The following is a 56,284-nucleotide window of genomic DNA, read 5'->3' as shown; positions in this document are numbered from 1 at the left end:
TGCGCCGGCTGATGCTGGGGGTCTGCGGGGCGCTGGCGGCGGCGGTCTTCGCCGCGCACGCGCTGGCCGAGACGCGGCCCGTGCTGTTCGGGCTCACGCTCTTGGTCACGATGACGCTCTCGCCGATGATCCCGTTGGGTGAGGCGCTGGGGTTGAGGGCGGCAATCCGGTATGGCTTTGCCTATCCGCAGGCGCGCGCGGTGGGCTCGATCGCGTTCCTCGCGATGAACCTTGCGCTGGGTGCGGCGATCGCGCGGGTCGGCGCGGACGCCGCGCTCTGGTCGCTGGTCGTCTGCTGCGGGCTCGCGGCCGCGTTCGGGCTGATGCACCCGGGCGGCGGCGCCCCGCCGGGGGGCGGGCTCGACACCGCAGGGCTGCGCGAGGGCTGGCGGCTGACGGCAAGCCCCGCCTTTCTCGCCTTCTTGGTCGCGGCGAGCGCCGCGCAGGCGAGCCACGCGGTGTTCTATACCTACGGGACGCTGGTGTGGCGCGGGCAGGGCATCGGGGCCGAGGTGATCGGCATGCTCTGGGCCACGGGCGTCGCGGTCGAGATCGCGCTGATGCTGGGGCCGGGCGGGCGGATCGTGGCGCGCCTCGGCCCCGCGCGGGCGTTGGCGCTGGGGGCGGCGGCGGGTCTGATGCGCTGGGCCGGCTTCGCGATGGAGCCCACGCTCGCGGTGCTGTGGCCGCTGCAGGCGCTTCATGCCGGCAGCTTCGCGCTCGCTCACCTGGCGGCGATGGCCTTCATCGCCGCCGCCGTGCCGCCCCGGCTCGCCGCCACTGCGCAGGGGGTCTATGTCGGCACGCTGTCGGGGCTTGCGATGGCGGGGGCGACGCTGATGGCCGGGTGGCTGAGCGCGGCGCGCGGCATGGCGGACAGCTACTGGCTCGCGGTGGCGCTCTCGGCGGTGTCGCTCGTGGCGGCGCTGGTCTTGGCGCGGCAATGGCGGGGCGAGCGTCTGACGGCCTGACGCGGCCCGCCGCTCGCCTAGGCTCCGGCTCGAGGCTGGGGCAGCGCATTTCCCGCCGCAGCCCACCACCGCTATCCCGGCCTTGCGCCGAGGCCTCCGGGAAGTCTGTCGATGCTCCGCAAGGCCCCGGGTCGAGCCTGTGACGACGGAGCGCGGCGCGCTCTCGCCCGGCCCGGCGCCGGTCAGACGTAGCGGACGCTCAGGATCTCGTAGCTCTTCGCGCCGCGTGGCGTGTTCACGTCGACCGAGTCGCCTTCCTCCTTGCCGATCAGGGCGCGGGCGAGGGGCGAGCGCAGGTTGAGCCTGCCGGCCTCGAGATCGGCCTCCGACTCGCCCACGATCTGGTAGACGCGCTCCTCCTCGGTGTCCTCGTCCATCAGCGTCACGGTCGCGCCGAAGCGAACGGTGGGACCGGACATCTTCGACGGGTCGATCACCTCGGCGCGGCTGATCAGCCCTTCGAGTTCCTTGATCTGGCCCTCGATGAAGCTCTGCCGCTCGCGGGCCGAGTGATACTCGGCATTCTCCGACAGGTCGCCATGCTCGCGCGCCTCGGCAATGGCCGAGATGATCGCGGGGCGCTCCTCGTCCTTGAGCTGCTTGAGCTTCGCGTTCAGGGCCGTGTAGCCCTGCCTGGTCATCGGGACCTTTTCCATCTCATCCTCTCGGCGTGAGCGTCAGAAAGACACGCAGGACGGCCCTTCCGGACCGTCCTTCGCGCCGCGCCAAAAACAAGACCGCGCCTTTCCGGCGCGGCCCCTTGCACGCCAAACTTAGAATCGCATCGGCGGGGATTGCAAGCGCCCATCCGCCTCGACCTTGCCCGCGGCCGGGCGAGCGGCTACCGCTGTGGCCTGAACGCACTCGGGATGGGGAGGGGGCACGATGAACCTCGATCGGCGGTTTCCGTGCATTGCCGAGATGGAGAAGGCGGCTCGGCGGCGCATCCCCAAGATCGCCTGGGACTATCTCGCGGGCGGCATCGGGCTCGAGGCGGGGCTCGCGCGCAACCGGCGAATGCTCGACGAAGTGGTGCTGACGCCACGTTACCTCGGCGACTGGGAGGGCGCGCCCGATCTGACGACGCGGCTTCTGGGCCGCGACTGGTCCGCGCCCTTCGGCGTGGCGCCGGTGGGGCTGGGCGGCATGATCTGGCCGCGCTCGGCCGAGCACCTGGTGCGAGCGGCGCGGGATGCGAACATTCCCTTCGCGCTCTCCACGGTCGCGAACGCCACGATCGAGGAAATCGGCCGCCTCGCGCCAGGCCACCCCTGGTTCCAGCTCTATGCGATGAAGGACCGCGAGATGAACCGCCACGTGCTGGGGCGGGCCAGGGCCGCGGGCTACGACACGCTGGTCATCACGGTAGACGTGCCAAAGAAGATGCGCCGCGACCGCGACATGAGGAACGGGCTGGGCTGGGCGCCGGGCTGGGACGTCGGGCTCGCGCTCGACATCGCGCGGCGCCCGGCCTGGGCCTGGCAGATGGCGCTGCACGGGATGCCGCGCTTCAACAACCTGACCGACTACCTGCCCAAGGGCCTCGGGGTCGAGGAGATCGGGCGTGAGCTGGGCCGCCTCCGCGACGGGCGGATCACCGCCGCCAAACTCGGGCAGTACCGCGAGGACTGGCAGGGCAAGCTGGTCATCAAGGGCATCCTGAGCCCCGAGGAGGCGGTGATCTGCCGCGATGTGGGCGCGGATGCGGTCGTCGTCTCGAACCATGGCGGACGGCAGATCGACGCGGCGCGCTCGGCCGTCGAGGTGCTGCCCGCGATCCGCTCGGCGGTGGGGCCGGATTTCCCGCTGATCGCGGATGGCGGCGCGCGGAACGGCCTCGACATCATGCGGATGCTCGCCTGCGGCGCGAATTTCGTGCTGCTGGGCCGCGCCTTCTACTTCGCCATGGCGGCGATGGGCGCGCCGGGGGCGGCGCATGCGATCCATGTGCTGAAGGAGGAGCTTGCCATCACCATGGGCCAGCTTGGGGCGCGGCGGCCGGAGGAACTGCCCGGCTTCCTCGGCTGAGGGATCTTGTGCTGTCCGTGGACGGGTGCGGCTGTTATATTCCCTCCGTTGTGCGGGGGTGGAGCATGGGGGAACCAACATGCCCGCTCTCGACGCCTGTTTCGAGGGGACGATCCCGGAGGTCTATGACCGCCTGCTCGTCCCCCTGATCTTCGAGGATTTCGCCGAGCATCTGGCCGAAAGGGCCGCCATTGGCGCCCCCGACTCGGTCCTCGAGACGGCCGCGGGGAGCGGCGCCCTGACGCGGGCGCTCGCACGCGCCCTGCCCGCGGCGACGCGGATCGTCGCGACAGACCTCAACGCGCCGATGCTGGAGCACGCACGGGCCCGCCACGATGGCGGGCGACCGGTCGACTGGCTGCCGGCGGACGCGCTCCAGCTGCCCTTTCCGGCGGCGAGCTTCGACGCGGTGGCCTGCCAGTTCGGCGTGATGTTCTTTCCCGACCGGATCCGGGCCTATGCCGAGGTGCGGCGCGTGCTGCGGCCGGGCGGGCGGTTCCTGTTCTCCGTCTGGGACCGGATCGAGGCGAACGGTTTCGCCCACGCGGTGACCGAGGCGCTGGCCGAGCTCTGGCCCGACGATCCGCCTCGCTTCCTCGCGCGCACGCCGCATGGTCACGGGCACCCGGACCTGATCATGCGCGAACTGGTCGAGGCCGGTTTCCCGCCGGCGCGGATCGAGCCGCTGGCCGGGCGCAGCCGCGCGGCCTCGGCACGCGAGCCCGCGATCGCCTATTGCCAAGGCACCCCGCTCAGGTCCGAGATCGAGGCGCGCGACCCCGCGGGCCTTGCGCGCGCGACCGAGCATGCCGCCCGCGCCATCGCCCGGCGCTGGGGCGATGGCCCGGTCAGCGCCGGGATTCGGGGCTTCGTCGTCGAGGTCGCGGCGCCGGGGTGACCGGCGCGGGTCAGGGCGTAGCGATCCGCGCAGCGTAGCCTTGGAGCGGCGCCACTTCGAGCTCGCCCTCGCTCAGCGTCTCGATGGCACGCGCGGCCGCCACGGCACCGGCTGCCGTGGTGTAGTAGGGGATCTTCATGGTCAGCGCGGTCGCGCGAATGTCGAAGCTGTCCTTGACCGACTGCGCGCCCTCGGTTGTGTTGAACACCAGCGTCACGCCGCCGTTCTTGAGGTGGTCGACGATGTCGGGCCGCCCCTCGTAGACCTTGTTCACCCGCTCGGCCCGTACCCCGCGCTCGGTCAGGAAGGCGCAGGTGCCGGCGGTCGCGAGGATGGTGAAGCCCAGCCGGTCGAGGATGCGGGCGGCGGGCAGGATCGCGTCCTTGTCCTGGTCGCGGACCGAGACGAAGGCCGAGCCCCCCGTGGGCAACGGCGTGCCCGCGCCGAGCTGGCTCTTGAGGAAGGCGCGCGCGAAGCTGCGGTCGAGCCCCATCACCTCGCCGGTCGAGCGCATCTCGGGGCCGAGGATCGTATCGACCCCGGGGAAGCGGGCGAAGGGCAGCACAGCCTCCTTCACCGCGATGTGGGGCGTGTTGGGGTCGATCAACTCGAAGCCCGTCAGCGCCTCGCCCGCCATCACCCGCGCGGCAATGGCCGCGACCGGCGAGCCAGTGGCCTTGGCGACGAAGGGCACGGTGCGCGAGGCGCGGGGGTTCACTTCGAGGACGTAGATCTCGCCATCCTTGATCGCGAACTGCACGTTCATCAGGCCCTTGACGCCCAAACCGAAGGCCATCGCCTCGGTCTGGCGGGTCAGCTCCTCGATCATCGCGCGGCTCAGCGAATGCGGCGGCAACGAGCAGGCGCTGTCGCCCGAATGGACGCCCGCCTCCTCGATATGCTCCATCACGCCCGCGACATGGACGCTCTCGCCGTCGGCCAGCGCATCGACATCGACCTCGACGGCGCCCGAGAGATAGCTGTCGATCAGCACCGGCGAGGTGCCCGAGACGACCACCGCCTCGCGGATGTAGCGCTCGAGCTCGGCGTCCGAGCGCACGATCTCCATCGCCCGCCCGCCCAGCACATAAGATGGGCGGATCACCACCGGGTAGCCGACCTCATGGGCGATGTGGAAGGCTTCGTCGGCGGAATGGGCGATGCCGTTGACCGGCTGGCGCAGGTCGAGCTTACGCAGGAGCTTCTGGAATCGCTCGCGGTCCTCGGCGAGGTCGATGGCGTCGGGCGTGGTGCCGAGGATGGGGATCCCGGCATGTTCGAGCCCGCGCGCGAGCTTCAAGGGCGTCTGGCCGCCGAATTGCACGATCACTCCGTGGAGCGTGCCGGCCTCCTGCTCGACGCGCAGGATCTCCAGCACGTGCTCGAGCGTGAGGGGCTCGAAATACAGCCGGTCCGAGGTGTCGTAGTCGGTCGACACGGTCTCGGGGTTGCAGTTGATCATCACCGTCTCGTAGCCCGCCTCGGTCAGCGCGAAGCAGGCGTGGCAGCAGCAGTAGTCGAACTCGATGCCCTGGCCGATGCGGTTGGGGCCACCGCCGAGGATGACGACCTTCTTGCGGTCGGTCGGGCGCGCCTCGCACTCGACCGCGCCCGCGACATCCGCCTCGTAGGTTGAATACATGTAGGGCGTCTGCGCCTCGAACTCGGCGGCGCAGGTGTCGATGCGCTTGAAGACCGCGTTCACGCCCAGCGCGTGGCGGATGCGGCGCACGCCGTCCTCGTTGAGATTGGTCAGCGTGCCGAGGCGGGCGTCGGTGAAGCCCAGCATCTTGAGCCGCCTCAAGCCCGCCGCGTCCTCGGGCAGACCCTCGCGGATCAGCCGCGCCTCCTCGGTCACGATCTCGTCGATGCGCTCGAGGAACCAGCGGTCGAACTTCGTCGCCACCTCGATCTCGTCGAGCGTGAGCTCTTCGCGCATCGCCTGGGCGATGATGCGGATGCGATCGGGGGTCTGGCGGCCAAGGGCGGCGAGGACCGCGCGCTTGCGTTCCTCGGCCGTCTGGTCGGGGGTGACGCCGTCGATCGCGATCTCGTCGAAGCCGGTCAGGCCGGTCTCGAGCGAGGCGAGCGCCTTCTGCATCGCCTCGTGGAAGCTGCGGCCGATTGCCATCGCCTCGCCCACCGACTTCATGGCGGTGGTCAGTTCCGGCTTCGAGCCGGGGAACTTCTCGAAGGCGAAGCGCGGGATCTTGACCACGACGTAGTCGATCGTCGGTTCGAAGGACGCGGGTGTGACCCCGGTGATGTCGTTGGTCAGCTCGTCCAGCGTGTAGCCTACCGCCAGCTTGGCCGCGACCTTGGCGATGGGGAACCCGGTGGCCTTCGACGCCAGCGCCGAGGAGCGCGAGACGCGCGGGTTCATCTCGATCACGACCATCCGCCCGGTCTCCGGGTGGATCGCCCACTGCACGTTCGAGCCGCCGGTCTCGACCCCGATCTCGCGCAGCACCGCGATCGAGGCGGTGCGCATCCGCTGATATTCCTTGTCGGTCAGCGTCAGCGCGGGCGCCACCGTGATCGAATCGCCGGTGTGCACGCCCATCGGGTCGATGTTCTCGATCGAGCAGACGATGATGGCGTTGTCCGCGCGGTCGCGGACCACCTCCATCTCGAATTCCTTCCAGCCGAGCAGGCTTTCATCGACAAGAATCTGACCGACCGGCGATGCCTCCAACCCGGTGCGGCAGATCTTCTCGTAGTCCTCGCGGTTGTAGGCGACGCCGCCGCCGGTGCCGCCCAGCGTGAAGGCGGGGCGGATGATCGCGGGCAGGCCGACCTCGTCGAGCGCGGCGACCGCAAGGCGCACGCCCTCGGCAATGTCGCGCTTGCCGTTCGCCATCTTCGGCGCGGTCACGATGGTGGCACGCGGGTTTTCCAGCCCGATGCGGTCCATCGCCTCGCGGAACAGCTTGCGGTCCTCGGCCATCTCGATGGCCTCGCGGTTGGCGCCGATCAGCTCGACGCCGAATTTCTCCAGCACGCCCATGTCCGCGAGCGCCATGGCGGTGTTGAGCCCGGTCTGCCCGCCCATGGTGGGCAGGATGGCGTCGGGGCGCTCCTTCTCGATGATCCGGGCCACCACCTCGGGCGTGATCGGCTCGATGTAGGTCGCGTCCGCGAGCCCCGGGTCGGTCATGATGGTGGCGGGGTTCGAGTTGACGAGGATGACCCGGTAGCCTTCCTCGCGCAGCGCCTTGCAGGCCTGGGCGCCCGAGTAGTCGAATTCGCAGGCCTGTCCGATCACGATGGGGCCCGCACCGATGATCATGATCGAATGGATGTCGGTGCGTCTGGGCATGTCTCACTCCGGCGCGAGCGAACCGCGCCGGGCATGGCGTCCCGGCCCGGTCGGGCGGTCTGGCGGCAAACTGGCGAGCGTTATACCGATCCCGCGCGCGGGGGCAAGGAAGGGATTGGGCGGCGAGGCGCGGTGATCGGGCGCGGGCGCGGGTGTGTGGCGGCGCGCATGGCGGGAAACTGCCGCGGGCTCGGCGACCGGCACGTCGCGCGGGCGTCGCCGAAATGCGCGAGGGCGCGCGGCGGGCGCCGGGCGGGAATGGCCGCCGCGCGCGGAGGCGCGGCGGCCGGGTTCTTGTGTCAGGCCATCGCGTGGTCGCGCGCCGGGCGGTGGCGGCGACGCTTGGCGGCCGCGGCGGCGCCGGGCTTCTGCGGGGCGCCATGGCGCGGGCCGTTGCCATGCCCGTGGCTTGCATGCTCGGGCTGGCGGCGCTGGCCGTTCGGCTTGCCGGTCGCAGCACCCGCCGCGCGGGGCTGTCCGTTCGGGCGGCCGCGGCGCGATGCGGGGCGGCTGCCGCGCTGCTCGGGCGGGACCTCGCCGCTGGCGACCGCGACCGGCACGCCGGTCAGCTTTTCGACCGCGCGCAGAAGGCCGACGTCCTCGGCGGTGCAGAAGGCGACCGCGTCGCCGCCTGCGCCCGCCCGCGCGGTGCGACCGATGCGGTGGACGTAGGATTCCGGCACCTCGGGCAGGTCGAAGTTGTAGACGTGGCTGACGCCGGGGATGTCGATCCCGCGCGCGGCCACGTCGGTGGCGACCAGCACCCGGATCTCGCCCTTGCGGAAGGCCGCGATGGCGCGCTCGCGCTGTCCCTGGCTCTTGTTGCCGTGAATCGAGCCCGCGTTGATCCCCGCGGCGCAAAGCTGCTTCATCAGCCGCTCGGCGCCGTGCTTGGTGCGCGAGAACACGAGGCTCAGCGCGTCGCGGTCCTCGGCCAGCAGGCGCTTCAGCAGGTCGGGCTTGGCCGACTGCTCGACGAAGTGCACCGACTGGCGCACGAGATCGGCGGCCTTGCCCGGGGGCGAGACCTCGACGCGGACGGGGTCGTTCAGGTAGGCGCGCGACAGCTCCTCCATCTGTTTCGGCATGGTGGCCGAGAACAGCAGCGTCTGGCGCGGGCTGCCCACCAGCGTCGCGATCTTCCTGAGCGCGTGGATGAAGCCGAGGTCGAGCATCTGGTCGGCCTCGTCCAGCACGAGGAAGCGGGCGGTGTCGAGCCGCACGGCGCGGCGCTCGACGAGGTCCAGGAGCCGCCCCGGCGTCGCCACCAGTACGTCGGTGCCGCGCGACAGCGCGCGGACCTGGTTGTTGATCGAGGCGCCGCCAACGACCGTGGCCACGCGCAGGTCGGTGCGCTTTACATAGGCGCGCAGGTTGTCGGCGATCTGGTTCACCAGCTCGCGCGTGGGCGCGAGGACCAGGGCGCGCACGGCCCGCGCCTCGGGCAGGTGCTTCTCGGCCATCAGGTGCTGCACCAGCGGCAGCCCGAAGGCCGCGGTCTTGCCGGTGCCGGTCTGGGCAAGGCCCATCAGGTCGCGGCCGGCCAGCACATGCGGGATCGCGTCGCGCTGGATCGGCGTCGGCGCCTCGAAGCCGAGAGCGGCGACCGAGCGCAGGAGGGTGTTGGAAAGCCCGAGGGCTTCGAAAGTCGTCAAGATGTATGCCTCTTTCATAAGGCGGGCACGCTTGCGGCCCGCCGCCCGCCACGGGGCGGGATGCGAAGAACGGGGGCCCATGCGCCCGGCACCATGCCGGGCGGGACCCGTGAAGCTGGTTCCGATCGCGCTCGCGCCCCCGGGGCGGATTCCCCGCCGGGCGGTCGGATCGTGAGAACCCAGCGTGAAATGGGAACCCGGTCGGTGATCGGCCCTGCGCCGCTGTCGCGGCGGGGCGCCTGCATCGTGTCCTGCACCGGGTTGCCGCGCCGGAGGGCGCGAGAGGGTGGGTGCGGGCCGTTCACGCGACGGCCGAGCAACGTGCCCGCCTCACATCGGGCGCGGGCGGGGGAAAGTCAAGGACTTGTTGCGCTGCGGCATGGACGGCAGCTTGCGAGGACCGGGCGCGCGCCGCCGACTGTCGCGGGGCGGATTCGAAACTGTCTCAAAGTGGTTATTCCTATTCTTTACGAATCGGCGCAATCTTTTCACGGGGAGCTGTTGGAGTTGCGTGATGGAACACGTTTTGCCCAGCGATGTGCGCTCCGCCCTCGGGCGCGAGCAGGCTCCCGGCCGGCGCCGCTCTCCCGGCCTTTTCGCGATCTCGGCGGCGATCACGGGCGCGCAGCGGCACCCGGTGGTCGAACTGACCGAGACCCGCATGGTCATCCGCGCCGAGAACATGCCGCACCTGCGCGGCTTCGTGGACATCGTGAAGGGCGAGGAGCGCATCGGGCGCCACCTCGTCGTGCTGTCCTGGGCGCGCGACGGACTGGCGGGCTACGACTTCAAGCGCCACGGCCGCGCGGGCGCGGCGCCGGCGGATTACGAGCGCCCCGCCCATGCCGCGTTGCTCGGTGGGCCGGGCGACGGGCGCTGAGGCGGGGCCACCTGCCCGCCGCCGCAGACGGCATAACCTGCTGACATGAATGGTCTGCGCCGTCAGAGCCCGGCGCTCGCCTCCATCGCGAGCCGCCCGTCGGAGGCACGGACCCAGAGCTGCAGCCCCTCGGCCCCTTCCCGCGCGCAGGCGGCGAAGGGCTCGTCGGCAAAGACCGGCGCCACGGCACGGAAGGCGAAGCGGCCGATCGGCCGCGCGCGCGCCATCTCGCCCGCGAGCTCGAGCAGCAGCGTCGCCAGCAGCGGCCCGTGGACGACGAGACCGGGATAGCCCTCGGTTTCCGTTGCGTGGCGCAGGTCGTAGTGGATGCGGTGACCGTTGAAGGTGAGCGCCGAGTAGCGGAACAGTTCGACCGGCCCCAGCGACCAGTCGCGCCGGGCGGTCTCGTCGGTTGCGGCCTGCCGGGGCGCGGGCCACGGCGTGCCGGGGGCGGGGTCGAATCGGTAGACGATGTCCTGCTCCTCGACGACCGCGAGGCCCGCGGCGCCGGAAATCTCGTGGCGCACGGTCACGAAGGTCATCTCGCCCGCCCGCCCGGTCTTTTCCGCCACATCCGCGATGGTCGAGTGCCGCGTCGCGGGCGCGTCAAGCGGCAGCGGCCCGGGGAACTCGACGCGCCCGCCCGCCCACATCCGCCGCGGCTGACGCACCGCCGGCATGAAGCCGCCCGTGGCGGGGTGGCCATCCGGGCCCAGATCGGCCCGCGGCCGCGCTTCGAGGAAATGCATCCAGTGCCAGAAGGGCGGAAGCGCGTCGCCCGGTCCAAAGGGCGCGCGCGCGAGGCCCAGCGTGGCTACCAGCGCGTTCGCGGCCCAGGGATGCATCGGGTCGGTCTCGGTCCGGCTGCGGCCGATCCAGTCGGCGGGGTTTGGCGTGGTCATCGCGGGCTCCTTCGGCTTGCGCCCCGGCATAGCGGCAAACCGGCCCGCCGATCCAGCCTTGCCGCACGCGGATGGTTGACGCGGCCCCGCGGCCCGCGCAGGACTGGGCCGCGGCAACAGGGGAGGGACCGGCCATGGCGCGCAATCTGGATACCGACAGCGCGGGGCCGCGGACGCTCGCGATCCATGCGGGCGAGCGGCCCGACCCTGCGACGGGGGCGTCGAGCCCCAACATCGTCATGTCCTCGACCTTCGTGACGGAACGGCCCGAGGGCTTCTCGGCCCGCGAGCTGACCGAGGACAGCCCCTTCGTCTACACCCGCTGGGCCAACCCGACGGTGCGCGGGCTCGAGGAGAAGGTGGCGGCGCTCGAGGGGGCGGAATCGGCCGCGGCCTTCGCCTCGGGGATGGCGGCGGCGCATGCGATCCTGCTGGCGGAGCTGTCCTCGGGCGACCGGCTGGTGCTGTCGGACGTGAGCTACGCCGGCATCGCGGAGCTTGCGCGCGACACGCTGCCCCGGATGGGCGTCGAGGTGGTGACCGTGAACATGTCCGACCTCGCGGCGGTCGAGGCCGCGGTGACCAAGGGGACGCGGCTCGTCTTCATCGACACGCCCTGCAATCCTCTGATGCGGCTCACCGACATCGCGGCGGTGGCCCGCATCGCCCATGCCGCGGGCGCGCGGCTTGCGATCGATTCGACCTTCGCCTCGCCAGTCGCCACCCGGCCGCTGGAGTTCGGGGCCGACTATGTCATGCACTCGGCCACCAAGTATCTGGGCGGGCATGGCGACGCGGTGGGCGGCGTGGTCTGCGGCCGCGCCGAGTTGATCCGCCCGCTGGTGAGCGAGGCGATCGTCCATTTCGGCGGTGTCATGAGCCCCTTCAACGCCTGGCTGATCGCCCGCGGCGCCGCCACCCTGCCGATCCGGATGCGCGCGCACGAGGAGACCGCAATGGCGGTGGCGAAGTGGCTGGAAGCCGACCCCCGCATCGCCCGGGTGGTCTATCCGGGCCTGCCCAGCCACCCGCAGCACGACCTCGCCCGGCGGCAGATGCGCAACTTCTCGGGCATGATGACCTTCCGCGTGCGGGGCGGCGAGGCCGAGGGGGCCGAGGCGGCGGCGCGGATGGCGGCGCGGCTCAAGGTCATCCACCACGCGGTGTCGCTGGGTCATCACCGGACGCTGGTGTGCTGGATGCCGACGGCGAGCCTGCTGGAAACCTCGTTCCGCCTCACGGGCGCCGGGGCCGACGCCTATCGCGACTGGGCGGGCGAGGGGGTGTTCCGCCTCTCGATCGGGCTCGAGGACGCAGCCGATCTGATCCGCGACCTCGACGCGGTGCTGTAGGCGTCAGGCGCGCAGCAGCGCCCAGATCAGGTTGAGGGGCGAGAAGAACCCTGTCCCCACCGTCAGCCCGAAGGTCACGAGCGTGACGGCGGCCATCGCCATCACGCCCGGCTTCGGCAGGCCGCCGAGCGCCGCGCGGCGCGTGAGCACAAGGTTGACGCAGAGGATCGCCGCCGCCGCCACGACCGACAGCAGTACCGCCCCGAACATCGCGCCGCCGCCATGCAGCGCGCCCATGCCGAGCCAGACCAGCCGCCCGATCAGCGGCGCGCCCAGCAGGTTGAACAGGGCGAAGGCGGTGACGGGTCTCACGGGGGCGCGGCTCACTCGATCCCGAAGACGACCGAGACCATGGCCGACAGCGTTTCCTCGCCGCCCGCGATGGGCACCGCCGCGGCGTCGGCCATCGCCATGCGCATCTCGAACTTCGGCATCGGCACCACCGCGCCGCCCTCGGCGAGCGAGATGACCGGCCCCAGCTTCACGCCGATCGCGCTTGCGTAGATCTCGGCCTTGCGCCGCGCGTCCTCGGCCGCCGCCTTGCGCGCCGCGTCGAGCCGGGCCTCGCGGTCCGAGACGTCGAACCAGATGCCGCCGATGTCGGTGGCGCCAGCCGATGTGGCGCGGTCGAGAAGTCCGCCCAGCGCCGCGAAGTCGCGGGCCGTCACCTGCACCGTGTTGCTGGCGCTGTAGCCGCGGATCTTCGGCCGCTCGTCGCCCGCCTGCGGATGCGACCACAGCGGCGACAGCGAGACGTTCGTCGTGCGGATGTCGCGCTCGGCGATGCCCGCGTCCCTCAGCGCCTTGAACACCGCCGCCATCGCCTTCGAGTTGCGGTCGAGCGCCTGCCCCGCCGTGTTGCCCTCGGTGGTGACGCCCAGGCTCACGCGCGCCATGTCGGGCGGTGCCGTCACCTCGCCGCGACCGGTGACCGATAGGGTGCGGGGCAGCTTGTCCTCGTCCGCGAGGGCAGGGGCCGCCACGAGCAGGGCGACGACGACCATCAGGCGCAGCATGGGGCGATCCTCTCTGTGGCGTCCGGGCGGATGGCCGGGACGGGTTAGTCGCGATCTTACGCGCAAGGGGCGCGCACTCCAGCGGGGCGCGCGAAAAAAATCGCGGCGTGCGGCGTGCGGGGCGCCAGAATGCGACGGCGGGTGGCGCATTCGGACGGGATGCCGTGTGAAAATCTGGCGCAGGATTTCACGCAAGGCCGTGCCGCATTGGGCGTGCGGCCCCGGGCGGCAGGGGCGCGATGGCGCAGCATCAGGCGGCACGGCTGGACGAGAGCGCGCGGGCGGGCGGCGTCGGCGCCGACCTGCGGGCGCTTCGGCGCGCGCGCGGGCTGACGCTGTCGGCGCTCGCGCTCAGGGTCGGCCGCTCGGTCGGCTGGCTGTCCGAGGTCGAGCGCGGGTTGACCGATCCCGCCATCGCGGATCTCAGACGCATCGCCTCGGCGCTCGACCAGCCGCTCTCGCTGTTCTTCGGCGGCGCGCCGGGCCCCGAGCACGAGCGCGGCCACATCGTGCGCGCCGGTGCGCGCCGGGTGCTGGGCTCGGCCGGGCAGGGGCTGCGGGAGGAGCTGCTCTCGCCCGACCTTTCCGGCAGCTTCGAGATCGTCCGCTCGGTCTTCGAGCCCGGCGCGGAGCTGGCCGACGAGGCGCGGCGCCCGACCGAGGAGGCGGGCTATCTCGTGTCGGGCCGGCTCGACCTCTGGCTCGGCGGGCGCTGGATCGGGCTCGGCCCCGGCGACAGCTTCCGCATTCGGGGCGAGCCCTTCCGCTGGCGCAACCCGGGCGGCGAGCCCGCCGTCGCGATCTGGGTGATCGCGCCGCCGGTCTATTGAGGAGGCCATGGTGCCGGAATTCGAGCTTTTGACCATCCTGACCTTCATGGCGGCCTCGCTGACGCTGAATCTGACGCCCGGGGCCGACGTGATGTTCATCACCGCCTCGGGCGCGCAGGGCGGCCCGCGCGCGGGGCTGGCGGCGGGCTTGGGCGTCAGCATCGGCAGCCTGTGGCATGTAGGCCTGGCGGCGGCCGGCGTCGCGGCGCTGATCGCGGCCGAGCCGGTGTTGTTCGACGTGCTGCGCTGGGCGGGGGCCGCGTATCTCATGTGGCTTGCGGTGCAGGCCTGGCGGGCAGGGCCGCCCGAGGAAGGGCGGGGGTCGGCCGATGTCTGGCGCGCCTTGCGCCGCGGGGCGCTGACGAACATGCTGAACCCCAAGGTCGCGATCTTCGTGCTGGCGTTCCTGCCGCAGTTCGTGCGGCCCGAGGCGGGGCCGGTCTGGGCGCAGATCGCGGCGCTGGGGGCGCTGTTCGCGGTCGGCTCGGTGCCGGTCAATTGCGGCTACGGCCTGATGGCGGGGCATTTCGCGGCCCGCCTGCGCCGCGCCGGGCGGGTGATGAACCGGCTTTCGGCGATCGTCTTCGGCGGGCTCGCGGCCCGGCTTGCAATCAACTGAGGGAGGGCGTCATGGCCGATCTGCCGCAGCACGCGCGCGTCGTGATCATCGGAGGGGGGGCGGTCGGCGCCTCGGCGCTCTATCACCTTGCGCTGGCGGGCTGGACCGACTGCGTGCTGCTCGAGAAGAACGAGCTGACCTCGGGCTCGACCTGGCACGCGGCGGGGAACGTGCCGACCTTCTCGTCGTCATGGTCGATCATGAACATGCAGCGCTACTCGGCCGAGCTGTATCGCGATCTGGCCGAGCGCGTGGACTACCCGATGAACTACCACGTCACCGGCTCGATCCGCCTCGCCCACACGCGCGAGCGGATGCAGGAGTTCGAGCGCGTCAAGGGCATGGGCCGCTACCAGGGCATGGAGCTCGAGGTCTGCGGGCCTTCGGAGCTGCGCGAGCGCTACCCCTTCCTCGAGCTCCACGACCTCAAGGGCGGCCTCTGGGACCCCTATGACGGCGACATCGACCCCGCGCAGCTGACGCAGGCGCTGGCCAAGGGGGCGCGCGATCTCGGCGCCCGCGTGATCCGCTTCTGCCCGGTCACGGCGGCGCGGCGCGAGGGGGGCGAGTGGGTGCTGACCACGCCGCAAGGCGAAATCCGATGCGAGTACGTGGTCAACGCCGCCGGCTACCGCGCGCAGGAGGTGGGCGCTATGTTCGGCCGCACCGTGCCGATGGCGACCATGAGCCACCAGTACATCCTGTTCGAGGAGGTGGAGGAAGTTGCAGCCCTCGCCGCCGAACGCGGCCGCAAACTTCCGCTGCTGCGCGACGTGGATGTCAGCTATTACCTGAGGCAGGAGAAGAACGGCTTCAACCTCGGCCCCTACGAGCGCGAATGCCGCGCCCATTGGGCGACGCCCGACGACCCGATGCCCGAGGACTTCTCCTTCCAGCTCTGGCCCGACGACCTGGAACGGCTCGAGCCCTATCTCGAGGATGCGCTGGCGCGCGTCCCCGTCATGGGCAAGGCGGGACTGTCGAAGGTCATAAACGGGCCGATCCCCTATACCCCCGACGGCAACCCGCTGATCGGCCCTATGCCGGGCGTGCCGAACGCCTTCGAGGCCTGCGTCTTCACCTTCGGCATCTGCCAGGCGGGCGGCGCGGGCAAGGTGCTGGCCGAGTGGGTGACGCAAGGCGGCACCGAGTGGGACATGTGGTCCTGCGACCCCCGCCGCTTCGGGCCGTGGATCGACCACCAGTATTGCGTGGACAAGGCGCGCGAAGTCTATGGCCACGAATACGCCATCCACTTCCCGCACCACGCGTGGCCCGCCGCGCGCGACCGGCGCCTGTCGCCGATCCACGACCGGATCAGGCGGCTCGGCGGCCAGATGGGTGCCTTCAACGGCTGGGAGCGGGCCTTGTGGTTCGCGCAGCCGGGCGACGACACGTCCGAGGAAGCGACCCAGACCTGGGACCGCGCGGGCCCGTGGGAGCCCCGTGTGCGCGAGGAATGCGAGGCGGTGCGCGACGCTGCCGGGATCCTCGATCTGCCCGGCTTCTCGCGCTTCAACCTCGAAGGCGCGGGGGCGGCAGAATGGCTTGCGTCGCGCATCACCGGCGTCGTGCCGCGGGTGGGGCGGATCGGCCTCGTCTATTTCGCCGACGAGCGCGGGCGGATCGTGACCGAGATGTCGGTCGTGCGCCACCGCGAGGACCTGATGACGCTGATCACGGCCGCCGCAGCCGAGGGGCACGACTTCGACATCCTCGCCCGCGGGCTGGAGGGCGTCGAGGGGATCACGCTCACGAACCGGACCGAGGAATACTCGACCCAGATCCTCAGCGGGCCGGCCTCGCGCGCCATCCTTGCGGCGGTCTGCAAGGCCGACCTCTCGCAGCCCTGGCTCACCCACCAGGCGACCGAGATCGCCGGGCGCTGGGCGCGGCTGATCCGCGTCTCGTTCGCGGGGGAACTGGGGTGGGAGATCCACACGAAGGTCGCCGACACGGCGGAGGTGTTCGATGCGGTCTGGGAGGCCGGGCAGTCCCATGGCCTGCGCCCCTTCGGCATGTTCGCCCTGAACTCCTTGCGCATCGAGAAGGGCTATCGGGCGTGGAAGGGCGACCTTTCGACCGACTACACCATGCTGCAGGGCGGGCTCGACCGCTTCGTGAAGTTCGACAAGCCGCACGACTTCCCGGGCAAGGCGGCGCTGATGGCCGAACAGCAGCGCGGCGTCACCAAGCGGTTCGTGGCGCTCATCGTCGAGGCGGGCGCCTCGGATGCCCCCTACATGTCCACGCTGTGGCATGAGGGCCAGGTGGTGGGCGAGACCACCTCGGGCGCCTGGGGCTACCGGGTGGGGGCATCGGTCGCGCTGGGCATGCTGCGCGCGGATTTGGCAGTGCCGGGCACGAGGGTCGAGGTCGAGATCTTCGGTCAGCGCCGTCCAGCGATGGTCCAGCCGGACGCGCCGCTGTGGGACCCGGCGAATGCAAGGCTGAAGGCCTGAACCGCACCGGAGACGGCTGATGACGCTCGACGAGGCAAAGCGGCGCTACCCCGACGCCCGGACCTTCCGGTTCGGCGACACCGAGGCGCTGTGTTCGCGCCTCACCGGTCTCGTCCGCGAAGGAAGGAAGACCGCGACCGTCACGGCCCTGCGCGATGTCGAGGCCGGGCGCGAGGCGATGCCCGAGGTCGGGCGGCGCGATATCGCGCTGGCCTGGGACGGCACGCCGGCGCTGGTGATCGAGACCGTCGAGATCGCGTGGCGCCCCTTCGACGCGGTGGACGAGGCGTTTGCCCTTGCCGAAGGCGAGAATGACGACCTCGAGGGATGGCGTGCCGATCATCGCGTCTGGCTCGAGCGAAACGGCGGCTTCGATCCCGCGATGATGCTGGTTTGCGAGCGCTTTCGCATGATCGAGAGCTTCGACCGGGACGAGAAGGAAGCATGATGAGCAAGATCGTCCTCACCGATGGCGGCATGGGGCAGGAACTGCTCGCCCGCACCCGGCTTGCGCCCACGCCGCTCTGGTCGGCGCAGGTGATGATCGACCGCCCCGACGCGGTCGAGGAGCTGCATCTCGACTACATCCGCGCGGGCGCGCGCGTGATCACGCTCAACGCCTATTCCGCCGAGCCCTGCCGCTTGCGGCGCTTCGGCATCGAGGACCGGTTCGCGGCGCTTCAGCAGGCGGCTTGCGAGCTGGCGCTGCGTGCCCGCGACCGGGCGGGGGCGGCGGGCGCGGACGTCGCCATCGCGGGCTGCCTGCCGCCGCTGGAATGGTCGTACCTGCCGCAGATCGCGCGCCCCGCCGACGAGGCGGCGGAGATCTACGCCCGCGTGGTGACCGAACAGGCGCCGCATGTGGACCTGTTCCTGTGCGAGACGATGGCCGCGGCGGGCGAGGCCGCGGGGGCGGCGCGGGCCGCTGCCGCTTCGGGCCTGCCGGTCTGGGTGTCCTGGACCGTGGCCGAGCACCCCGTCGCCACCGTGCGCAGCGGCGAGCCGCTGGGCGAGGCCATCGCGGCGCTGGGCAATATCCCGGTCGCGGCGCTCCTCGTCAATTGCTCGTCGCCCGAGGCGGTGGGCCACGCCATGCCCGCGCTCGCGGCCGATGGCCGCCCGTTCGGCGGCTATGCCAACGGCTTCACGCCCTTCGAGGCGGGCCACGCGCTGGGCACGACGGTCGAGAGCCTGAGCTCGCGCGCCGACATGGGCCCCGCCGCCTACGCCGCGCATGTGCTGGGCTGGGTCGGGCAGGGCGCCAGCATCGTCGGCGGCTGCTGCGAGACCGGCCCCGCGCATATCGCGGCGATCTCCCGCGAACTGGCGGCCGCGGGCCACGAGACCGTCGCGCCCGGCGCCCTGAGGTCCCCGGCCGATGCCTGAGCCGTTGCCCGTGCTCATGTCCGGCGTCCGGCTGATCCGCCATGGCGGGCCCGAGGCGCTGGTCTGGTCCGACGAGATCCCCGTGCCCCGCCCCGGCCCGGGCGAGGCCCTGGTGCGCGTGCTGGCGGCAGGGGTCAACAACACCGACATCAACACCCGGATCGGCTGGTATGCGAAGGCCGTGACCGGCAGCACCGAGGACGCCGCCGGCGGCTCTGCGGCCGAGGATGGCGGCTGGGCCGGTGCGCTGAGCTTCCCGCGCATCCAGGGCGGCGATCTCTGCGGCGAAGTGGTGGCGCTGGGCGCGGAGGCGGAAGGCCCGCCGCTCGGCGCGCGGGTGATCTGCCCCATCAACCTGCCGGAACCCACGCCGGACGCGCCCACCGGCTTCCGCGCGCTCGGGTCGGAACTCGACGGCGCCTTCGCGCAGTTCTGCGTGGTCCCGGCGCGGCACCTGCACGACGTGACCGCCTCGCCGCTGAGCGATGTCGAGCTTGCGGCGATGCCCTGTGCCTATGGCACCGCGTGGAACCTGCTGTCCCGCGCGGGCGTCGCGCCGGGCGAGCGGGTGCTGATCACCGGCGCGTCGGGCGGCGTGGGGCTCGCGGCGGTGCAGCTTGCCTGCCATCTCGGCGCGCATGTCACCGCGCTCGCGGGCGGCGCGAAGCAGGCAGCGGTGCGCGAGGCAGGCGCAGACGACGTGCTGGCGCGCGACGCTGTCCTGCCCCCGCGCGCCTTCGACGCGGCGATCGACGTGGTCGGCGGCCCGCGCTGGGGGGGCGTGATCGAGGCGCTGGCTCCCGGCGGGCGCTATGCCGTCTCGGGCGCCATCGCGGGCCCGGTGGTCGAGGCCGACCTGCGCACGATCTACCTCAACGACCTCACCCTCTTCGGCTGCACCTTCCAGCCGGCCGAGGTGTTTGCCCGGCTGGTCGGCATCATCAACGCCGGCCTGATCCGGCCGCTGGTCGCCCGCATCTACCCGCTGCGCGAGATCGCCGCCGCACAGGCCGATTTTGCCGCCAAGCGCTTCGCCGGAAAGCTCGTCCTCCTGCCACCCGAGGTTCACCCATGAGCACTCTGCCCACCCAGGCCCGCGCCGTCATCATCGGGGGCGGCGTGATCGGCTGCTCGGTCGCCTATCACCTGACCAAGCTCGGCTGGACCGACGTGGTGCTGCTCGAGCGCAAGCAGCTCACCTGCGGCACCACCTGGCACGCGGCGGGGCTGATCGGCCAGCTTCGCGCCTCGGCCAACATGACGCGGCTCGCGAAATACTCGGCCGACCTATACCGCGGGCTCGAGGCCGAGACCGGGGCCGCCACGGGGCTTCGGCAATGCGGCTCGATCAGCGTGGCGCTGACCGCCGAGCGGCGCGAGGAGCTGTGGCGCTCGGCCTCGATGGCGCGCGCCTTCGGGGTGCCGGTCGAGGAAATCAGCCCGGCAGAGGTGAAGGCGCGCTACCCCCATCTCAACACCGATGACGTGGTGGGCGGCGTTTGGCTGCCGACCGACGGGCAGGGCGATCCCGGCAACATCGCGCTGGCGCTGGCCAAGGGCGCGCGGATGCGCGGCGCGCGCATCGTCGAGGGCGCGAAGGTCACCGGGGTCCGGCGCGAGGGCGGCCGCGTCACCGGCGTCGATTGGGCGATGGGCGGCGAGGCGGGGACCATCCGCGCGGAAATCGTCGTCAACTGCGCCGGCATGTGGGGCCGCGAGGTGGGCCGCATGGCCGGCGTCTCGGTGCCGCTGCAGGCCTGCGAGCATTTCTACATCGTGACGGAACCCATCGAGGGCCTCGGCCAGATGCCGGTCCTGCGCGTGCCCGACGAATGCGCCTATTACAAGGAGGACGCGGGCAAGTTCCTGCTCGGCGCCTTCGAGCCGGTCTCGAAGCCCTGGGGGATGAACGGCATCCCCGAAGATTTCTGCTTCGACCAGCTGCCCGAGGATTTCGACCATTTCGAGCCGATCCTCGAGAAGGCCGCGCACCGCATGCCGATGCTGGCGAGCGCGGGGATCAAGACCTTCTTCAACGGCCCCGAGAGCTTCACCCCTGACGATCGCTACCTGCTGGGCGAGGCGCCCGAGACGCGCGGCTTCTGGGTCGCGGCGGGGTTCAACTCGATCGGCATCCAGTCGGCGGGGGGCGCGGGCATGGCGCTGGCGCAGTGGATGGAGGACGGCGAGGCGCCCTTCGACCTGTGGGACGTCGATATCCGCCGGATGCAGCCCTTCCAGTCGAACAAGCGGTATCTGGTCGAACGCTCGACCGAGACGCTGGGGCTGCTTTACGCCGACCACTTCCCCTACCGCCAGCCCGCCACCGCCCGCGGCATCCGGCGCACGCCGCTGCACGAGCACCTCAAGGCCCGCGGCGCCGTGTTCGGCGAGACCGGGGGCTGGGAGCGCGCGAACTGGTTCGCGAAACCTGGGCAAGAGCGTGAATACCGCTACAGCTGGGGTCGCCAGAACTGGTTCGAGAACGCCGCCGAGGAACACCGCGCCGTCCGCGAAGGGGTGGGGATGTTCGACCTCTCCACCTTCGGCAAGATCCGGGTCGAGGGCCGCGACGCCGAGGACGTGCTGCAACGCATTTGCGGCGCCGACGTCCGCGTGCCGGTGGGCCGTATCGTCTACACCCAGTTTCTGAACGCCAAGGGTCGTATCGAGGCCGACGTGACGGTCACGCGCCTTAGCGACACCGCCTTCCTGGTGGTTACCCCCGCCGCCACGGCGAGCCGCGACCTCGGCCGTATCCGGCGCCTCACGCCCGATGACGCGCATTGCATCGCCACCGACGTGACCTCGGCCGAGGCGGTGCTGGCGGTGATGGGGCCGAAGGCGCGCGACCTGCTCGCCCCCGCGATCGGCGCGAGCCTTGCGAACGACGCCTTCCCTTTCGGCACGGCGCAAGAGGTCGAGATCGCCATGGGCCGCGGCCGGGCGCATCGCGTGTCCTATGTGGGCGAACTGGGCTGGGAGCTTTACGTCCCCTCCGACCAGGCCGCCCATGTCTTCGAGGCGATCGAGGAGGAGGGGCGCGCGCATGGGCTCAGGCTCTGCGGCCTCCACGTGCTTGATTCCTGCCGCATCGAGAAGGCGTTCCGCCACTGGGGCCATGACATCACCGACGAGGACCACATCCTCGAGGCGGGACTGGGCTTCGCGGTGAAGGTGGACAAGGTGCCGTCCCGCTTCGGCGACTTCATCGGCCGCGAGGCGGTGCTGGCGAAGCGCGAGGCGGGCCTGGCGCGCCGGATGATGCAGTTCAGGCTGAAGGACCCCGAGCCGCTGCTCTATCACAACGAGCCGATCCTGCGGGACGGGCGGATCGTGGGCCAGCTGACCTCGGGTGCCTATGGCCACCACCTCGGCGCTGCCATCGGCATGGGCTATGTGCCGTGTCCGGGCGAGACGCCCGCCGCGCTGATGGCCTCGGCCTGGGAGATCGAGGTCGCGGGCGTGCGCGTCCCGGCCGAGGCGAGCCTCAAGCCGCTCTACGATCCCACCGCCGCGCGGGTGCGGGCCTAGCCGGTAAGTGCGCGGCGGACCCGGTTGAAAATCCGCACCCCCGGCGCGATCAGCGCGTCGGGGAAGTCGTAGTCGGGATTATGCAGCATCGGCTGGCGCTCGCCCGCGCCCAGAAACATCATCGCGGCCTTCGCGCGCTGGCCGAACCGGCCGAAATCCTCGGACGCCCGCATCGGCAGTTCGAAATCGGCCGGCGCCACGCCCTCGGCCTGCAGCGCGCGGGCAAGATGGGCGGTGGCCTCGGCATCGTTCTCGCAGGCGTCGAAGGCGTCGTGGCGGCTGAGCCCGAGGCCAAGCCCTTCGGCGGCCGCCTCGGCCCGGGCCAGCGCCTCGGCCTGGGCCAGCAGCGCGGCCATGTCCGGGTCCGTCAGCGCCCGCAGCGTCACCCGGATCTCGGCCTCGCCCGGCGCGATGCCGAAGGCGGGCTCGCCGAGGCGCGCATGGGTGACGGTGGCAAGCCGGAAGCCCGGCACCAGCGCGCCCCCAGGTCCCAGCGCCGCCAGCGCAGGGATCAGCCGCGCGACGGCCGGCGCGGGCGAGACCCCGGCTTCGGGCACCGAGGCATGCGAGGTGCGGCCCGAGAGGCGGATCATCAGGCCCACCGACGCGCAGTTGACATGCCCCGCGGCCAGCGCCGCCGCGCCCAGCGGCAGGCCCGGCAGGTTGTGCAGCGCGAAGGCGAAATCCGGCGCGATCCCGCCGAACCGCGGGTCGGCGATCACCGCAGCGGCGCCCGAGCCATCCTCCTCGGCCGGCTGGAACATCAGCACCACCCGCCCGCGGGCGGGCGGCCTGCGCCCCACCAGCCGCGCGAGCCCCGCGAGGATCGCCATATGCCCGTCATGGCCGCACAGATGCCCCTTGCCGGGCATGCCCGAGCGGTGCGGCGCGTCCGAGATCTCCTCGATCGGCAGCGCGTCCAACTCGGCGCGGAACATCACCGTTGGGCCGGGCCCGGCGCCCTCCCAGACCGCGGCCACGCCATGCCCGCCAAGGCCAGTCAGCACCCGGTTGGGCCCGGCCGCGCGCAGCATCGCCGCCACCTCGGCGGCGGTGGCGGCTTCCTCGCCCGAGACCTCGGGCATGCGGTGCAGCCGCCGGCGCAAGTCGGTCAGCTCGACGATGTCGCGATTTGTCAGATCCATCTGCGGTCCCCGTCCCGTCGGCCGCCGCACCCTATCGCGCCCCGCCGTGGCAGGGAAGCGGCGTCCCGGCGCCCGAAAGCGGCGCTTCGGGCCGCAAATGGGCGAGAGAAACGAGCAGCCCGCTCCCTAGCTTCGATGCAGCACGCGCCGCTTGCCCGGCCGATGGAGAATGCGATGGACCAGACCGATACCGCGCCGGCCTCTGACGCCGTGGACGAGCCCGCAACCTGCCGCACCCGCCGCGCGGGCGGGCGCGCCGCGCGACAGGCGATGCGGGCCGCGCCCCTCGCCGACGATGTGCGCCCGATCCGCCCCGGCATGAGCGGCGGCCAGTACCAGCCGCTGACCGAGTCAGGCGTCGCCCGCATCCACGAGGCGGCGCTGACCGCGCTCGAGGAGATCGGCCTCGCCGACGCGCCGCCCTCGGGGGTCGCGATCCTGACGAATGCGGGCGCAGTGCAGGGCGCGGACGGGCGCATCCGCTTCCCTCGCGCGTTGGTCGAGGACATGCTGGCGGTGGCGGCGCGCGACATCACGCTGTGCGGGCAGGACCCGCGCCACGATCTGCTGCTCAGCGGCACGCGGGTGCACTACGGCACGGCGGGCGCGGCGGTGCACATGGTCGATGTGGGCGGTCGCGTCTATCGCGACTCGACGGTACAGGACCTCTACGACGCCGCGCGGATCACCGAGACGCTGGACAACGTGCACTTCTTCCAGCGCCCGATGGTCTGCCGCGACATCGCGGACAACCTCGAGATGGACCTCAACACCATCTATGCCTGCGCGCGCGGCACCTCGAAGCATGTGGGCGTCAGCTTCACCGAAGCCTCCCACATCCCCCCGGCGATGGAGCTGATCCACCTGCTGGCGGGCGGCGAGGACAGGTGGCGCGCCCGGCCCTTCATCTCGAACTCGAACTGCTTCGTCGTGCCGCCGATGAAGTTCGCGACCGAAAGCTGCCTCGTCATGGAGGCGCTGATCCGCGCGGGCATGCCGATCCTGCTGCTGAGCGCGGGGCAGGCGGGGGCGACGGCGCCCGCCTCGATCGCCGGGGCGATCGTGCAGGCGGTGGCGGAATGCCTCGCGGGGGTGGTCTATGTGAACGCCATCGCGCCGGGCCACCCGGCGGTGTTCGGCACATGGCCGTTCGTCTCGGACCTGCGGACGGGGGCGATGTCGGGCGGCTCGGGCGAGCAGGCGCTGCTCACGGCGGGCTGCGCGCAGATGCACCGCTTCTACGGCCTTCCGGGCGGCTCGGCCGCCGGCATCGCGGACGCAAAGCTCCCGGACATGCAGGCCGGGTGGGAGCAGATGTGCTCGAATGTCATGGCGGGCCTCGCGGGGCTCAACATGGTCTACGAGGCGGTGGGGATGCATGCTTCGCTGCTCGGCTTCTGCCACGAGAGCCTGATCCTCGGCGACGATCTGCTGGGCCAGGCGCAACGCTGCGTGCGCGGGATCGAGGTGACCGAGGATGCGCTCTCGCTCGACGTGATGCGATCGGTCTGCCTCGAGGGGCCGGGGCATTACCTCGGCCATGGCCAGACGCTGGGCCTGATGCAGCGCGACTATGTCTATCCGCGCCTCGGCGACCGCACCTCGCCGAAGGAGTGGGTCGAGAAGGGCCGCCCGGATCTGGTCGCCCGCGCGGTGGCGCGCAAGCACGAGATCCTCGGCGGCTATTTCCCCGCGCATGTCCCGGCCGAGACCGACCGGGCCATCCGAGCGCGCTTCCGCATCCACCTGCCGCAGCAGGCGGTGGGACTCTGAGGCGGGCTCATCCGAGCCCGTGTCTACGGGAGCGGGTCAGGGAAGACCGGGCTGCCCCGCCCCCCGGGGCGGGGCCTCGGCGCGATGGCCGAGGACAGGACGCGCCCCCGGGTCGAGCCCGGGGCGCATGCAGCGCGGCTTGATCCGCGCGAAGCGGTCTCAGTTGATCGCCCGAAGCCCGATGCCGGTGTAGAGCCGGGGCCCGCTGCAGGCGAGCCCGCGCAGGTCGATGGCCTGGACCGGCTCGGCCAGCTCCAGCCGCTCGATCACGCGGAGCGCGCGGCCGCCGCCGGGGTCCCCCATCACGGCGAAGTCGACGACGTGCTGGCGTTCGGCGAGGATCGGCTCGAGCTCGCGCGCCAGCGGACGTGCCAGCGCCTCGGCCTCCTCGGGCGCCAGCCGGCGGGTCAGCGGCAACATGAACAGCGTGGGAATGCGGCTGGTGCCGGTGGCATCCTCCTCGGCGTCGAAGCGGGCGATCCGAGCGTTGATCGTCCTGATGAAGTCGTCGAGCGCCGACGACCCGGCGGCCGGCGTCAGCACGATGCGCCCGTCGACCACGGCGACCGAGAGGCGCGGAAGCAGGAAGGCGCGCAGCACCTCGGACAGCGCCGACAGCTCGCGCTCGAAGGCCCAGACGCTGGCGCCCGCGCGGAAGCGGAAGGCCGCGCGGATCGGGGCGTGCAGGCCCTGATACTCAAGCGGCCCCGTCACCTGCTCGGGCCGGAACGGTAGGCGGGTACGGCTGTAGCGTGGGCGGCGCTCGGCGGCGTCGGCGCACCAGCCGGTCCACGATGCGCCGAAGCGTGCCAGCGGGCTACCGGGCTGCGGAACCCAGGAGATCGCGAAACGCTCGAAGATGTCGATCATCTGTCAGCCCCATCCAAGGTCTTCATCTGCGGGAAAGATCGCAGGATTTCGATTCGGTTTCTGTGATGACCTTCACACTCCGCGCGGCCGCTCGGCTGGTCCGGCACTCCGCCCGGAACTGGCCCCTCGCATCCACCGGAAAAATCCTGAAAATGGGGCTCGTGGTGCAGGCGCGGAGGGTGCAGTGAGCGGAGCGGCGGCGACAGGGCCGAGGGTCGAGACGAGCCCGCATGTCTCGGACGAGATCCGGCGCACCACCTGCTACATGTGCGCCTGCCGCTGCGGCATCAACGTGCATATCCGCGAGACCGCGGACGGCGTTCCGCTGATCTCCTACATCGAGGGCAACCGCGACCACCCGATCAACCGTGGCGTGCTCTGCGCCAAGGGCTCGGCGGGGATCATGCAGCACTACTCGCCCGCGCGCCTGATGCGGCCGCTGAGGCGCAAGGGTCCGCGCGGCTCGGGCGAGTTCGAGGAAATCTCGTGGGACGAGGCGCTGGCGACCGCGGCAGAATGGCTTGGGCCGATCCGGGCCAGCGACCCCCGCAAGCTCGCCTTCTTCACCGGGCGCGACCAGTCACAGTCGCTGACCTCGTGGTGGGCGCAGCAGTTCGGCACGCCCAACTACGCCGCGCATGGCGGCTTCTGTTCGGTCAACATGGCGGCGGCGGGGCTCTACACCCTGGGCGGCGCGTTCTGGGAGTTCGGCACCCCGGACTGGGAGCGCACGCGGCTCTTCATGATCTTCGGCGTGGCGGAGGACCATGATTCGAACCCCATCAAGATCGGTCTTGGCAAGCTGAAGGGCCGCGGCGCCAAGGTGATCGGCGTGAACCCGGTGCGCACCGGCTACAACGCCATCGCCGACGAGTGGGTGGGCATCACGCCGGGGACCGACGGGTTGTTCATTCTGGCGCTGGTGCACGAGCTGATCCGCACCGGGCATGTCGATGTCGGCTATCTCGCGCGCTGGACCAACGCGCCGTTCCTCATCGATCGCAACCCCGGCCCGACCTTCGGCCTTTTCCTGCGCGACGAGGCGGGCAGGCCGCTGGTGTGGGACCGCGCGACCGACCGTGCGCAGCCCTTCGACGCGCCGGGGCTCGATCCCGCACTGAAGGGCGACTTCCCGGCGCCCTCGGGCGGGCGGGCGAGTCCGGTGTTCGAGCTGATGGCGCGCAAGTATCTCGACCCCGAGCACGCGCCCGAGGCGGTCGCCGCGCGCTGCGGCATCCCCGCCGCCACGATCCGCCGCCTCGCCGCCGAGATCGCGGACGCGGCCTTCCACCATCCCGTCACGGTCGACGAGCCGTGGACGGACTTCCGCGGCGAGCGGCACGAGCGCGTCACCGGTCGCCCGGTCGCCTTCCACGCGATGCGCGGGATCTCGGCCCATTCCAACGGGTTCCAGACGTGCCGGGCGCTGCACCTGTTGCAGCTTCTGCTGGGAACGGTCGAGGCGCCCGGCGGGTTCCGCTTCAAGCCGCCTTACCCGAAGCCCGTCGAGGCCCATCCCACACCGCACTGCCACACCGCGCCCAACTGCCCGTTGCCGGGCCCGCATCTGGGCCTGCCGCGCGGCCCCGAAGATCTCGCGCTCGACGCCGAGGGGCGGCCGGTGCGCATAGACAAGGCGTTCTCGTGGGAGGCGCCGCTGGCCGCCCACGGGATGATGCACATGGTCATCTCGAACGCCGCGGCGGGCGATCCTTACCCGGTCGACGTGCTGTTTCTCTACATGGCCAACATGGCTTGGAACTCGTCGATGAACACCGCGGGCGTGATCGAGATGCTGACCCGCCGGCGCGAGGACGGCGAGTATCAGATCCCGAGGATCATCTACTCGGACGCCTATTCGTCCGAGATGGTGGCCTATGCCGACCTGATCCTGCCCGACACCACCTATCTGGAACGCCACGACTGCATCAGCCTCTTGGACCGCCCGATTTCCGAGCCCGACCATGCCGCCGACGCGATCCGCTGGCCGGTGGTGCCGCCCGAGAGCCAGGCGCCGGGGCGCGACGTGCGCGGCTTCCAGTCGGTGCTGATCGACCTCGGCGCGCGGCTGGGCCTGCCGGGCTTCACCGACGAGGGCGGGCGCCCGAAATACGCCGACTACGCCGACTACATCGTGCGTCACGAACGCCGCCCCGGCGTGGGTCCTCTGGCCGGCTGGCGCGGCGACGGGACGGCCGAGGGGCGCGGCGCGCCGAACCCCGACCAGTTGGCGCTTTACGTCGCCAATGGCGGCTTCTGGCAGGGTGAGGTGCCCGAGGGCGCGCGCTTCATGAAGCAGGCGAATGCGGGCTACCAGGACTGGGCCGTGGCAATGGGCTTCTACGACAAGCCGCAACCTTACGTGTTCCAGCTCTATTCCGAGCCGCTGCGCCGTTTCCAGCTTGCCGCCGAGGGGCATGGGGTCCGCCAGCCGCCCGACCACCTGCGCGACCGCATCAAGCTGGCCTTCGACCCCCTGCCGGTCTGGTGGGAGCCCTTCGAGGGCGCGGGGCTCGACCTCGCGGACTACCCCCTCCATGCCATCACCCAGCGCCCGGCGGCGATGTATCACGCCTGGGGCAGCCAGAATGCGTGGCTGAGACAGATCCACGGCGAGAACCCGCTCTATGTCCCGGCCGCCGCGATGGCCGAGGCGGGGCTTTCGGACGGCGACTGGGCCTGGGTGATCTCGCATCACGGCCGCATCCGGGTCCGCGTCAGGGGGATGCGGGCGGTGAACTCCTCGACCGTCTGGACCTGGAACGCCATCGGCAAGCGCGAGGGGGCGTGGGCGCTGAGCCCCGATGCGCCCGAGGCCCGTCGCGGCTTCCTGCTCAATCATCTCATCAAGGAACTGCTGCCCGAGAAGGGCGACGGCTTGCGCTGGTCGAACTCGGACCCCGTGACCGGCCAGGCGGCATGGTACGACCTGCGCGTGCGCATCGAGAAGGCCGAGGGTGATGGCGAGAGCCTGCCGCGCACCGGCCGGCAGGCCTCGCCGGTCGGACCCGCGCCGTCCGAGGTCCGCTGGGGCAGCGCATGGACCGCCCGCGGGGAGGGCAAGCGATGACAACACTGCCGGATCGTGTCGAGCGCCGCATGGGCCTCGTCATCGACCTCGACATCTGCGTCGGCTGCCACGCCTGCGCGGTGAGTTGCAAGGAGTGGAACACGCAAGGCTATGGCGCGCCGCTCAGCGACCAGCATCCCTACGGTGCCGACCCGTCCGGGACATGGCTGAACCGCATCCACAGCTTCGAGATCGAGCCCGAGGACGCGCCCGCCCAGATCGTGCATTTCCCCAAGTCCTGCCTGCACTGCGAGGACGCGCCCTGCGTCACCGTCTGCCCCACCGGCGCCAGCTACAAGCGCGTCGAGGACGGCATCGTGCTGGTGAACGAGGACCACTGCATGGGCTGCGGTCTCTGCGCCTGGGCCTGCCCCTATGGCGCGCGCGAACTGGACCGCGCCGAGGGGGTGATGAAGAAATGCACCCTCTGCGTCGATCGCATCTACAACGACAACATCCCCGAGGAGGACCGCCTGCCCGCCTGCGTCCGTTCCTGCCCCGCCGGCGCGCGGCATTTCGGCGACCTGTCGGACCCCGGCTCTGCGGTGAGCGACATGGTGCGCGCCCGCGGCGGCATGGACCTTATGGCCGAGCAGGGCACGAAGCCCGTCAACAAGTACCTGCCGCCGCGCATCCGAGACCGCCACGCCACGGCGCCCCAGACCGTGCAGCTTGCGCGACTGGCGGAACCCGAGGCCACGGGCTTCCTCGGCTGGCTCGACCGCGCGCTGGAGCGCTTGGGCTGATGCATCCCGCGCCGTCGATCATCGTCTTCACGGTGCTCTCGGGGCTTGGCCTCGGGATGGTGTTCTGGGCGGGGCTGGGGCTCGGGCCCGACCACGGGGCGGCGCGGTGGTGGATCGCCGTCCTGGCGCTGGGTTTCGCAGCGGGCGGTGGCGCCGCATCGGCGGGGCATCTCGCCCGGCCCGACCGGGCATGGCGCGCGTTCAGCCAGTGGCGCTCGTCCTGGCTGTCGCGCGAGGCCTGCCTTATGGTCGCGGCACTCGGCACCTTCGGCATGTATGCCGCTGGCTGGACCCTGGGGGGCGTGCGGTTCTGGCCGGTTGGCTGGATCGCCGCGGGCCTTGCGCTCGCGACCGTCTACGCCACGGCCATGATCTACGCGCAGCTTCGCACCGTGCCGCGCTGGAGCCTCACGCCCACGCCGCAGACGTTCCTCGCCTTCGCCGGGGCGGGCGGTCTCATGGGCGTCGAGGCGGCGTCGGCGCTGGGTGGGGCCGACGTCTCGGCGGGCCGGGTGCTGCTCGCGCTCGCGCTCACGGCGGGCGTCGCGGTCTGGTGGCAGACCGAGGCCGCGGGCGCCGGTCGCCGCTCGACCGGCTCCGACATCGGCACCGCGACCGGTCTCGGACGGCTTGGCCGGGTGCGCCTGTTCGAGCCGCCGCACACGGGGTCGAACTACCTGCTCGACGAGATGGCCTACAGGGTGGGCCGCAGGCGGGCCTACCAGCTTCGGCTGATCGGCGCGGTCGCGGGATTTCTCGTGCCGCTTGCCTTAACGCTCCTCGCGCCGCTTCTCGGCGGATGGCTGATGGTGCCCGCGCTCGTCTCGCATGTCGCGGGCGTGATGGCGCTGAGGTGGCTGTTCTTCGCCGAGGCGGAGCATGTGCAGGCATTCTATTACGGAATGCGCTGAACCATGAGCGGTGAGCGCAACCTCGCGGTGCTGCTGCGGAGCCTCGCGCCCGCGCTCGACCCGGTGGAATACGGCTTCGCGACGCTTGCGCCCGGCACACCCCCGCCGCCCGGCGTCGTGCCGCTTGGGACCTTCGCCGAGTCCGAGGGGACCACGCTGATCGCGCCGGCCCCGGCGCTTGCCGCGGCCGGGCTGGCCCATCGCCCCGGCTGGGCGCGGATCACGCTGTGCGTGCACTCCGCGCTCGAGGCCGTGGGCCTCACGGCGGCCGTCGCCGCCGAGCTCGCGGCGCGCGGCATCAGCGCCAACATGGTCGCGGCCTTCCACCACGACCATGTTTTCGTGCCTTGGGAGCGCCGGGCCGAGGCGATGGCGGCGCTCGCCGCCCTCGCCCGGCCCTGAGCGGGCTCTTGCGGTCCGGCCTCACTCCCAGAAGGGCCTGCCCAGGTTGATGTCGTCCGGGTCGGTCAGAGCGCCCGTCGCAGCGCCCACGGCGCCGCCGATCAGCGCGCCGCCGGCGGGGCTTCCGCCGACCAGCGCGCCGCCGACCGCGCCAGCGCCGGCGCCGATCGCGCCGCCGGTCAGGCCGCGCTCGGTCCGGGTCTCGCCGCAGGCCGCAAGGCCCGCGACAAGGGCGAGCGCAAGGAGTGGAACCGCCTGATTGTGCCTCATGACGTGCCTCCATCGTGTTCGCGTCCCGGCCTGATGCCGAGCTATCCCCGCGACCGTTGCTCCATGGGCAGCGAGGCGCAGGCTCTCTGTAAAAACAACGATGACAGGGGGCGGGTTCCGTCGCGCGGGTCCGCCGCGGCGCGAAGGCGTGTCGAGGTTCAGGCCCCGTTGCCGTTCTGCCGGGCCTTGCGGGGCTTCGCGGCGCGCATCTGCTCGTGACGGTTCCTCAGTGCCGCGATCTCCTCGCGCGTGCGCATCCGGTCGGCCTCGCGCAGGGCGGCGGCGACATAGTCCATGTGCTCCTCGACCGCCCGGCGCGCCGCGCGCGGGTTGCGCGCCAGCACCGCGTCGCGGATGGCGCAGTGCTGCTCCAGCAGCATGTCGCGCCCCTTGCGCACGCCATAGACGATGTTGCGGTTGTAGAACACGCCCTGCACCAGAAGCGAATAGAGCGAGCGCATCATGTGCAGCATGACCACGTTGTGCGCGGCCTCGACCACCGACATGTGGAACTCGGCATCGAGCGCCGCCGCCTCGTCGGGGCTGCGCTTGCCAGCGGCCTCCTCCATCCGCGCGAACACCGACGCGATGGTGGCAAGATCGGCCTCGGTCGCGTTGACCGCCGCGCGCTCGGCTGCCAGCCCCTCGAGGTCGCGGCGGAAGGCGATGTAGTCGAACAGCGCCGTGTCGTGCGTGGCGAACAGCTCGATCAGCGGCGGCGCGAAGGCCGAGCCCAGAACGTCGGCGATGAAGGTGCCCCCGCCCGGTCGCGCCACCACCAGGCCGCGCTCGTCCAGCTCGGCCAGCGCCTCGCGCAGGGTGGGACGCGAGACGTCGAGCTGCTCGGCCAGCTCGCGCTCGGCCGGCAGCCGGTCGCCGGGGCGCAGCACTCCCTGCAGAACCAGTTCCTCGATCTGGCGCACGATCGCCGACGAGATGCGGTCGGACGAGATCGGACGGAATGGCATTCCGGAAGGCTCCCTGTGGTCAGGCGGGTTGACCATAGCGCGGTCCTCGGCCGCTTGAAAAGCGCCGTGATACGCGCTGCACGGGGCAGCGGCCTTCGCAGGCGCAACAATGCTGCGCCCGTGCTTCCTGCCCAGAAACGGGCTTGCCTTGCTTGTCGCCGCCTGCACAATCGGCACATCGAGCGTGGGGAGCGTCATGCGTCAAACTCCGCTTCTGAAAGTGGAAGGCCTGTCGATCTGCTTCGGATTGCCCGGGGCCTCGATCGAGGTGGTCAGCGACGTCTCCTTCGAGCTTCATCCCGGGCGCATGCTGGCGCTGGTGGGCGAATCCGGCTCGGGCAAGACCCTGACGGGCAAGGCGGTGATGGGCCTGCTGCCGCGCGGCGCGCGGGTCAGCCGGGGGCGTGTGCTGCTCGACCGGCCCGACGGTCCGATCGACGTGCTTCGCCAGTCACCGGCGGCCCTGCGCCAGATTCGCGGCGCCCAGGTCTCGATGATCTTCCAGGAGCCGATGAGCGCCTTCTCGGCGCTCCACACGGTGGGCGCGCAGATCTCGGAGGTGCTGCGCGTGCACGGCTTGTGCAATGCGGCAGAGGCGCGGCGGCGCTCGCTCGCCATGCTGGCCGAGGTTGGCTGCCCCGACGCCGAGCGCGCCTATTCCGCCTATCCCTTCGAGCTGTCGGGCGGCTTGCGCCAGCGCGCGATGATCGCCATGGCGATGATCGGGGCGCCCCGGCTGGTGATTGCCGACGAGCCTACGACCGCGCTCGACGTGACCACGCAGGCGGTCGTGCTCGACCTCCTGCGCCGTGTGTCGCGCGACCACGGGCTGGCGACGCTCCTGATCACCCATGATCTGGGCGTGGTCGCCAACATGGCCGATGACGTGGTGGTGCTGCGCCGCGGCGCGGTGGTCGAGCGCGGGCCGGCCGCCGACGTGCTTACGACGCCCGGCCACGCCTATACCCGCCGCCTGATCGCCGCGGCGCCCCGCGTGCCGGATGCGATCGCGGTCCACGCCCCACCCGCGCGCGACGACATCCTGTTCGTCGAGGGGCTGTCCAAGACCTATCCGGGACGGCGGCGCGGGTTCGGCCGCGCGGCCGCGCCGGTGCATGCGCTCAGCAATTTCGCGATGCGGCTCGAGCGTGGCCGGACGGTCGCGGTGGTGGGCGAATCGGGCTCGGGCAAGTCGACCGTGGCCAAGCTCGTGCTGCGGGCCGAGCGGCCCGACCCCGGCGCGACCATCCGCTTCGACCCGCGCGAGGGGCAGCCGATGGACGTGGCCAGCCTGTCGGGCACCCGGCTGACCGAGTTCCGCCGCAAGGCGCAGATGGTGTTCCAGGACCCCTTCGCCGCACTCAGCCCCCGCATGTCGGTGCAGGACATCCTGACCGAGCCGTTGGTGGTCCACGACATCGGCACCCGCGCCGAGCGGCGCGAGCAGGCGGCGGCGCTTATGGCGCGGGTTGGGCTCAGCCCCGATCATCTGGGCCGATTCCCGCACGCCTTCTCGGGCGGCCAGCGCCAGCGCATCGCCATCGCCCGGGCGCTCGCGCTGGAGCCCGAGCTGCTGGTGCTCGACGAGCCGACCTCGGCGCTCGACGTCTCGGTGCAGGCCGAGGTGCTGGAACTGATGCTCGAACTCGGCGCCGAGATGGGGCTGTCCTACCTGTTCATCAGCCACAATCTCGCGGTGGTCGCGGCGCTGGCCGACCACGTGATGGTGATGCGCCGTGGCCGCGTGGTCGAGGAAGGCGCGCCCGACTGCATCTTCAACGACCCGCGCCACCCCTACACCCGCGCCCTGATCGCGGCGAGCCCCGAGCCCGACATGCACCGCCGGCTCGACCTCGCCGCCGTCGCCGCGGGCGCTGGCGAGCCGGACACCTGGCCCGAGCCCTTCGGATATGCGGGCGAGACGGCGCCGGAGCTGGTCGAGGTGGCGCCCGGACACCGCGTGCGGAGGGCGGCATGAGCGTGGAGCCGACGATGCTGCATCGAATTCGGACGCTTTGGCCCGTGCTGGCGTCGCTTGCGCTGGCCTGCCTGCTCGCGGTCTCGACCCCGCCGGCCCGCGCCGCGATCGAGACCCCCGATTTCGCCGAGCCGGTGGCGGAGGGCGCGCTGCCGCCGGTCGCCTCGCGCCTGCCGGCCGAGCCCAAGGTCGTGGACCTCGCCGCCAAGGACCGCAAGCCGGGCGTGCATGGCGGCATGATCCGCATGTTCGTGACCCGCGCCAAGGATGTGCGCTACATGGCGGCCTGGGGCTACGCGCGGCTGGTGGGCTACAACGAGCGCTACGAGCTCGAGCCGGACATCCTGAAGGCGGTCGAGATCGGCGAGGACGGGCGCAGCTACACGCTGGTCCTGCGCCCCGGCCACCGCTGGTCCGACGGCCATCCCTTCACCACCGAGGATTTCCGCTACTGGTGGGAGGACGTGGCCCTCAACCCCGAGCTCAGCCCCGCCGGCCCGCCGGTCGAGATGCTGGTGGGCGGCGAGCCGCCGGTGGTCGAGGTGCTGGACGAGACGCGCATCCGCTTCACCTGGCCCGCGCCCAACCCGCGCCTGCTGCCCGCGCTGGCGCAGGCGCGGCCGCTCTACATCTACCGCCCGGCGCATTACGTGAAGCAGTTCCACGCGGCCTACGCCGATCCCGCCGCACTCGGGGCGCTGGTCGCTGAATCCAAGGCGCGCAACTGGGCGCAGCTCCACAACCGGATGGACGACCTCTACAACTTCGACAACCCGGAGCTTCCGGTCCTGCAGCCCTGGGTAAATTCGAGCGACCGGAACAACCAGCGCTACGTGCTCGCACGCAATCCCTACTATCACCGGGTCGACACGAATGGCCGCCAGCTTCCCTATCTCGACTCGATCGAGCTCGAGGTCGCGGCGGGCGGCCTGATCCCGGCAAAGGCAACGCTGGGCGAGGCCGACCTCCAGGTCCGCTCGCTGGGCTTCTCGGACGCGCCGGTGCTGAAGAAGAACGAGGCGGCTGGCGGCTACGTCACCCACCTGTGGCGCTCGGGCACCGCGTCCGAGGTGGCGATCTACCCGAATCTCACCTATGCCGACCCGGTCTGGCGCGCGGTGTTCCGCGACGTGCGCTTCCGCCGGGCGATCAGCCTCGCGATCAGCCGCAAGGCGATCAACAAGGTGCTCTATTTCGGTCTCGCCGAGGAGCGCGCGCTGGCCGCGCTCGAGGAAAGCCCCTTCTTCGATCCCGTCCTCGCCCAGGCATGGGCGGATTTCGACCTCGACGAGGCGAACCGTCTGCTCGACGAGATGGGGCTCGACGCGCGCAACTCCGCCGGCATCCGCCTGCTGCCCGACGGGCGCCCGATGGAGATCGTGATCGAGACCGCGGGCGAGCGGCGCGAGGAGACCGACGCGCTGCAGATCGTCGCCGAGACCTGGAAGCGCGCCGGCATCCGCCTGCTGGTCAAGGCGCTGGACCGCGACATCCTGCGCAACCGCGCCTATGCGGGGCTCAGCATGATGGTCGCCTGGTACGGCTGGAACAACGGCGTGCCCACGCCCGACGCGCCGCCCTTCGAGCTTGCACCGGTCGACCAGGCCAACTTCACCTGGCCGAAATGGGGGCAGTATTTCCAGACCAAGGGCGCGGCGGGCGAGCCGGTCGATCTGCCCGAGGCGATGCGCCTGCTCGAGCTGTTCGAGAAATGGTCGACCGCGACCGACGACGACACCCGCTCGGCCGCGTGGCGCGAGATGCTGGAGATCCACGCCGACCAGGTGTTCTGCATCGGCATCATCTCGCGCGCGCCGCTGCCGGTGGTGGCCGACCGGCGCCTGCGCAACGTGCCGCACGATGCGCTCTATGCCTGGGACCCCGGCGCGCAACTCGGTATCCACCGGATGGACGAGTTCTGGTTCGACGCGCATGACGAGGGCAGCCTCGCGCAGGGCACCCGCCCATGATGCGTTTCCTGCTGCGCCGGACCGTCACGATGCTGCTGACGCTGGTGGCGATATCGGCGTTGGTGTTCATCATCATCAACCTGCCGCCCGGCAACTATGTCACCAACCAGATCGCCGAGATGCGCAGCTCGGGCGAGGCCGCCGGGATCGAGCGCGCCGCCGCCCTGATCCGCGAGCACTCGCTCGACCGCCCGCTGTGGGAGCAGTACCTGATCTGGGTCGGCTTCGCCCCCGGCCCGAACGGCTTCAACGGCCTCCTGCAAGGCAACCTGGGCTGGTCCTTCGAGCTTGGCCGCCCGGTCGCCGAGGTGGTGGGCGAGACGGCGGGGCTCACCGTGATCGTCAACCTCGCGGCGCTGATGTTCGTCTACCTGGTGGCCCTGCCGCTTGGGACCATCGCCGCCGTGCGGGCGAACACCTGGATCGACTACCTCGCCTCGCTGGTCGGCTATATCGGCCTTGCGACGCCCAACTTCCTGCTCGCGCTCATCATGCTTTTCTACGGTGCGCGCCATTTCGACATCCCCATCGGCGGGCTGATGGCGCGCGAATACGAGGGCGAGCCGATGAGCTGGGGCAAGTTCGTCTCGATCCTCACGCACCTGATCGTGCCGACCATCGTGATCGGCACCTCGGCGGCGGCGGCGGTCATGCGCCGGCTTCGCGCAAACCTGATGGACGAGCTGAACAAGCCCTATGTCGAGACCGCCAAGGCCAAGGGCGTGCCCCCGGTCACGCGGGTGGTGCGCTATCCCCTGCGCATGGCGCTCAATCCCTTCGTCGCCGATATCGGCAACCTCGCGCCGCAGCTCGTCTCGGGCTCGGTGATGATCTCGGTGGTGATGAGCCTTCCGACGCTGGGGCCGATCCTGCTGCAGAGCCTGCGCAGCCAGGACATCTTCATGTCGGGCTTCGTGCTGCTGTTCGTCTCGGGGCTGACGCTGCTGGGGATGCTGATCTCGGACATCCTTCTCGCGGTGCTCGACCCGCGCATCCGCCTCGCCGGGCGCGAGGGGGCCTGAGATGGATCACTACGTCGCCCCCGACCGCAGCCACGACGCCGAGGCCGACCGCCAGGCGCTGGACCGCGCCGATCTCGACGCGCCGACGCGGGTGCTGGTCTGGCGCCGCTTCCGGCGCCACCGGCTGGGGGTCGTGTGCCTGATCATCCTCGCGCTGGGATACGCGCTGCTGCCCTTCGTCGAGGTTCTCGCGCCCTACAACCCGAACGACTTCGACGAGGACAACATCTACGCGCCGCCGCAGGCGCTCTACCTGTTCCACGAGGGGGCCTTCGTCGGGCTCCACACCTATGCGACGGCGACGGTCTACGACATGGACACGGGCCTCGTGAAACGGGTGACCGACACCACTCGCCCGCTGCCCGTGCCGGTGCTGACTGTCTGCGGCGAGACCTATCACCTGTTCGGCTTCATCGAGGGACGCTTCCGCATCCTCTGCCCGCCCGAGGAGGGAGAGCTGTTCCTGTTCGGCTCGGACCGGCTGGGGCGCGACATGTTCAGCCGCATGATCCACGGTGCGCGCCTGTCGATGACGGTGGGGCTGATCGGCGTCGCGGTCAGCTTTGCCATCGGGCTGATCCTTGGCGGGCTCGCGGGCTATTTCGGCGGCTGGTGCGACTCGATCGTCAGCCGCGCGATCGAGATCTTCCGCAGCCTGCCGGAACTCCCGATCTGGCTCGCGCTCTCAGCGGCGGTGCCGGTGAACTGGGGGCCGGTCTCGGTTTTCGTGATGATCTCGGTGATCCTCGGGCTGCTCGACTGGCCGGGGCTTGCGCGCGCGGTGCGCTCGAAGTTCCTCGCGCTGCGCGAGGAGGATTACGTGCGAGCGGCCGAGCTTATGGGGGCAAGGCCCTCGCGCATCATCTGGCGGCACATGATGCCGAACTTCATGAGCCACCTGATCGCCTCGGCCTCGCTGTCGATCCCGGCGATGATCCTGGGCGAGACGGCGCTGTCGTTCCTCGGCCTCGGCCTGCGCCCGCCGGCGGTGAGCTGGGGCATGATGCTGAACGACGCGCTGAACCTGAGCGCGGTCGAGATCTATCCCTGGCTGCTCGCGCCGATGGCGCCGGTGATCTTCGCCGTGCTGGCCTTCAGCTTCGTGGGCGACGCGCTGAGGGATGCGCTCGACCCCTATTCGTGAGCGGGCGGCCGGGGGCTCCGGCAGCGCGCGGCGGCGGGGCGCGGAAGTGCCCGGTGAACGGAGGGCGACGGGATGACCGATCAGCGCCGGGTGTCCTTCACGCAGATGAAGGACGGCACCCGCGAGGAGTACGAGCTGTTGCACGAGCTCGAGGCGCCGCATCTCGCGGGCACCGCCGATCGGCTGCTGCGCGAGCTTGCGCGGCAGGGCGAGGAGACGCCGCCCGGCTACCGCATCACCCGGCTGGAACATGGGCTGCAGGCGGCGACTAGGGCGCGGCGCGACGGCGCGGATATCGACTGGGTGGTGGCGGCGCTCCTGCACGACATCGGCGACGGGCTGGCGCCGCAGAACCATGACCGCTTCGCCGCCGAGATCCTGCGCCCCTTCCTGCGCGAGGAGGTGACCTGGGTGGTCGAGCATCACGGCATCTTCCAGATGTATTACTACGCGCATCACTATGGCTGGGATCGCGAGTTGCGGCAGAAATACGCGGGCAGCCCGCATTACCGCGCCTGCGTCGATTTCTGCGAGCGCTGGGACCAGTCGAGTTTCGACCCCGCCTATCGGTCGGACCCGCTGGAGAGCTTCGAGGCCGAGGTCCGCGCGGTTTTCGCCCGCAAGGCATGGGATCCCGCGATCACCCAGCCCGGCGTCGCGCGCGGCCTTCCGCCGCCCGCCTGAGGCGTACCGCCCGGCCTGCACGCCCGGGGCAGAGCCGCGCCCCCCATCGAGGGGGCCGCGCCTCTCCGTGGCGCGCGCGCCACGGCCGTGCGCGATCCGCGCACGGGGGGTGTCTCAATGCCTGATCCCGTCAATCGCCCGACATGGCGCTCACGCGTGAAAGCTTGGCCCTTTCACGCAGCGTCCGGCCGCACGGCTTCGGCGAAATAGCCCGAGGCCTGCACCGTGTTGCGCCAGTCCGAGACGCGCGCGTCGAGGAGCCGGTTGATCCGCCCGCCAAAACGCCGCTCGATCACCGGCTTCCAGAACTTCAGCATGTTGAGGATGGCCGAGTACTTCCCCCGGATCGGGTAGAGCGTGACCTCGTCGAAGTCGCGCAGCAGGTAGGCCATGCCATCCCGGCTGAGCCGCTGGTAGTCCTGGAACACGAGGTCCTTGGGCGCGTGGTAGCGCCACATCCACGGCACGTACAGGAACAGCCGCCCGCCGGGGCGCAGGCTCGTGCGGAAATTCGCGACCGCGGCGGCCGGGTCGTAAACATGCTCGAGGAGCGCGAGGGCGATCACCGCGTCGTAGCGCCCGGCCATCCAGCCCGGGAAGGGCGAGCAGACGTCGCCGAGGATGTCGGGCCGGGACAGGTTCTCGGACGCGGCGTCGATGTCGTTGAGGTCGAGCGTCTCGACCTCGCCGCCGAAGCCCGCCAGCGCGCCCCGCATCCCGCCGCCGAGGTCGAGCACGCGCGACATCCCTTGCACCGAGCGGGCGACATGCTCGCGGCTGCGGTCGTCGTGCAGGTAGCGCAGGTCGACGCGGACGCGCTGCGTGACCGCCTGCAGCCGGGCATTGAGCCCCTCGACGTCATGGATCCGGCGCGGTCCGGTCATGCCGCGGCCTTCCGGCGGGCGGTCTCGAGGATCAGCACCGCCGCCCGAGCGGCACCGTCGAGCGCGAGCGGCAGCGGCGGCCGCGGGCGGCCCGCCATCGCCTCGGCGAGCGCGGCGAGATCCCCGGGCGCAAGCCCCGCGAGCGGGCGCACGGCGACCCCCGGAAGCCCCGCCAGCGCCGCCGCCCGGATCGCCTGCTCGCGCTCGCCCGCCGTCTCGTCGGGGACGAGGATCGCGGGCGTCGCGAGTGGCGCGAGGTCGGTCACGGTGTTGTAGCCGGCGAGGCTTACCGACACCGCCGCCCGCGCGAGCCGGGCGCGGTAGTCGGCCCGCGCGGGCTCGACGGCGAGGTTGGGCGCGGGATACCGCGCCGCGAGGGCTGACGCCTCGGTCGCCGCATCGGCACCGCCGACCAGCAGGCGCCAGCGCAGGCGCGAGCCCTTCGCGGCCTGCGCCGCCATCGACAGCAGCCCCCGCCCGCGGTCGCCGCCGCCGGCCGAGACCAGCACCTCGCCATCCGGCGCCGGGGCCTCCGCGGGGGCCGCTGGCTCGGCCACATAGCCTGCATGGGCGGTCATCGCCGCAAGATCTGCCGGGAGCGGCCAGGTCGCCGAAAGCGGCAGGAAGCCCGCATCGCCATGCACGATCAGCCGGTCGTAGAGCGTCCTCAGCCGATCCGCCGCCGCCGCGAGGCGGTCGGGCGCCGAGGGCGGCTCGGGCACGTCGCGCACCGAGGCCAACACCGCGACGCGCGGTACGACGCGGCGGGCCGCCGAGATCGCCGCCTCGAACTCGGCCGCGAGGCTGCGCCGCCCCAGGGGGAAGGTCTCGGTGACCAGCGCGTCGGGCCGGAAGGCATGGATCGCGGCGGCGATCGCTGCGCCCCGCGTCGCCATGAAGGCCGCATCGGCTGGCTCGCCATCGGGGGCCAACAGGCGCGAGAAGTCGAGATCGCGGACCGCGAGCGGCGGGATCTGCACGAGGTCTACGCCGGCCCGGCCGATATGGCCGAGAGGCCGCCCGCCCGAGACCACGCGCGCGACCGCCCCGGCCGCCGTGACCGCGCGGGCAAGCGCGAGGATGCGCACGAGATGCCCGCTGCCCGCGAGGTGCGAGACGAGGAAAAGGACCCGCGTCACGGCGTGGCCCCAGCCGCCGGGGCGGTGACTTCTGCAGCGCGCGGGACGAGGCGGATCGGCTCGCCCGGTTCGGCCGGGTGGCCGTCGGGCCGCAGCGTCAGAGGGTAGAGCCGCGCGCGCTTGATGGTGGGCACGCCGCCGTCGGGGTGGCGCCAGTTCCAGGCGAGCCCGAGGATCATCCGCATCAGCGCCTTGTGGCAGACGACGACGGCTGGCGCGCTCGCCGCCGCGATCCGGGCGAGCGCGGGGCGCACGCGCTCCCAGGCATCGGCCGCGCTCTCGCCGCCGGGGGGCTTGTCGCGCCAGCCGAACTCGTGGGTCGGCCGGAAGCCCGACGCCGGGTCGGCGAGCAGGTCGGCCGAGCGCTGCCCCTCCCAAAGCCCCCACGAGATCTCGACGAGGCGCGGCTCGAGCCGGACCCTGCGCCCCCCGGCCAAGAGCATCGCGGTCTCGGCCGCGCGGCTCAGCGGGCTTGCGACGATGGCGGCACCGGCCCAGTCCGGCGGGAGCGCGAGCGCGGCGAGGGTTTCGCGCGCCTCGGGCGTCAGCGGCCGGTCGGTGCGGCCCTGCAGGCGCGCCTCGAGGTTCCAGTCGGTGGGGAAGTGGCGGATCAGGGCGATGCGCGTCATGGATCGGCCTCTAGCGCCCCGAGGGGGGCGGTGTCGAGGGGTTGGCGAGCGGCAGCAGGGTGTCGTGCAGGATGGCGGCTGCCGATGCGAGGCTGTGCCGCGCCTCGGCATGCGCGCGCACGGCGCGGCCAAGTTCGGCCCGGCGGGTCGCCGCGACGCGGATCGCGCCTGCCATTGCCGCCGCGTCGCCGGGTGGCGGCAGCGGCTGCAGCGCGGGGGCGAGGGCTGCGCGCGCCGCGGGGCCGTCCTCGGCCACGACCGGCAGCCCCGCCGCCTGCGCCTCGAGCCAGACGAGACCCACGCCCTCGCCGACGCCCGGCCAGAGAAGGAGGTCGGCGGCCTCCATCGCAGGCCGGATGGCGGCGGGATCGCACGGGCCGAGGAGGCGCACCCGCGCACCGAAGGGGGCGAGGAGGGACGCAACCTCGGCCCGCGCGGGGCCATCGCCGATGACGTCGAGCGTCCAGTCGTCCTCCGGCCCGAGCGCATCGAGCGCCGCAGCCAGGCGCCGGTAGCTCGCGGCCTTGTCGCCGTCGCGCATCATGGCGACGGTCAGCAGGCGCAGCGGCGTCGCGGCCGGGCGGGGATCGGGCGCGGGCCCCGTGTCGACGAAGGCGGGGAGATGGACCATGCGCGGCCCGCAGCCGGCCGCCTCGAGCGCCGGACGGTCGCGGGCGGTGGTCCAGAACAGGAGATCGGCGGCCGCGATGGCGCGCTCGGCCGCGGCGGCGAAGCTGGCCCAGGGGCCATCGCGGCGCCGCGGCGAAAGCGAGGGCTCGGAGATGACATAGGGGATGCCGAGCGCCCGTGCCGCGGCGGGGCCGATCAGGTCGGGGGCCTTCCAGTAGCAGTGATAGGTGAACCACAGCGACGGCCGAGGACCCCGCGCGGCGCGGATGCGCGCCACCTCGGCCTCGGCCTCGCGTATCAGCCGGTCCTGCGCGGCCGGGTCCCCGGCCATGTCGAGGCTGCGCAGACGGCTCGCCACGATGGGCTCGAAGCCCGCGGCCTCGAGCGCGCGCAGGGTGAGGCGGGCGATCTGGCGGTCGCCCGAGGGGGTCGGGTGATCGGGTGGCTTCATCGGGGCATGGAAGGCCACCCGGGGGCGCCGCCGCGCAGCGACGGCGGGGGGAGTGGCGGCGTCGGGCGCGGCAGGCATCCCGCCCGGCCTCACGCGCCCGCGAGCGCGGCGCGCAGCGCCCGGTCGATGCGGCGGATGCCAGCCTCCATCCCGAACTCGGCGATCAGCCGGCGGTGGGCGGCGTCCGCGAGGCGCCGGCGCAGGCCCGGATCGGCCGCGAGCTCGAGGATCGCCGCGCGCAAGGCCGCCGGGTCGGCCGGCGGCACAAGCCGGCCCTGCGCCCCGTCCTCGATGAACTCGGGGATGGCCGCGATCGCCGTCGACAGGATCGGCAGCTTCTGGCTCGCCGCCTCCATCAGCACGTTCGGCAGGCCGTCGCGATCGCCGTCGCCCGCGATCTTCGAGGGCAGGACGAAGAGATCGGCGCGGCGCATGGCGTCGATCACCTCGGTCTGGTCGCGCTTGCCGCGCCACTCGATCCGCGCGTCGATGCCGGCCGCCCGCGCGCGGGCGCGTAGCTCGCGCTCGAGCTTGCCGCCGCCGATATGCACCAGGTGCCATTCGAGGCCCGCGGGAAGCTCCGCGAGCGCCTCGATCAGGTCGTCATAGCCCTTCTTCTCTACCAGCCGCCCGACCGAGAGCAGGTTGAAGCGTTGGCGGTGCGGGCGGATGTCGGGCGGCGGCGGAAAGCGCCCGAGGTCGAGGCCGTGATAAACGAGCCCGATCTTGCCGTCCCCGACCACCTGCCCGCCAGCGTCGAGCCCGGCCAGATGCTCGGCCCCCGCGCGGGTGCAGGTGACGCCGAAGCGGGCGGCCGCGATCTTCTCGCGCTTCTCCCAGTCGGGGATCGTCCAGATGTCCTTGGCATGGGCCGAAAAGCCCCAGCCGATGCCGCGGATCAGCGCGGCATAGCGCGCGACCGAGGCGGGCGTGTGCAGGAAATGTGCGTAGATGAAGCGCGTCGAGCGCGGGAGTTCCGCGGCCAGCACGCAGGCCTGCCCGAAGCGGCGGACGCGGTTCGCGCTGAGATCGCGCGCAAGGTCGCGCAGCCAGATGCCGAGCGCCTTGCGAAAGCCGCGCTGGCCCGCCGCGACGGTGACCGAGCGCAGCACCCGCAGCGGCTCGCGCCAGAGGTATTCGGGCAGATAGCGTCGCCGCGCGCGGATCTGCTCGTGGATCGGGTGGATGCGGTCGTCATAGGGCTGGCGCAGCGACCAGATCTCGAACTCGTGGCCGCGCGCCTCGAGCGCGGCGAGCTCCTGCGCGATGAAGGTCTCGGAGAGGCGCGGATAGCCCTTGAGGACCACCGCGAGCGGTGCCGCCATGGCGCCTTACCCGCCGACCGAAACGAGATGCGGCGCCTCGCCGCGTGCGCGCTCGACGATGGTCTCGAGACCCGAGAGTAGCCCGGGAATCCGCACCGAGGACGGCGGCGGCTGGTGGGCGAGGGCGCGGATCGCGTCGGCCATGGTGGCCGCGGCATGGCCGTCGCGTCCCGGCTCGAGCATGCGCACGAGGCCGAGGCGCTCGGCCGCGCGGGCCCGGATGTACTGCTCGCGCCGGGGGCGGGTGCGCGGCGCGATGATCGCCGGGCGGTCCATCGACAGGATCTCGCAGAAGGTGTTGTAGCCACCCATGGCGACGACGCCCGCGGCGTTCGCGAGCAGGCGCTCGAGCCGGGCATGGAAGGCCATCGCCGTCACCCGCTCGCCAAGCCGTGCGATGCGCGCGTCGAAGGCCGCTCGGTCGGTGGCCTTCATGAAGGGGCCGTAGACGATCAGCGCGGGCAGGTCGAGCGCGCGGTCACGCTCGTAGGCGCGGATCACCCAGTCGACCAGTTCGCTTCCGTCGCCGCCGCCCCCGGTGGTGACCAGCAGGTAGGGCTGGGCGGGCACCTCGCCGTCCGGCTCGGCCGGCCATTCCGGCACCTCGCGGCGCAGGTAGCCGGTGTAGACGATCCGCTCGCGCATCCGGGCCGAGAGGCCGAGCCCGTCGAGCGGGCGGCACAGCTGCGGCATCCCGTAGACCCAGATCTCGTCGTAATAGCGCTCGATCGCGTCGATCGCGCCCTTGCGCGCCCATTCGGCGGCGAGCAGATCCTCGTCGTCGAGCACGTCGCGCACGCCCAGCACGACCCGGGTGCCGCGCGCGCGCATCAAGTCGAGGGTCGAGGCAAGCTCGCCACGGAAGCCCCACGGCTCCTTGTCGACGATCAGGAGGTCGGGCGCGAACTCGCGCGCCGCCGCCTCGATGATCGCGCCCCTGAGGCTGGTCATGTGGTCGATGTCGATGGCGAGCGACGACGAGGTATAGCTGCCGTCGGACAGCTTGATCACCCCCGGCAGGCGGACATGGTCGACCCGCTCGGGGAAGTCGAAGCGACCGGCGATGGGCGAGCCGGTGACGATGAGCGCGGAGGAGGCTGCATGCGCGTCGATCAGGGCGCTGGCGATCGTCCGCGATCGCCGCAGGTGACCCAGACCGAATGTGTCGTGGCTGTAGAGCAGCGTCCGCGGCGCGGGCGACCCGAAGGAAGGGGAGCCAAAGCCGGTCATCATCATCCCCCGCCAACGGGATCCTTCGGAAGCCTTGCAATATCTTGCGCGCCGCAGCAAGCCCCGAATACCCTCCGCGACAGCGACGCGCCGGCGCGAGTGGCGCTGGCGGACCGCCGGAAGGGCGTGCTCGCGCCGCGTTACATTCCGCCACGATCGCGCGAGCGGACGATGCGGCGCGAGCGAGGTTGCGCTAGGTTGAGAGATTACGGTGGTGCCTGTGCCGCATTGCCGCGGGGCCGGCGCAGGCACGGTTGGCCGGCAGGATGGGATGCGCAACGACATGACGCGAAGCGGAAAAAGGCGTGACGGAGCCCGGCCGGGCCGCGGATGGGCGCTCGTCGCGCTGGTCCTCGCGGTCCTTCTGGCTGCCGCGACGCTGACCCCGCAGCCCGCCGGGGCGCAGCTCTTCGAGCTGAGCGAGATCCTCGGCGGCAAGACGCCCGCGCAGGAGGCGCAGAGCGCGCGGCAGGCGCCGCCCGTCCTGCCCGACCCGCGCCCGCCGCTGCAATCCCTGCCGGTGCGGCCCTTCGACCCGGCCGCCGCGCCGAGCGCGACGGACTATGCCCGCGTCGCCAACGCCGCCGTGACGCCCGAGACATTCGGGGCGCGCGGCGTGCTCGACCGGACCGAGACCTTCGTGGGCATCTTCCGGGCGCGGCTGATCGCCATCCTCGTCCGCGCGCCGCACGCCTTCGGCGAGATCGGCACGACCCTGGCCGCGGCAAGCCCGACCGGGCGGCCGATCTACTTCCTCGGGATCGCGGTCTTTGCGGCCCTGCTGCTCGTGCTCGGGCGGGCGGTGGTCGAGCTCTACTACATGTTCGTCGCGCGCCCGGTCTTCGTGCGCATGCAGCGCGCCGACCCGGTGGGCTTCACCGATAAGCTGCCAGTGCTGATGAACCGCGTCCTGCTGGGCCTCGTCGGGCTCGTGGCGCTCCTCGTCATCGCGTCGCTGGTGGGGCTGATCTTCTACGAGGAACACGTGGCGACGAACCTTACCGTGCTCACGGTGTTCGCCACCTATGCCGCGCTGAACATGATCAACGTTCTGTGGCGCATGGTGCTGGCCCCCTACCTGCCCGAGTACCGTCTGCCGCCGATCGGCGACGGCGAGGCGCGGCGGCTCTACATGTCGGTGAACGCGGCCAGCGTCACCGGCGTCGTCGGCGCGGCCTTCTGCTTCTGGGTCGAGGAGTTGGGCCTGCCGCGCGAGCCGCACGTGCTCGTGACGCTCGTGGCGACGCTGGTGACCGTCGTCCTCCTGCTGGTCACAATCCGGGCGAACGCGGCGGCCGTCGGGCGGATCATCCTCTCGGGCCGGCCGCGCGCCGAGGTGAGCTGGATCACGCGGGTCGCCGCGTCGCTCTGGGCGCCTGTCGCGGTCTTGTACCTGATCGCGAGTTGGGCCGATCTCGGGTTCCGGCTGGTCATGGGGATCGACGCCGGGCCGGGGCGCATCATGGTGCCCTACTTCGTGCTGATCGCGGGCATCGTGGTCTATGGCGCGATCATGTATGCCATCGAGCGCGTGTTCGAGCGCCAGCGCCGCATCCGCGCGCTGAACCGCGCCGCCGAGGAGCGCCGCATGGCCGAGGATCGCGCCGACGCGACGGTGCGGGCGGCGGCGATCCGCGACGATGCCTTCTTCGGCGACACCGCCGACATGGACGCCGACGGCGACGAGGAGGGCGGCACCGCACGGCTGCGCCTCGCCCCGCCCGTGCCGCCCCGGGGCAGTCCGGCGTTGACGCCCGAGTCCGGCGCCGAGGCGGACGGCGAGGCCGTGCCGCCGCCGATGCCCCCGCTGCCCGCGGGACCCGGCATGCGTACCATGGAGGATCTCGCGCGCCGGATGGCGAGCCTGCTCGCCGTGGGCACGGCGGCCTATGTGCTGCTGCAATACTGGGGCCTCGGCGCCTTCGTCACCGAGAGCGCGGCCTTCGGGATGGCGGAGAGCCTGATCGACGTCTTGCTGGTCGGCTACATCGTGTTCCACGCGACCAGGATCTGGCTCGATCAGAAGATCGCCGAGGAGGGGGGCGACGACCTGCCCGCGACCCCGCTCGACGGCGAGGGCGGGGGCGTGGGTGCCAGCCGCCTCGCGACGCTGCTGCCGCTGGTGCGCAACTCGATCCTGACGGTGATCGCGGTCAGCGTTGCGCTCCTCGCCGCGATCGAGCTCGGGGTCAACGTGGCGCCCCTGTTCGCCGGTGCCGGCATCGTCGGCCTCGCGATCGGCTTCGGCGCCCAGACGCTGGTGCGCGACATCATCTCGGGCGCGTTCTTCCTGATCGACGACGCCTTCCGCAAGGGCGAGTACATCGATGTCGGCGAGGTCAAGGGCACGGTCGAGAAGATCTCGGTCCGCTCGTTCCAGCTTCGCCATCACCTGGGGGCGCTGCACACCATCCCCTTCGGCGAGATCACCCACCTCACCAATTTCTCGCGCGACTGGGTGATGATGAAGCTGCCGTTGCGGCTGACCTACGACACCGATGTCGAGAAGGTCCGCAAGCTGGTCAAGAAGCTGGGGCAGGAGCTGCTGGACGACCCGACGATCGGCGACAAGTTCCTGCAGCCGCTCAAGAGCCAGGGCGTGATCCAGATGGAGGACTCGGCGATGATCGTCCGGGTCAAGTTCATGACCCGGCCGGGCGACCAGTGGGTGGTGCGCAAGCGGGTCTACCAGGACATCCGCGACCTGTTCGAGCGCGAGGGCATCCATTTCGCCCATCGCGAGGTCACCGTCCGCATCCCCAACCTGCCGCAGGGGCACGAGCTTTCTGCCGACGAGCGCCACGCCGCCGGCGCCGCGGCGCGCGCGGCCATCGACATTGCCGACACCGGAGCCCTGGCCACCGGCACGCATGGCCCGATCGACGACCGCTGAGCGCCCGTGTCGCACGCCCGCGCGCCGGCGGACATGGCTCAGCCGGCGGCTGTCGCGCTGCGGATCTGCGACCCGATCGCGTCGAGCAGGCGCAGACGCTCCTTCTTCATGTCCTCGAGGGTGAAGTCGGCCACGGGCTCGATGTCGGTCTCGGCGCGGTGGATGATGCGGTTGAGCCGGTGATACTCGTCGGCCATCCGCGCGAAGTGCGCATCCTGCGCCTTCAGCGCGTGGATCGTCGCGGCGTCCTGCGGGAAGGCCTCGCTCAGCTCGTGCGGCGTATGCGTCATCGTCGTGCTCCCTCGACATGTCTGGCGGATCGCCGCCGAGACTAGCGGCGGGACCACGGCAGGGCCTTGCGCGAGATCAAGAAAACCTGCGCAGCTCGCGCTGGCCCGATGCTCGGTGCCGACGTGGTCCTTGGCCGTTACGCCGCACTGCGGTAAACCGGAACATCGAGGCGACGGGGAGCGGATGAACATCTATCTGCCAATCGCGGAAGTGTCCGTGAACGTCTTTCTTCTGCTCGGCCTCGGTGGTGGCGTCGGGGTGCTCTCGGGCCTGTTCGGCGTGGGTGGGGGCTTCCTGATCACGCCGCTGCTGATCTTCATCGGCATCCCTCCGGCGGTCGCGGTCGCGACCGGCACGAATCAGGTGGCGGCGGCCTCGTTCTCGGGCGTGCTCACGCACTGGCGGCGGCGGACGGTCGACATCCGGATGGGCCTGGTGCTGCTGGCCGGCGGCATCGTCGGCTCGGGCATCGGGGTCCAGCTCTTCGCCTGGCTCCGGCGGCTGGGGCATGTCGAGATCTTCGTCTCGCTCTGCTATGTCGTCTTCCTCGGCATCGTCGGCGCGCTGATGCTGGCCGAGAGCATCCAGGCGCGCCGGCGCACGCGGCGTGGCACGGCGCGGCGGGTGCGGCGCCATCACTGGGTTCACGGCCTGCCGCTGAAGATGCGATTCCGGCAATCCAACCTCTACATCAGCGCCATCCCGCCCTTCGCCGTCGGCATGCTGGTGGGGGTCTTGGCGGCGGTGATGGGCGTCGGCGGTGGCTTCATCATGGTGCCGGCGATGATCTACATCCTCGGCATGGCGACCTCGGTGGTGGTGGGAACCTCACTCTTTCAGATCCTGTTCGTCGCGGCCTTCACCACGATGCTCCATGCCGTCATGAACCAGACGGTGGATGCGCTGCTCGCGATCGTGCTGATCGTCGGCGGCGTGCTCGGCGCGCAGGTCGGCGCGCGCCTGAGCCCGCGGCTGCGCGCCGAGGAGCTGCGGATCGCACTGTCCGTGCTGGTGCTGATCGTCTGCCTCAAGCTCGCCGTCGACCTCGTGCGCACGCCGGACGAGCTCTTCAGCCTCGCGGGGCCGAGGTGATGCGGGCGGCCGGGCTCGTCCTCGCCGCGGCGCTGATGCTGCTTCCGCTGCGCGCCGCGGCCGAGCAGGTCGTGGCCGGGCTGAGCCAGACGCGCGTCTCGATCACGACCTGGTTCTCGGGGTCCGAGATCTTCATCTACGGCGCCGTGAAGCGCGAGGCACCGATCCCGCAGGGGGCGCCGCTCGACGTGGTGATCGCGGTGACCGGGCCCTCGGCGCCGGTCATCGTGCGGCGCAAGACGCGCGAGTTCGGGGTCTGGGTGAACGGGCCGGGCCTGTTCGTCGATGCGGCCCCGAGCTTCTACGCCGTCTCGACGACGCGGCCGCTCGAGGATGTGCTGAGCGCGACCGCGGATCTGCGCTATGGCGTCGGGCTGAAGGGGCTGGGCCAGGTGATCCGCCTGGTCGACGCGCCGCGATGGCTGGGCGAGCAGCGCGACGAGTATCTCGACGCCGTGGTGCGCCTCCAGCGCAATCGGGGCGTCTACTACGAGCAGATCGGCGGCGTCACGGTCGCCGAGGAGACGCTGTTCCAGACACGCCTCCAACTTCCCGCCCAGCTGGTCGAGGGCGATTACCGCGCCCGCATCTTCCTCACCCGCGACCGCGAGGTGATCGACTCGTTCGAGACCTCAATCGCGGTGCGAAAGGTCGGGCTCGAGCACTGGGTGGACGAGATGGCGCACAAGCGCAGCGCGCTTTACGGCGTTCTATCCGTGGTTGTGGCGCTGGTGGCCGGTTGGGCCGCGTCCGCGCTGTTCCGGGTCGCCTTCCCCTGACGGCTTGTGTCCGTCCCGGAATGGCGCACCAAATCTCGTGTTCGGACGATCTAAACCATTTTCAGGGCACAGTTGCGGCGCGATCAAGGGTGCGCTGGGCAGAAAGGGAAATTCGCGCTAAGGTTGCAGTACGTCGTTCGTGTGAACAGAGTGCGTGTCATGTCGAGATTGTTTTCGGGACTGCTTCTTGCCGCGTCGCTTGCCATCGCATCCGGCGCCGATGCCGGCCCCGCCGGAGGGCAGGGCGATGCCGGCCGCACGGTGGCAGTGCTCCACGACGCCGGGCAGACGATCGAGTTGCGCGGCCTGCGCACGCGCGTCGTCGCCTTCTACGAGTACCGGGGCGGATCGGTCTCCCTCACCGTGCTGATGAGCGGTGGCAGCCTCGGCCGCGAGGTTCTGCGCGCCTCGCTCGGCCTGAGCGACGGGCAACGGCACGCCGTCATGATGGATGGCGGCGACGGGAACGGAATGCGCGAGCGCTTCAGCTTCACCCGGCGCGGCGGCGACGTCGAGGTCGCCTTCGAACAGGTCGCGCCACTCCCTGCCGCGCGCGTGGGCGCTGTGACCTCGTCGGGGGCGACCCGCCTCGCCAGCCTCAATGAATGAGGCCGGCGGGGGGCGGCCGTCCGATCCGGGTCCGACCCGGGGCAGCTTGCGCCGCGGCCCTGTGACAAAGGTCACAGCATCGCGGGACGCGATTCGGCCATCCTGATCCTGTCCCGGGCGCCCAGCCGAACCTGTCCCAAGCTGTCTGCCGGCCAGGCGCTCAAGACGGCCACGTGTGTTCCTTGTGAGACCTCTCGACCTTGGGCGTCAGCCGGCACGGCCGCTGACGCCCCTTCTTCGTGGGCCCCTGGTGCCGCGGCTCAGCGCGCGCGCTGGCCGAACAGGACCTTCTGGGCCTCCTTGTCGTCGGCGAGGTTCATGCGCTTTTCCTCGCCCAGCTTCTTGCCGGTCCGGACCGCCGGGCGATTCCAGATCCGCTCGAGCCAGGCCGCCATGTGCGGAAAGTCGGCGATGTCCTGGTTCTGCCGGCTCCAGCCCTGTGCCCATGGCCAGATCGCCATGTCGGCGATCGAATAGGCGCCCGCCACATACTCGCGGTCGGCAAGCCGCCGGTTCAGCACGCCATAGAGGCGGTTGACCTCGTCCGTGTAGCGCTTCTTGGCATAGGGCAGGTCCTCGGGCGCGTAGTTGAGGAAGTGATGCGCCTGCCCCGCCATCGGGCCGACGCCCCCCATCTGCCACATCAGCCACTGTTCGATCTCGACGCGCTCGCGCTCGGACGAGCCATAGAAGCGTCCGGTCTTGCGGGCCAGATATTGCAGGATCGCGCCCGATTCGAAGATCGAGATCGGCCGGCCGTCGGGCCCGTCGGGATCCACGATCGCCGGCATGCGGTTGTTCGGGGCGATCTTCAGGAATGCCGGGTCGAACTGCTCGCCCTTGCCGATGTTGATGTACTTCACCTCGTAAGGCAGTCCCATCTCCTCGAGCGCGATGGAAATCTTCCAGCCATTCGGCGTGGGCCAGTAATACAGCTCGATCGGCGCGGTCATCTCGATCTCCTCGTTCACCTGTGTGAAAACCGGGCGAGGCCTCTAGATGCGTGCTGCGCGCGGCCCCGGCAAGGGGGCTCACGTCGGCGCGAGGTGCGCGGTCTCGGGCGCCATTGCGGCAGCGGGGCGGGCGAGCGCGTGCGGCAGTCCCGGCCACAGCCGGCGGGGGGCCTCGATCTGCGGGGCCGGCAGTGCCTCGAAACCGGGCTCGCCGCGGACCACCGCGCGCCACAGCGTCATCGCGCCCGGATCGGCATAGAAATGCCAGTGCGAGAACTGTGGCGGGCGGCGGATCGGGGCCGGGCTGCGGGCGTCGAGCCATGCCAGTGTCCGGGGGCAGTCCAGCCGGAGGTCACGCCAGCGCGGATGCGGGGCGCCAAGGCCCGTCCAGCCGAGCGGACGGTCGCCCATCCGCGCGGGCCCCGGGGCGAAGACCGCGAACAGAAGATCATAGAGCCCGTTTGCGCGGCTCGTGGCGTTGAGGAACTCGGCCGTGCCGCCGGCGCGGCGCTGGGCGTCGAGCGCGGCCCGCGCCTCGCCCGCATACTCGGCCGCGGCGAGCATTACCACGCGGCCGAGCGCGAGGTCGGGCCTGCACCGCACCGCGGCGAGCGCGACTCGCGCGCCGAGGCTGTGGGTGAACAGTCCCGGCCGCAGGTCCGGTCTGAGCGCCGCGACCCGTCCGAGCACCTGCGCGAGCCCGCGCCCCGCGCCCTCGGCACCACGATAGACCAGCGAGAAATCGTTGGCGCCCCGCATCAGCAGGCTGCGAAGCCGCCCGCGGCGCGCGTCCCAGCCGAAGGCGATGCAGAGCCCCTCGCCCCGCCCGGTCTCGGTGAAGCCGAGGCGCGCGGGCCAGTCGGCGCGCACGGGACGCAGGCGGGCGGAGGGCGCGATCTCGTCGGCGCAGTAGAGCAGCGACTGCGCGCAGGTCTCGCGCGTCCCGCCCGCCCGCCGCCACGAGAAGCGATAGCCATGGACGAGGACCGTGACGGGCGCGCCGGGCGGCACCTGGCCGAGGGCGGCGTCAAGGGCCGCGGCCCAGCCCGTCCCGCCCTCAGCCGACAGCACCTGTCCGGTGCGGGTCGCGTTCACCCGAACGATTGCCATCTCTGCCTCGACGCCGCGGGAGCTGTGTCGCCCCCTCTGGGATCTTGCGGTCGTTCTACCCTTCCTCCCCAACATCTTGATGACGGACGGATGACGCGGTGGTAACGCGCGGTGCGGACGGCGGGCAGCCGTTGCGCGAGGGCGCTTGACCGGGGTCCGGTCATCCTCTATCGGCGGATCTGCGTGGCGATTTGTCGGACCGGCTTGCGGGCCACGGAAAAGAAACCGCTAAAGAGGTCGGGGGGCGCCGGGCGCCCTCCATCCGTCCGGTCCGCGAGCACGGAAGGACGGGGATTCCCGGAAGACCGCATGACCCAAGATGCTCCTCGCGCAGGATTGCGCGCCCGCACCCGCCTCGTCCACGAGGGCGCCCGCCGCAGCCAGTATGGCGAGACGTCGGAGGCGCTGTTCCTGACGCAGGGCTTCGTCTACCCCAGCGCCGAGGCCGCCGAGGCCCGCTTCAAGGGCGAGCTTGCGCCGGGCGAGGAAGGGTTCATCTATGCCCGCTACGGCAATCCCACGGTGGCGATGTTCGAGGACCGCATCGCCGCGCTTGAGGGCGCCGAGGCGGCGTTCGCCACCGCCTCGGGCATGGCGGCGGTGCATGCGGCGCTGATGTGCCAGCTCAAGGCGGGCGATCACGTGGTGGCGGCGCGCGCGCTGTTCGGCTCGTGCCTCTACATCGTCGAGACGCTGTGCCCGCGCTTCGGCGTCGAGGTCACGCTCGTCGACGGGGTCGACCTTGCGCAGTGGCGCGCGGCGATGCGGCCCGAGACCCGGCTCCTGTTCCTCGAAAGCCCCTCGAACCCGACGCTCGAGATCGCCGACATCGCGGCGATCGCGGCGATCGGCCATGAGTGGGGCGCGCGGCTGGTGGTGGACAATGTCTTCGCGACGCCGCTGTTCCAGCGTCCGCTGGCGCTGGGCGCCGACGTGGTCGTCTATTCGGCCACCAAGCATATCGACGGGCAGGGCCGCTGCCTTGGCGGCGTGATCTGCGGATCGGAGCGCTTCATCCGCGACGAGGTCGAGCCCTTCGTCAAGCACACGGGCCCGGCGCTGAGCCCGTTCAACGCCTGGGTGATGCTGAAGTCGCTCGAGACGATGGCGGTGCGGGTGCAGGCGCAGACCGACGGGGCCGAACAGCTGGCGCGGCATCTCGCGGGGCGCGCGCGCGAGGGTGCGCCGCTGGGCCGGGTGCTGTATCCGGGACTTGCGGACCATCCGCAGCACGACCTGGCGGCCCGCCAGATGGAACGGCCGGGGCAGATCGTGTCGTTCGAGGTCGCGGGCGGCCAGCCCGGCGCGTTCCGCTTCCTGAACGCCCTTCAGGTTATCGCGATTTCGAACAACCTGGGCGACGCCAAGAGCCTGGTCACGCATCCCGCGACAACCACGCATCAGCGGCTGAGCGAGGAGGCCCGCGGACGGCTTGGGATCACGCCCGGGCTGGTGCGGCTCTCGGTCGGTCTCGAGGACCCGGAGGACCTGAAGGAGGACATCGACCAGGCGCTCGCGCGGGTATGATGCGCCTGTGCCGGGCGCCATCGCCGGACTGGCGTATTTACCATTCGAAATGGTGTCCACGTTATCAGCCTGGCCCGGCCTTGCTCATTTTTTCTTTAATTCCAGATGGTTTAGCCGAATTCGCATTTCAGCGCTTTTCAACCGTTCTCAACTGTGCGCAAACGTACAGGTGTGATTTATGGCGGAAAGAGCGCGACATGCCGAAGCGGGTTTATCGGGATTTATCGAAGACGGAGCTTGCCAATCCCGAGGACGGGCGCCGCGCGCTCGGCGGCGGGCTGTATATCTACGTGAGCAACGGCGGCAAGGCGAGGTCGTGGGTCTGGCGCGGCGTGGTGCGCGGACGGCGGCGCGAAATCGGCATCGGCCCGGTTGACAAGGTAAGCCTGAGCGCGGCGCGGGCGACAGCGCTCGAATGGGGCCGCGTTGCCTTTGCCGGAGGCGACCCGCGCGAGGAACGCGACCGCGACAAGCGGGCATTGACCACCTTTGCCGAAGCGGCGCGGCAGGTGCATGCGGAACAGGTCGAAGGACGCGCGACCCCGGCGCATGCTCGAAGCTGGATTGCATCTCTCGAACAGCACGCTTTCGCGGTAATCGGTGCGCTGCCTGTGGCCAGCATCACGCAGGGCGATATCCTGCGGGTTCTCGGCCCTATCTGGGTGGACAAGCCCCCGACCGCGCGGCTGGTGCGGCAGCGTCTGGCGCAGGTGTTCGACTGGGCGACGGTTGCGGGGCTGCGCGAGGGCGTCAACCCCTGCGCCGGAATTGAGCGGGGGCTCGCCAGCGTCAAGCACAAAACGGCCCACAGGCGCGCGCTCGCATGGGGTGACGTGCCGGACTTCTTCGCCGATTTGCGGGCGGTGGACAAAATCGCGGCGCGGGCATTGCAATTCCAGATACTGACCGCTGTCCGACCGGCAGAGGCTGCGGGCGCGACGTGGGAGGAAATCGACCTCGACGCGCGGCTGTGGCGCATTCCGGCCGAACGGATGAAGGCGCGGCGCGAGCATGTGGTGCCTCTCTCGGCCGAGGCCCTGGCGGTGCTGGACGGCGTGCGGAGGCTGTCGGGCAAATTCCCCTTTCCCAGCCCTAATAACCCGGCGCGCCCGACGCATCCCACAAGCCTGCAACGGGTGGTCAAGGGGCTGCGGGCCGATGCCGATGCTCACGGGTTCCGCAGCGCCTTCCGCGACTGGGCCGAGGAACGCGGCGGCGTGCGCGGCGAGGTGGCCGAGATGGTTCTAGCGCATGTGGTCGGCAGCCAGACCGTGCGGGCCTATCGCAGGGCCGACGTGCTGGAAGAACGCCGCGAGGCTCTGGCGCGGTGGGGCCGCTTCGTGGTGCCGGTGGCGGCGGATGTGGTGGCTATTCGATAGATTCTCAAAAAGTTGTTAAGTAGAGTTCTTTTCTTGACAACAACTTAGCAGAAAGTTTGCAGAATTCGAGATGGGATTGGGGCAATCGGTTGTTGCCAGAGATTCTCGCGGTGCCCAATAATTGTCGAAGCGCAACAATTCGCGCCGAAACGATGGAGCAACCGATGGAAAAGCCCGACTTCACTATTTCTGAATTCGCCAAAATTCTTGGCGTGAGCCAAATGACCGTCCGCCGCGGTATCAAGGACCGTCACATTCGGGCCTACCGGGTCGCGCGACAGTGCATCCGAATTCCGCGCGAGGAACTTGAGCGCATCCGTTCGGGCGAGGCGGCGTGACGAAAGCGAAAAGCCCCGACGCTGCGAACGCCGGGGCTCTCGAATTCAGTTCAAGCCTGCTGAAGGCAATGTCAAAGGAACTTGGCTTGAGGCGGAATAGCCGCCTCCCTACCCTCGTGGCATGAGCAAACCCAACCCCCGTCCGCTACTTCAAAACGTCACCCGAGATCATCCGCCTGGCGGTCATGCTCTACGTCCGTTTCCCGCTATCGCTGCGGAA

General features: G+C 71.2%; 48 protein-coding genes, 1 pseudogene and 1 riboswitch (1 of these 50 cut by a window edge). Of the genes and pseudogenes, 30 read left to right on the top strand and 19 right to left on the bottom strand.

Translation table 11 applies throughout. From position 1 onward, the window contains the following. On the top strand, positions 1–971 hold the 3' portion of the coding sequence (locus M1105_RS14430; protein ID WP_249581083.1) for an MFS transporter. 214 nt of this gene lie to the left of the window's left edge; only the last 971 of its 1,185 coding nucleotides appear in the window; its start codon lies beyond the left edge, outside the window; the stop codon is at positions 969–971. 182 nt (positions 972–1,153) lie between these two features. Here the strand turns inward: M1105_RS14430 and greA are convergent, their stop codons facing one another. Then, positions 1,154–1,627 carry a transcription elongation factor GreA gene (greA, locus tag M1105_RS14425; protein ID WP_249581082.1) on the bottom strand — a complete coding sequence of 158 codons (474 nt, stop codon included), beginning with the start codon at positions 1,625–1,627 and terminating at the stop codon, positions 1,154–1,156. A 229-nt stretch (positions 1,628–1,856) separates the two neighbouring features. Between greA and M1105_RS14420 the strand changes: the two genes are divergently transcribed. Together M1105_RS14420 and M1105_RS14415 are read left to right on the top strand one after the other, a co-directional pair. Continuing rightward, positions 1,857–2,999, top strand: a complete 1,143-nt coding sequence (locus M1105_RS14420) for an alpha-hydroxy acid oxidase (RefSeq protein ID WP_249581081.1) — start codon at positions 1,857–1,859, stop codon at positions 2,997–2,999. A 79-nt stretch (positions 3,000–3,078) separates the two neighbouring features. After that, complete coding sequence (locus M1105_RS14415) at positions 3,079–3,897, top strand: class I SAM-dependent methyltransferase (RefSeq protein ID WP_249581080.1); 819 nt, start codon at positions 3,079–3,081, stop codon at positions 3,895–3,897. Between the two features lie 10 nt (positions 3,898–3,907). Here M1105_RS14415 and carB read toward each other — a convergent pair whose 3' ends face one another. Beyond that, positions 3,908–7,216: a carbamoyl-phosphate synthase large subunit gene (gene carB, locus M1105_RS14410; RefSeq protein ID WP_249581079.1), complete on the bottom strand. Its 3,309-nt coding sequence runs from the start codon at positions 7,214–7,216 to the stop codon at positions 3,908–3,910. A 299-nt stretch (positions 7,217–7,515) separates the two neighbouring features. Further along, on the bottom strand, positions 7,516–8,871 hold the full coding sequence (locus M1105_RS14405; protein ID WP_249581078.1) for a DEAD/DEAH box helicase: 1,356 nt from the start codon (positions 8,869–8,871) through the stop codon (positions 7,516–7,518). A gap of 514 nt (positions 8,872–9,385) precedes the next feature. Here M1105_RS14405 and M1105_RS14400 point away from each other — a divergent pair. Continuing rightward, positions 9,386–9,751, top strand: a complete 366-nt coding sequence (locus tag M1105_RS14400; protein WP_249581077.1) for a hypothetical protein — start codon at positions 9,386–9,388, stop codon at positions 9,749–9,751. A gap of 62 nt (positions 9,752–9,813) precedes the next feature. Here the strand turns inward: M1105_RS14400 and M1105_RS14395 are convergent, their stop codons facing one another. Continuing rightward, the gene (locus M1105_RS14395) at positions 9,814–10,653 is read right to left on the bottom strand and encodes an FAS1-like dehydratase domain-containing protein (protein ID WP_249581076.1); all 840 of its coding nucleotides are present in this window, start codon (positions 10,651–10,653) and stop codon (positions 9,814–9,816) included. 134 nt (positions 10,654–10,787) lie between these two features. On the opposite strand from M1105_RS14395, the gene M1105_RS14390 reads away from it, so the two are divergent. Further along, positions 10,788–12,005, top strand: coding sequence for a trans-sulfuration enzyme family protein (locus M1105_RS14390; protein WP_249581075.1), 1,218 nt, complete (start codon positions 10,788–10,790; stop codon positions 12,003–12,005). Between the two features lie 3 nt (positions 12,006–12,008). Here the strand turns inward: M1105_RS14390 and M1105_RS14385 are convergent, their stop codons facing one another. Further along, a complete protein-coding gene (locus M1105_RS14385; protein WP_249581074.1) occupies positions 12,009–12,317 on the bottom strand; it encodes a hypothetical protein in 309 nt (102 codons plus the stop codon). An 11-nt stretch (positions 12,318–12,328) separates the two neighbouring features. Continuing rightward, entirely contained in the window at positions 12,329–13,021 is a 693-nt protein-coding gene (locus M1105_RS14380) for an SIMPL domain-containing protein (RefSeq protein WP_249581073.1), read from the bottom strand. A gap of 239 nt (positions 13,022–13,260) precedes the next feature. On the opposite strand from M1105_RS14380, the gene M1105_RS14375 reads away from it, so the two are divergent. Genes M1105_RS14375 through M1105_RS14345 form a run of 7 tightly spaced genes read left to right on the top strand, consistent with a single transcriptional unit; the run spans position 13,261 to position 21,852 of the window. Next, positions 13,261–13,851 (top strand): helix-turn-helix domain-containing protein, encoded by a 591-nt coding sequence (locus M1105_RS14375; protein WP_249581072.1) that lies wholly within the window; start codon positions 13,261–13,263, stop codon positions 13,849–13,851. A gap of 7 nt (positions 13,852–13,858) precedes the next feature. Next, positions 13,859–14,470, top strand: coding sequence for a LysE family translocator (locus M1105_RS14370; protein ID WP_249581071.1), 612 nt, complete (start codon positions 13,859–13,861; stop codon positions 14,468–14,470). A gap of 11 nt (positions 14,471–14,481) precedes the next feature. Further along, a complete protein-coding gene (locus M1105_RS14365; protein ID WP_249581070.1) occupies positions 14,482–16,932 on the top strand; it encodes a GcvT family protein in 2,451 nt (816 codons plus the stop codon). 19 nt (positions 16,933–16,951) lie between these two features. Then, a complete protein-coding gene (locus M1105_RS14360) occupies positions 16,952–17,380 on the top strand; it encodes an ASCH domain-containing protein (RefSeq protein WP_249581069.1) in 429 nt (142 codons plus the stop codon). After that, on the top strand, positions 17,377–18,318 hold the full coding sequence (locus M1105_RS14355; protein WP_249581068.1) for a homocysteine S-methyltransferase family protein: 942 nt from the start codon (positions 17,377–17,379) through the stop codon (positions 18,316–18,318). Before M1105_RS14360 ends, M1105_RS14355 begins: the two co-directional genes overlap by 4 nt. Beyond that, positions 18,311–19,393 (top strand): zinc-binding dehydrogenase, encoded by a 1,083-nt coding sequence (locus tag M1105_RS14350; RefSeq protein ID WP_249581067.1) that lies wholly within the window; start codon positions 18,311–18,313, stop codon positions 19,391–19,393. The genes M1105_RS14355 and M1105_RS14350 overlap by 8 nt, the downstream gene beginning before the upstream one ends. Then, the gene (locus M1105_RS14345; protein WP_249581066.1) at positions 19,390–21,852 is read left to right on the top strand and encodes a GcvT family protein; all 2,463 of its coding nucleotides are present in this window, start codon (positions 19,390–19,392) and stop codon (positions 21,850–21,852) included. Before M1105_RS14350 ends, M1105_RS14345 begins: the two co-directional genes overlap by 4 nt. Here M1105_RS14345 and M1105_RS14340 read toward each other — a convergent pair. Continuing rightward, positions 21,849–22,997 carry an amidohydrolase gene (locus M1105_RS14340; protein WP_249581065.1) on the bottom strand — a complete coding sequence of 383 codons (1,149 nt, stop codon included), beginning with the start codon at positions 22,995–22,997 and terminating at the stop codon, positions 21,849–21,851. The two genes, M1105_RS14345 and M1105_RS14340, sit on opposite strands and share 4 nt — an antisense overlap. Before the next feature lie 174 nt (positions 22,998–23,171). On the opposite strand from M1105_RS14340, the gene M1105_RS14335 reads away from it, so the two are divergent. Continuing rightward, positions 23,172–24,770, top strand: a complete 1,599-nt coding sequence (locus M1105_RS14335) for a trimethylamine methyltransferase family protein (protein WP_249581064.1) — start codon at positions 23,172–23,174, stop codon at positions 24,768–24,770. 159 nt (positions 24,771–24,929) lie between these two features. Here the strand turns inward: M1105_RS14335 and M1105_RS14330 are convergent, their stop codons facing one another. After that, positions 24,930–25,640: a DUF1045 domain-containing protein gene (locus M1105_RS14330; protein ID WP_249581063.1), complete on the bottom strand. Its 711-nt coding sequence runs from the start codon at positions 25,638–25,640 to the stop codon at positions 24,930–24,932. A 184-nt stretch (positions 25,641–25,824) separates the two neighbouring features. Here M1105_RS14330 and M1105_RS14325 point away from each other — a divergent pair, with 184 nt between their 5' ends. From M1105_RS14325 to M1105_RS14310, 4 genes are read left to right on the top strand one after another with little or no spacing between them, the layout of a single operon-like run. Then, a complete protein-coding gene (locus M1105_RS14325; RefSeq protein ID WP_249581062.1) occupies positions 25,825–28,710 on the top strand; it encodes a molybdopterin oxidoreductase family protein in 2,886 nt (961 codons plus the stop codon). Next, on the top strand, positions 28,707–29,456 hold the full coding sequence (locus M1105_RS14320) for a 4Fe-4S dicluster domain-containing protein (protein ID WP_249581061.1): 750 nt from the start codon (positions 28,707–28,709) through the stop codon (positions 29,454–29,456). The genes M1105_RS14325 and M1105_RS14320 overlap by 4 nt, the downstream gene beginning before the upstream one ends. Beyond that, positions 29,456–30,367, top strand: coding sequence for a dimethyl sulfoxide reductase anchor subunit family protein (locus tag M1105_RS14315; protein ID WP_249581060.1), 912 nt, complete (start codon positions 29,456–29,458; stop codon positions 30,365–30,367). The genes M1105_RS14320 and M1105_RS14315 overlap by 1 nt, the downstream gene beginning before the upstream one ends. A gap of 3 nt (positions 30,368–30,370) precedes the next feature. Next, a complete protein-coding gene (locus M1105_RS14310) occupies positions 30,371–30,769 on the top strand; it encodes an ACT domain-containing protein (RefSeq protein WP_249581059.1) in 399 nt (132 codons plus the stop codon). 21 nt (positions 30,770–30,790) lie between these two features. On the opposite strand, the gene M1105_RS14305 is transcribed toward M1105_RS14310, so the two are convergent. Next, positions 30,791–31,039, bottom strand: a complete 249-nt coding sequence (locus tag M1105_RS14305) for a hypothetical protein (protein WP_249581058.1) — start codon at positions 31,037–31,039, stop codon at positions 30,791–30,793. 158 nt (positions 31,040–31,197) lie between these two features. Next, entirely contained in the window at positions 31,198–32,007 is an 810-nt protein-coding gene (locus M1105_RS14300; protein ID WP_249581057.1) for a FadR/GntR family transcriptional regulator, read from the bottom strand. A 196-nt stretch (positions 32,008–32,203) separates the two neighbouring features. Here M1105_RS14300 and M1105_RS14295 point away from each other — a divergent pair, with 196 nt between their 5' ends. The 5 genes from M1105_RS14295 to M1105_RS14275 all read left to right on the top strand — a co-directional run bounded on the left by M1105_RS14295 (position 32,204) and on the right by M1105_RS14275 (position 38,805). Next, positions 32,204–33,985: an ABC transporter ATP-binding protein gene (locus M1105_RS14295; protein ID WP_249581056.1), complete on the top strand. Its 1,782-nt coding sequence runs from the start codon at positions 32,204–32,206 to the stop codon at positions 33,983–33,985. Continuing rightward, positions 33,982–35,955: an ABC transporter substrate-binding protein gene (locus M1105_RS14290; protein WP_249581055.1), complete on the top strand. Its 1,974-nt coding sequence runs from the start codon at positions 33,982–33,984 to the stop codon at positions 35,953–35,955. Before M1105_RS14295 ends, M1105_RS14290 begins: the two co-directional genes overlap by 4 nt. Beyond that, a complete protein-coding gene (locus M1105_RS14285; protein WP_249581054.1) occupies positions 35,952–36,977 on the top strand; it encodes an ABC transporter permease in 1,026 nt (341 codons plus the stop codon). The genes M1105_RS14290 and M1105_RS14285 overlap by 4 nt, the downstream gene beginning before the upstream one ends. Before the next feature lies 1 nt (position 36,978). Then, positions 36,979–38,121, top strand: coding sequence for an ABC transporter permease (locus M1105_RS14280; protein WP_249581053.1), 1,143 nt, complete (start codon positions 36,979–36,981; stop codon positions 38,119–38,121). A gap of 72 nt (positions 38,122–38,193) precedes the next feature. Then, the gene (locus tag M1105_RS14275; protein ID WP_249581052.1) at positions 38,194–38,805 is read left to right on the top strand and encodes an HD domain-containing protein; all 612 of its coding nucleotides are present in this window, start codon (positions 38,194–38,196) and stop codon (positions 38,803–38,805) included. A gap of 173 nt (positions 38,806–38,978) precedes the next feature. On the opposite strand, the gene M1105_RS14270 is transcribed toward M1105_RS14275, so the two are convergent. The 6 genes from M1105_RS14270 to M1105_RS14245 all read right to left on the bottom strand — a co-directional run bounded on the left by M1105_RS14270 (position 38,979) and on the right by M1105_RS14245 (position 45,093). After that, positions 38,979–39,689 carry a class I SAM-dependent methyltransferase gene (locus M1105_RS14270; RefSeq protein WP_249581051.1) on the bottom strand — a complete coding sequence of 237 codons (711 nt, stop codon included), beginning with the start codon at positions 39,687–39,689 and terminating at the stop codon, positions 38,979–38,981. Continuing rightward, a complete protein-coding gene (locus M1105_RS14265; RefSeq protein WP_249581050.1) occupies positions 39,686–40,828 on the bottom strand; it encodes a glycosyltransferase family protein in 1,143 nt (380 codons plus the stop codon). Before M1105_RS14265 ends, M1105_RS14270 begins: the two co-directional genes overlap by 4 nt. Beyond that, positions 40,825–41,457 carry a histidine phosphatase family protein gene (locus tag M1105_RS14260; RefSeq protein ID WP_249581049.1) on the bottom strand — a complete coding sequence of 211 codons (633 nt, stop codon included), beginning with the start codon at positions 41,455–41,457 and terminating at the stop codon, positions 40,825–40,827. The genes M1105_RS14265 and M1105_RS14260 overlap by 4 nt, the downstream gene beginning before the upstream one ends. A gap of 10 nt (positions 41,458–41,467) precedes the next feature. Then, the gene (locus M1105_RS14255; protein ID WP_249581048.1) at positions 41,468–42,538 is read right to left on the bottom strand and encodes a glycosyltransferase family 4 protein; all 1,071 of its coding nucleotides are present in this window, start codon (positions 42,536–42,538) and stop codon (positions 41,468–41,470) included. Positions 42,539–42,627: 89 nt separating this feature from the next. Then, positions 42,628–43,863: a glycosyltransferase family 4 protein gene (locus M1105_RS14250; RefSeq protein ID WP_249581047.1), complete on the bottom strand. Its 1,236-nt coding sequence runs from the start codon at positions 43,861–43,863 to the stop codon at positions 42,628–42,630. Between the two features lie 6 nt (positions 43,864–43,869). After that, positions 43,870–45,093, bottom strand: a complete 1,224-nt coding sequence (locus M1105_RS14245) for a glycosyltransferase family protein (protein ID WP_249581046.1) — start codon at positions 45,091–45,093, stop codon at positions 43,870–43,872. A 283-nt stretch (positions 45,094–45,376) separates the two neighbouring features. Between M1105_RS14245 and M1105_RS14240 the strand changes: the two genes are divergently transcribed. Next, a complete protein-coding gene (locus tag M1105_RS14240; RefSeq protein ID WP_249581045.1) occupies positions 45,377–47,986 on the top strand; it encodes a mechanosensitive ion channel family protein in 2,610 nt (869 codons plus the stop codon). A gap of 38 nt (positions 47,987–48,024) precedes the next feature. Here M1105_RS14240 and M1105_RS14235 read toward each other — a convergent pair whose 3' ends face one another. After that, a complete protein-coding gene (locus M1105_RS14235; RefSeq protein WP_249581044.1) occupies positions 48,025–48,276 on the bottom strand; it encodes a YdcH family protein in 252 nt (83 codons plus the stop codon). Positions 48,277–48,460: 184 nt separating this feature from the next. Here M1105_RS14235 and M1105_RS14230 point away from each other — a divergent pair, with 184 nt between their 5' ends. The 3 genes from M1105_RS14230 (at position 48,461) to M1105_RS14220 (ending at position 50,757) form a co-directional block, all read left to right on the top strand. Beyond that, complete coding sequence (locus M1105_RS14230; protein WP_249581043.1) at positions 48,461–49,369, top strand: sulfite exporter TauE/SafE family protein; 909 nt, start codon at positions 48,461–48,463, stop codon at positions 49,367–49,369. Further along, the gene (locus M1105_RS14225; protein WP_249581042.1) at positions 49,369–50,148 is read left to right on the top strand and encodes a TIGR02186 family protein; all 780 of its coding nucleotides are present in this window, start codon (positions 49,369–49,371) and stop codon (positions 50,146–50,148) included. The genes M1105_RS14230 and M1105_RS14225 overlap by 1 nt, the downstream gene beginning before the upstream one ends. A gap of 159 nt (positions 50,149–50,307) precedes the next feature. Further along, positions 50,308–50,757, top strand: coding sequence for a hypothetical protein (locus M1105_RS14220; protein WP_249581041.1), 450 nt, complete (start codon positions 50,308–50,310; stop codon positions 50,755–50,757). A 260-nt stretch (positions 50,758–51,017) separates the two neighbouring features. Here the strand turns inward: M1105_RS14220 and M1105_RS14215 are convergent, their stop codons facing one another. Together M1105_RS14215 and M1105_RS14210 are read right to left on the bottom strand one after the other, a co-directional pair. Continuing rightward, positions 51,018–51,710, bottom strand: a complete 693-nt coding sequence (locus M1105_RS14215; protein ID WP_249581040.1) for a glutathione S-transferase N-terminal domain-containing protein — start codon at positions 51,708–51,710, stop codon at positions 51,018–51,020. Between the two features lie 78 nt (positions 51,711–51,788). Next, positions 51,789–52,820, bottom strand: coding sequence for a hypothetical protein (locus tag M1105_RS14210; protein ID WP_249581039.1), 1,032 nt, complete (start codon positions 52,818–52,820; stop codon positions 51,789–51,791). 173 nt (positions 52,821–52,993) lie between these two features. Next, positions 52,994–53,073, top strand: a riboswitch (SAM riboswitch). A gap of 56 nt (positions 53,074–53,129) precedes the next feature. Here M1105_RS14210 and metZ point away from each other — a divergent pair. The 4 genes and pseudogenes from metZ to M1105_RS14190 form a co-directional block, all read left to right on the top strand. Then, positions 53,130–54,347 (top strand): O-succinylhomoserine sulfhydrylase, encoded by a 1,218-nt coding sequence (gene metZ, locus M1105_RS14205; RefSeq protein WP_249581038.1) that lies wholly within the window; start codon positions 53,130–53,132, stop codon positions 54,345–54,347. A gap of 197 nt (positions 54,348–54,544) precedes the next feature. Then, on the top strand, positions 54,545–55,726 hold the full coding sequence (locus tag M1105_RS14200; protein WP_249581037.1) for a tyrosine-type recombinase/integrase: 1,182 nt from the start codon (positions 54,545–54,547) through the stop codon (positions 55,724–55,726). A gap of 164 nt (positions 55,727–55,890) precedes the next feature. Further along, a complete protein-coding gene (locus M1105_RS14195) occupies positions 55,891–56,064 on the top strand; it encodes an excisionase family DNA-binding protein (protein WP_249581036.1) in 174 nt (57 codons plus the stop codon). A 134-nt stretch (positions 56,065–56,198) separates the two neighbouring features. Further along, positions 56,199–56,284 (top strand): annotated as a pseudogene (locus M1105_RS14190) (IS6 family transposase); the annotation flags it as partial.

Origin of the sequence: Thermohalobaculum sediminis (assembly GCF_023487995.1) — a bacterium.
Taxonomy (GTDB): Bacteria; Pseudomonadota; Alphaproteobacteria; order Rhodobacterales; family Rhodobacteraceae; genus Thermohalobaculum; species Thermohalobaculum sediminis.
The sequence above is the reverse complement of the archived record's forward strand: the minus strand, read 5'-3'. Positions and strand labels throughout refer to the sequence as shown.

Excerpts from the sequence above, each read along its gene's own strand:
- M1105_RS14210 (WP_249581039.1), bottom strand. The coding sequence starts at position 52,820 with ATGGCAATCGTTCGGGTGAACGCGACCCGCACCGGACAGGTGCTGTCG.
- M1105_RS14335 (WP_249581064.1), top strand. The coding sequence starts at position 23,172 with ATGGACCAGACCGATACCGCGCCGGCCTCTGACGCCGTGGACGAGCCC.
- M1105_RS14285 (WP_249581054.1), top strand. The coding sequence starts at position 35,952 with ATGATGCGTTTCCTGCTGCGCCGGACCGTCACGATGCTGCTGACGCTG.
- M1105_RS14310 (WP_249581059.1), top strand. The coding sequence starts at position 30,371 with ATGAGCGGTGAGCGCAACCTCGCGGTGCTGCTGCGGAGCCTCGCGCCC.
- M1105_RS14250 (WP_249581047.1), bottom strand. The coding sequence starts at position 43,863 with ATGGCGGCACCGCTCGCGGTGGTCCTCAAGGGCTATCCGCGCCTCTCC.
- M1105_RS14240 (WP_249581045.1), top strand. The coding sequence starts at position 45,377 with ATGACGCGAAGCGGAAAAAGGCGTGACGGAGCCCGGCCGGGCCGCGGA.
- M1105_RS14375 (WP_249581072.1), top strand. The coding sequence starts at position 13,261 with ATGGCGCAGCATCAGGCGGCACGGCTGGACGAGAGCGCGCGGGCGGGC.
- M1105_RS14380 (WP_249581073.1), bottom strand. The coding sequence starts at position 13,021 with ATGCTGCGCCTGATGGTCGTCGTCGCCCTGCTCGTGGCGGCCCCTGCC.
- M1105_RS14200 (WP_249581037.1), top strand. The coding sequence starts at position 54,545 with ATGCCGAAGCGGGTTTATCGGGATTTATCGAAGACGGAGCTTGCCAAT.
- M1105_RS14365 (WP_249581070.1), top strand. The coding sequence starts at position 14,482 with ATGGCCGATCTGCCGCAGCACGCGCGCGTCGTGATCATCGGAGGGGGG.
- metZ (WP_249581038.1), top strand. The coding sequence starts at position 53,130 with ATGACCCAAGATGCTCCTCGCGCAGGATTGCGCGCCCGCACCCGCCTC.
- M1105_RS14215 (WP_249581040.1), bottom strand. The coding sequence starts at position 51,710 with ATGACCGCGCCGATCGAGCTGTATTACTGGCCCACGCCGAATGGCTGG.
- M1105_RS14305 (WP_249581058.1), bottom strand. The coding sequence starts at position 31,039 with ATGAGGCACAATCAGGCGGTTCCACTCCTTGCGCTCGCCCTTGTCGCG.
- M1105_RS14395 (WP_249581076.1), bottom strand. The coding sequence starts at position 10,653 with ATGACCACGCCAAACCCCGCCGACTGGATCGGCCGCAGCCGGACCGAG.
- M1105_RS14415 (WP_249581080.1), top strand. The coding sequence starts at position 3,079 with ATGCCCGCTCTCGACGCCTGTTTCGAGGGGACGATCCCGGAGGTCTAT.
- M1105_RS14390 (WP_249581075.1), top strand. The coding sequence starts at position 10,788 with ATGGCGCGCAATCTGGATACCGACAGCGCGGGGCCGCGGACGCTCGCG.
- M1105_RS14280 (WP_249581053.1), top strand. The coding sequence starts at position 36,979 with ATGGATCACTACGTCGCCCCCGACCGCAGCCACGACGCCGAGGCCGAC.
- M1105_RS14315 (WP_249581060.1), top strand. The coding sequence starts at position 29,456 with ATGCATCCCGCGCCGTCGATCATCGTCTTCACGGTGCTCTCGGGGCTT.
- M1105_RS14355 (WP_249581068.1), top strand. The coding sequence starts at position 17,377 with ATGATGAGCAAGATCGTCCTCACCGATGGCGGCATGGGGCAGGAACTG.
- M1105_RS14340 (WP_249581065.1), bottom strand. The coding sequence starts at position 22,997 with ATGGATCTGACAAATCGCGACATCGTCGAGCTGACCGACTTGCGCCGG.
- M1105_RS14195 (WP_249581036.1), top strand. The coding sequence starts at position 55,891 with ATGGAAAAGCCCGACTTCACTATTTCTGAATTCGCCAAAATTCTTGGC.
- M1105_RS14370 (WP_249581071.1), top strand. The coding sequence starts at position 13,859 with ATGGTGCCGGAATTCGAGCTTTTGACCATCCTGACCTTCATGGCGGCC.
- M1105_RS14270 (WP_249581051.1), bottom strand. The coding sequence starts at position 39,689 with ATGACCGGACCGCGCCGGATCCATGACGTCGAGGGGCTCAATGCCCGG.
- M1105_RS14330 (WP_249581063.1), bottom strand. The coding sequence starts at position 25,640 with ATGATCGACATCTTCGAGCGTTTCGCGATCTCCTGGGTTCCGCAGCCC.
- M1105_RS14260 (WP_249581049.1), bottom strand. The coding sequence starts at position 41,457 with ATGACGCGCATCGCCCTGATCCGCCACTTCCCCACCGACTGGAACCTC.
- M1105_RS14220 (WP_249581041.1), top strand. The coding sequence starts at position 50,308 with ATGTCGAGATTGTTTTCGGGACTGCTTCTTGCCGCGTCGCTTGCCATC.
- M1105_RS14230 (WP_249581043.1), top strand. The coding sequence starts at position 48,461 with ATGAACATCTATCTGCCAATCGCGGAAGTGTCCGTGAACGTCTTTCTT.
- M1105_RS14290 (WP_249581055.1), top strand. The coding sequence starts at position 33,982 with ATGAGCGTGGAGCCGACGATGCTGCATCGAATTCGGACGCTTTGGCCC.
- M1105_RS14400 (WP_249581077.1), top strand. The coding sequence starts at position 9,386 with ATGGAACACGTTTTGCCCAGCGATGTGCGCTCCGCCCTCGGGCGCGAG.
- M1105_RS14275 (WP_249581052.1), top strand. The coding sequence starts at position 38,194 with ATGACCGATCAGCGCCGGGTGTCCTTCACGCAGATGAAGGACGGCACC.
- M1105_RS14225 (WP_249581042.1), top strand. The coding sequence starts at position 49,369 with ATGCGGGCGGCCGGGCTCGTCCTCGCCGCGGCGCTGATGCTGCTTCCG.
- M1105_RS14255 (WP_249581048.1), bottom strand. The coding sequence starts at position 42,538 with ATGAAGCCACCCGATCACCCGACCCCCTCGGGCGACCGCCAGATCGCC.
- M1105_RS14295 (WP_249581056.1), top strand. The coding sequence starts at position 32,204 with ATGCGTCAAACTCCGCTTCTGAAAGTGGAAGGCCTGTCGATCTGCTTC.
- M1105_RS14300 (WP_249581057.1), bottom strand. The coding sequence starts at position 32,007 with ATGCCATTCCGTCCGATCTCGTCCGACCGCATCTCGTCGGCGATCGTG.
- greA (WP_249581082.1), bottom strand. The coding sequence starts at position 1,627 with ATGGAAAAGGTCCCGATGACCAGGCAGGGCTACACGGCCCTGAACGCG.
- M1105_RS14345 (WP_249581066.1), top strand. The coding sequence starts at position 19,390 with ATGAGCACTCTGCCCACCCAGGCCCGCGCCGTCATCATCGGGGGCGGC.
- M1105_RS14245 (WP_249581046.1), bottom strand. The coding sequence starts at position 45,093 with ATGACCGGCTTTGGCTCCCCTTCCTTCGGGTCGCCCGCGCCGCGGACG.
- M1105_RS14320 (WP_249581061.1), top strand. The coding sequence starts at position 28,707 with ATGACAACACTGCCGGATCGTGTCGAGCGCCGCATGGGCCTCGTCATC.
- M1105_RS14235 (WP_249581044.1), bottom strand. The coding sequence starts at position 48,276 with ATGACGCATACGCCGCACGAGCTGAGCGAGGCCTTCCCGCAGGACGCC.
- M1105_RS14420 (WP_249581081.1), top strand. The coding sequence starts at position 1,857 with ATGAACCTCGATCGGCGGTTTCCGTGCATTGCCGAGATGGAGAAGGCG.
- M1105_RS14360 (WP_249581069.1), top strand. The coding sequence starts at position 16,952 with ATGACGCTCGACGAGGCAAAGCGGCGCTACCCCGACGCCCGGACCTTC.
- carB (WP_249581079.1), bottom strand. The coding sequence starts at position 7,216 with ATGCCCAGACGCACCGACATCCATTCGATCATGATCATCGGTGCGGGC.
- M1105_RS14350 (WP_249581067.1), top strand. The coding sequence starts at position 18,311 with ATGCCTGAGCCGTTGCCCGTGCTCATGTCCGGCGTCCGGCTGATCCGC.